Here is a 57,671-nt window from a genome sequence, read left to right on the forward strand (position 1 = left end):
ATGTGTTTGTCCAGAATCGCACCACCGAGTCCGCGGGAACCACTGTGTACCATTAGTTGCAGGTGCTGCTTATTTAAACCGATTTGTTTGGCGATTTCCGCTACATAAATGGTATCCAACATTTGTAATTCGGCAAAATGATTGCCTCCGCCTATGGTGCCGGATGCAAAGTTATGCTGTTGTAGCGGCTGTATATCTGGCCAGAGGCTGATACATTCTGATGCACTCAGTGGCTGGTCTAGATTGCCCAGTTGTTTGATTAGTTTGGCCTGATTCATGGCATGGGTTTTAAGTGATGTTTGCCATAATGACATGCCGCAGCCAATATCGCCGCCAATCAGTGCTGGATAAATAAGTTGTGTAGTAAAAAAAGCAGCGCCAACGGGATAGCCGCGGCCGGGATGAATATCCGGCATAGCGGCTGCATAGCTGATGTCAGGCAGTGCTGCTGTTGTGTGTAGTTGCCGGACGGCTTCGCCCTCTAACCACAGTTCGGGGGTGACAATGAGGGTGATGCCGGCAGACGGCTGCTGAATAGAATTGCCCATTCTGATCCATTCCAATTTATTTTATTTAAATAATAAGCAGGCGTTGTCATCCTTGTTTATTAGAAATGAACAGGAATAACGTGCTGTAAAGAAATTGGCAGGCCGAAGCCAAGGATCAGGAGGTGATTAGCCCTGGATTGACCTGCAAGGGATAGGTAGTACAAACATAATGATTCCTTTCCGTTGCAATATGAATAATTTGATGAGTGCGGTACTTTAAATCAGCTTCTACTGGCCGTCAAATATTCAGTTGTTTTTTTCTGGTCGGCTGGTGCGTTGTGGCTGTTTCACCACTTTCAGGCTGATTCGGCACACTTGTTGGCCTTATTTTAAGTTTAAAAAATAATAAACAAATTGTTCATCAATCTGATAGCCAGCCTGTTCATATAGGGCCCTTGCCTTGTGGTTGTCGTTGGCGGTACACAATGAAATACCACTGTAGCCATTATCACGTGCAAATTTTGTGACGTATTGCATCAGTTGTGTGGCAATGCCTTTTTGTCTGTGGTTTTCAGGGACATATAGGTCATTGAGTATGATTGTGGGCGATACGGATAATGAAGAAAAGGAAAAATATAGCTGTACAAACCCGCAAGCTTGTTGTTGATCATAGGCAATGAAGATGGCGGAATCCTGCTTTTCCAGTCTTTCTTGAATAAAATTTCTGCTTGCTGTCTGTTTGTCCGTCAGGCCATAGAACTGCCGATAGCTGGTAAAAAGCTTGATGGCATCATCAAGCTGTTCTGATGTTGCTCGGATGATTGTAATTTGATTTAACATTAGATAATTTTTCTACTAATGTGATTTAGGGGACACATATTTTACAATCATTACCAATGCGTTAGTATCAATCAGTAAAAATGTTTCCTGCATAAGCCGCAGTGCCTGCTCTGGACTAAAGCCACCTGAGCCGGCACCAATCAGAGGAAAGGCGACTGAAGTATAATTGCGGGTATTGACTATGTGCATGGCAGAAATAACTGAAGTACGAATTGAATAGGCACTGGCACGCCAGAACATGTTGATACCGGCTACGTGGATAATGGCTTGATAAGGCAATTTACCGGCACTGGTTACCACTGCGTAACCTAATTTAAGTGCACCTGTTCGGCCAAGTTCGCGAAAAGGGGCATAGCCGGCTTTTTTCCTGATGGCACCGGATACCCCCCTGCGGCAACAGTAACCATCACGGAATAATATTGCGATTCCATATGTTGACGATGGCTTCGACCGGTTATTCAAGTAAATTTCTCAGGATAACTTCAAGCTGCATGATGAATTTCCCCTTTAAATTCTGTAAATTTTGCAGCGCCATTTTATGCTGGCTGTACCGCTTTACGGTCAGTCATGTTTCTTTATCAGCAATTGGCATATTTTACCTGTCAGTTTGACAGGCTTGTGTTTAGAATAGCTCTTTATTGTAATAAATGTGAAATAAGGAAGACGTGTATGGCTCAGTTTTTTGCTATTCATCCTGACAATCCGCAGGAACGTTTGATTGCACAGGCAGCGGATATTGTACGCCATGGTGGTGTGGTTGTTTATCCAACTGATTCCTGTTATGCGTTGGGCTGTCAGCTAGGTAATAAGGAGGCAATGGAACGGATTCTGCGTATCCGTGGTATTGACCAGAAACACCATCTGACGTTGATGTGTCATGATCTGAGTCAGCTAGGTATTTACGCCAAAGTGGATAACAGTCAGTTCCGGCTGCTGAAATCTTCTACTCCGGGTAGTTATACTTTTATTTTGCAAGCCACTAAAGAGGTACCGGCGCGCACGCTGCATCCGAAACGTAAAACTATTGGGTTGCGGGTACCGGACAACCGGATTGCTTTGGCGCTATTGCAGAATCTGGGGGAGCCGATGCTGTCGTGCACACTGATGCTGCCCCATGAAAATGAACCCTTAACTGACCCTTATGAGATTCGTGACCAGCTGGAACATGAGGTTGATCTGGTGATTGATGGCGGTTGGTGTGGTACAGAGCCGACTACGGTAATTGATATGACCGATGGAATTGATCTGGTACGAGCTGGTAAGGGGAATGTTGCTGTATTTGGTTTGTAATGGACAAGCTGGTACTATGTTTTACCCACAGTGGTTGTTTATTTTAGCATCTGAAGGATTTTACCTTGCAAAACTTTGATTGGGCTTATTTTGTTCTGGCAATTCTGCCTATTTTACTGGCCATTACGCTCTCTGAAGCAGCATGTGGGTATATGGCACGTTTTTGTGGTGACCGTACAGCAGAAACAATGGGCAGGCTAAGCCTGAATCCGGCCAAATACATTGATATTGTTGGCACCATTATTATTCCAATATTCACGATGATTGTTTTACAGGGCTATTTGATGGTTGGCTGGGCTAAGCCGGTGCCGATTGATCCACGCAATTTTAGAAACAGACGTAAAGGTGAACGTTTGGTAGCCATTGCCAGCCCGCTTGCTAATCTTCTGATGTGTCTATGCTGGGCAGTTGTGATGATTATCAGTCAGTGGGTACCTGAATATTTTCAAAAACCGATGGCGCTAATGGGGTTAATGGGTATTCGGTTTAATGCGGTATTTTGCTTTTTCAGCCTGCTACCGATTCCGCCTCAACCGGGTGCTCAGTTTATTGATAGTTTTCTCTCACCCCGCGCTTCGATGCAGTATCGAAAGCTGGCTCCATATGGAACGTGGATAATTTTATTTTTGATTATCAGTGGTTTGCTGATGTTTATTTTGCAGCCATTTATTAACTTTGTTACTTCACTAATGCTGTTTATTGTTAGTCTGTTCTAAGCACAAATTGTTTATATACTGGTAATTATACTAGCTATTAGGCCATAGAATCTTTTCTATGGCCTAATGGTTTTATATGTGAATAGTTGATTATGGTGCTTCGCTCTTTATCTGTCCCAATGTCACTCTGTCCAGACCGGCCAAATCGGCAAGCGTCTGGATTTTTCTGAATTTATACTGCGATAATATATTTCGCACTGCCTCCCCTTGATCATATCCGTGCTCGAATAGCAACCATCCATCCGCCCGCAGAAAATCTTTGGCGCCGGCAATAATGGTTTCGAAAGCACTCAGACCATTGTGATTATCTGTAAGTGCTTGCTGCGGTTCAAAACGTAAATCACCCTGCTGCAAATGCGGGTCTTGGGCGTCGATATAGGGAGGATTGGAGACAATGACATCCACGCTGTGGGGCGCTGGCTGCGGCTGTGCCTGATACCATGAACCCTGCCCGAACCGCACTTGCGCTTGCAGCGCGCTGGCATTGGCTTGTGCGACTGCCAGTGCTTCCTCACTGATGTCTGCCGCCCATATTTGTGCATCAGGTCGTTCGCAGGCTATGGTTACGGCGATGGCACCACTGCCGGTACCTAAATCCCAAAGGGTGCCCTGTGCCGGCAAATGCGCCAGTACTGCGTCGACAAGATGTTCTGTTTCTGGACGAGGAATCAGCACTGCTTCTGAAACCTGAAAACGCCGGCCATAGAATTCGCGCCAACCGAGTAGATAGGCCAGAGGTTCGCCTGCTAGTCTTCGCTGGCACAGTTGATTCAAACTTGCCAACTCGCTGTTGCTAAGAAGCCGTGTGCCATGGGCTATTATGTGGCTATGGCTTATTGTCAGTACGTGCTGGAGCAGCATGCGTGCTTCCAACCGCGGCAGACCGGAGTTGTTTAACCAACTTTCTAGGGTAACTGGGGTATTGGGTTTGGTCATATTCTGTTACAGCCGATTTACAACAAGAATAAGGTTGCCAGCCCCAAGAAGATAAAAAACCCGCCGGAATCGGTAACTGCGGTAATCAGCACGCTGCTACCAAGCGCGGGATCACGGCCGGATTTCTGCATACACACTGGAATTAGTACTCCAACGGTGGCTGCCAGTAACAAATTCAGCGTCATTGCCGCTACCATCACCAGTCCTATACCGATGCTGTGATAGAGAAAATAGGACACGAGCCCCATTACTGAACCCCATATCAGGCCGTTTACTAGTGCGACGCCCTCTTCTTTACGCAGCAGCCGCCACGCCTGACTGTTGCTTATCTGGCCGGAAGTCATGGCACGCACAATCATGGTGATGGTCTGATTGCCGGAATTGCCGCCTATGCCGGCTACTATCGGCATGAGGGTAGCCAGTGCAACGATTTTTTCAATTGAATTTTCAAACATGCCAATCACACGGCTGGCGATAAAAGCGGTACATAGGTTAACAGCTAGCCATATCCAGCGGTTTCTGACGGAGTCGATAACGGGGGCAAACAGGTCTTCTTCTTCGCGCAAACCGGCCATGTTCAGCATGTCGTTTTCGGATTCTTCGCGAATAACGTCTACCATTTCATCTACGGTGATGCGGCCGATAAGTTTAAGGTTGTTGTCTACCACAGGTGCGGTAACCAAATCGTAACGTTCAAACGCGGCAGCGGCTTCTTCGGCATCATCTTCTGGACGAAAAGTTACCACATCATCGGCCATGACGCTGGATACGAGTAAATCAGGGTCAGCAACCAGCAGACTACGTATGGGCAGGACGCCTTGTAGGACATCATAGTTATCGACTACGAAGATTTTGTCGGTATGGTCGGGCAGGCGTTCAAAGCGCCGAAGATAGCGTAGTACCACTTCACAGGTCACATCTGCGCGGATGCTGACCAGCTCAAAATCCATGAGGGCGCCGACCTGATTGTCTTCGAACGACATGGCTGAGGTAATTTGTGCCCGCTCTTCTTCATCGCGACTACTTAAGGCTTCGTAAACAACTTCTTTAGGTAAATCGGGTGCCAGTTCGGCCAGCTCGTCGGCGTCCAGATTGCCAACCGCGGCCAACAGCTCCTGCTGCGCCATGTTTTCAATCAGAGTTTCGCGTACTGGATCCGATACTTCGAGTAATACTTCGCCGTCTTCTGTCGGGGTAGCCAACCGCCATACCAGCATACGCTCCTGTAATGGTAGAGATTCGAGCAAGGTAGCCATGTCCGCCGGATGAAGCTCATGCAGGGCGTCTATTAGCTCGTTCAGAGCCTGTTTTTGTTCCGGAGTCTGTAAATAGGACTGGGTGGGAGAATGAATATGCTCAGCAACCGGTAACAGGGTCGCTACAAGCGCACAGATGTGGTCGGTATCCAGATGCAGGCGCTCCAGCTCGCTGATGTTGCTTTGGCTTTCCATTGTTGAGTCGTCCTAATTGGTGTGCACCGTAGAGCAGATGACTACGTCTGCATACAGGTATGTTTATCCTGTCACAACAGTGCTGGCCTGATATGATAAATTAACAGCCTGCTGCGGCAGGCTGTGGCTGCGGGTATTGTACACGGATTTTAAGTGTATGCGCTTGCTGTTTCAGAACTTAGCCGGTTCAAAGCTTCTTTAGGCGGCAAAGGCTTTTTATTTTTGAACGGTTTTTATCGCCGCTGGATGATTTACTAATGCTGTAGATGCGCGTGTGCGCTGTTTGTGGTTTCTGTTTATCAATATTTAAAAAATAAAATGTGCGCTATGCAGGGTGAGAAATGGAAATACTTAAAGAACATTTCAATGAATTTCAATATTTATTAACCATTGCCGAAGAAAGAAGTTTTACCCGCGCGGCAAGTAAGCTGGGTATTTCGCAGTCTGCGCTTAGCCATGCGATTAAGGTGCTGGAGCAAAAATTACAGATTCGTCTTTTAACGCGGACAACTCGCAGTGTGGCGCCTACAGCTCTGGGTGCACAGATTATTGCTAGTCTGCAACCGCGCTTAGATGAGTTGGAGCAGACTTTGCAAAGTCTGGTTGAACAAAATGGTACACCTAGTGGCTATATTCGACTGTCTGTCAGTGAACATGCTGCTCACAGTGTGCTGTGGCCGAGACTGAAACCGTTTTTGAAGCAGTATCCACAGATTAATGTAGAACTGTTTATTGATAATCAGTTTGTGGATATTGTGCAGAATGGTTTTGATGCTGGAGTGCGTTTAGGGGAGAGTGTTGATAAAGATATGGTGGCGGTGAGGCTGAGTGATGATATACGCTTTGCTGTGGTGGCGACGGCTGAATATTTTGAGAAACATGGAATGCCCGCTACACCGGCTGATTTGCAGCACCATCAGTGTATCAATGTGCGTTTACCTAGCGCCAATAAGTTATACCAGTGGGAATTTATTCAGGATGGCCGGCCGATGCGGGTTAAGGTAAACGGCCAGCTTACTTTTAATCAGCTACCGGAACGCATTGATGCAACATTATCCGGATTTGGGGTGGCTTATGTGCCGGATGATATGGTATCGCAGATGGTGGCTAATGGTGAGCTGATTCAGGTACTGAAAGACTATTGCCCAGTTTTTCCTGGTTATTACTTGTATTATCCGAGCCGGCAGAGGCATCCACGGGCCTTTGCGCTGATGATTGATGCTTTACGGCTGACAAAATAAGGAGCGGCGATGCTCCTTATTTGGTTGGTGGGTCAGCGTCCTACTCGAGCTTGTTGCTCGGGAAGATACCGGTCACCAACTACGGCAATTTGATTAAGCGCCTGATTGATATCAGCTATGTCTGTTGCAGACAACTGAATATCAGCAGCACCCAGATTTTCTTTCAAACGCTCTTGTTTGGTGGTGCCCGGTATCGGAACAATCCATGGTTTTTGTGCCAGCAGCCAGGCCAGTGCAATCTGGGCAGCGGTGGCCTGATGAGCCTGTGCCAGTTTCTGTACCAGAGCGGCAAGTTTTTCATTAGCGGCCAGTGCTTCTGGAGCAAAACGGGGTACACGCCGGCGGAAATCATCGGCACTGAATACAGTGGAAGCATTGATGGTACCGGTCAGGAAACCTTTACCAAGTGGACTGAATGGCACCAGACCTATGCCAAGCTCTTCCAGTAGGGGGATGATTTCTTTTTCCGGCTCCCGCCACCACATGGAGTACTCGCTTTGCAGGGCGGTAAGCGGTTGTATGGCATGAGCACGGCGAATAGTGGCGGCACCGGCCTCAGACATGCCAAAATGTTTTACTTTACCTTCTGCAATCAAATCTTTGACTGTTCCGGCCACATCTTCAATCGGTACATCTGGATCAACGCGATGCTGATACAGCAGATCGATAACATCTGTCTGTAGGCGCCTCAAGGAACCTTCTACGGTCTTGCGTATGGTTTCAGGATGACTGTTTAGTATTTGCTGTTTGTTGTCGTCTCCATATGTGAAACCGAATTTGGTGGCAATCACCACTTGCTGACGATAAGGTTTTAATGCTTGCCCCACTAGCTCTTCGTTGAGATACGGTCCGTAAACTTCGGCGGTATCGAAGAAAGTGACACCTTGTGCCACGGCAGCCCGAATCAGCTCGATGGCTTGAGGAATGTCTGTAGCTGGTCCGTAGCCATGACTTAATCCCATACACCCTAGCCCCAGAGCAGATACGGCTAGCCTGTTTTTACCGAGATAACGTTGCTGCATGTTTCTTTCCTTTATGTCTGTTAAACCAAAGATGTCGTTTGACGCAGCTTACTCTGTGTGTATGTGCGGATTAAGTGTTGTGATGTTTATAGGCTTATGAATAACATTCATAAATATGTGCAGAATATGGCAACCAGTTTCGCGGCTGAAAAAAAACCACCGTCCGATATTGTCGGCCGGTGGCTGAGAGGGGAAAAGTTTACGCCCAGTATTTCTTTTTCGAGGTTTTGCCGATACCGGGATTGAAGCTGTTGGTTGGATCGAGTTGACGATAGAATTTTTTTAATTCCGGCTTGGCATGATACAGGTGTCCGACATTGTGTTCGGCCGGATATTGTGCACCACGTTGATCCAGCAGTACCAGCATTTCGTCTTCAACTTTATTGCAGTCGGTTCCTTTTTTGGCGATGTAATCCTGATGGAATACATGGCAGAAGAAGTGGCCGTAGTACATTTTATGGATAAAGTGCTGATTGATGCTGTCAGGTAAGGTTTCAAACCATTCTGTATCATTGCGGCGCAAAGCCACATCCAGTGCAACAATGTTTTCTACGGTATCGCTGTGCACATTGCGGTAGGTAGTAGCGGCGCCAGCCGCGGCAAAACGATGCAGCATGGCAGCTTCTGCTTCTTTTTCGTTACAGCGGAAATAGCTGCCGCTTTTCTGCTCAAAAAAGTTTTTTAAAAATGCTTCAGCTTCGGCAATGCCTTCATCTGCCATTTTCAATATTAGGTGATGCTCATAACGGTCTCGATAATCGCGGATGGACTGCGGTAAGTGCTGGGGCAGGAATTTACAGATGAATACGGCAAAATGGTCAGAGAAATTCTTGGGAAAAAACGGAATTTTGGCCATGGTGCGGTCGACGAAATTCTTGAAGGCAAACAGACGCGGCATCGCATCGGTACCGAATTTCTGGATGGCTACAAATATGTCTTTGCCGTATACAGCAGCGATATCAAAAGCTTCGCGGTGCATGTATTCGCCGGATACCGGCAGATTTTTAAAGGTACCGAGAATATGGCGACGGATGTCGTCTAGCTCATGAGTATCATTACTGCCGATGTAGAATACGGCAGAGTTTTTTTCCAGTGGGAATGTATCCAGACGTACGGCAAAAACCATAAGACGACCGGCACTGCCGGAAGCTTCATAGTGGCGCGCAGGATCGGCGTTAAAGCGCGCTGGTGTGTCGGCATCAATTTCGCGTACGTGGTTACGGTAGTCGTGGTCATGCCCCATACCTGCATCGCGTTTGATATCTTTTTCGGTGTAATGGCGGTTTTGCAGATTAGTCAGAATGGTTTCGGGATCGTCTCCCAGCTCTATGCCAAGGTGATTAACCAGATGTAGCTGGCTGTTTTCATCTAGCTGGGCGAAAACCGCCATCTGGGTATAAGCGGGGCCACGCTGAATAAGCGAACCGCCAGAGTTATTGCAGACGCCACCCATTACTGAAGCTCCGATACAGGATGAACCAATCACTGAATGCGGGCCGCGCTGGTATTTTTTCAGTTCTTTTTCCAGCCGGTAGAGGGTACTGCCAGGCAGACACACGACTTGTTCACCATTTTCAATCACCTGAATACCATCCAGCCGACGGGTGCTGACTATCACAATTGGCCGGTCGTAATCGTTGCCATCCGGTGTGGAACCACCGGTGAGCCCGGTATTGGCAGATTGGGTTATAACAATTACATCGGCTTCGACACAGGCTTTTAACACACGCCACTGTTCAACCAGTGTGCCCGGAAGCACGACGGCTAACGCATTGCCCACACCAAACCGAATACCCTGCCGGTATGGCAAGGTGTGCGCAGGATCAGTAAGGGTGTGCTCGTTACCAACTATCCCCTGTAATGTTTGAATCAGTTGTGACTGTGTATGGACATCCATACGACTTCTCCTTGTTATAGCGTTAATTATTCAAAATCAATTGCAGCCATTGTAGAACAGTTATATGTTAACGAAAAGAGTTGTGGTGCACTGGTTATATTTAGTTCTCAGGCAAAAAACCGCCGCTCTGGCGCTGCCACAACATGGCATAAACACCGTTTCGAGCCAGCAGCTCGCTATGGGTGCCTTGCTCGACTATCTGTCCTTTGTCCATGACAATCAGTCGATCCATGGCGGCAATGGTTGATAGGCGATGGGCAATAGCCACTACAGTTTTGCCCTGCATCAGACGGGTCAGGTTTTCCTGAATTGCGGCTTCTACTTCTGAATCTAGGGCGCTGGTGGCTTCATCTAACAGCAGAATCGGCGCATCTTTTAAAATCACCCGCGCAATAGCAATGCGCTGACGTTGGCCACCGGACAGTTTCACACCACGCTCTCCGACGTGTGCATCATAGCCATGTCGTCCTCGGGCATCGCTCAGAGCCGGAATAAAGCCGTCTGCAGCGGCCTGCTGTGCCGCCTGCTGCATGGCTGATTCAGAAGCATCAGGGCGGCCATAGACAATATTGTCCCGCACGGAACGGTGCAGCAACGATGTATCCTGTGTAACGAGCCCTAGTGCAGCACGCAAACTGTCTTGTGTGACATCGCGGATATCCTGCCCGTCTATTAAAATGCGCCCACTCTGCACGTCATAAAACCGCAGTAACAGGTTAGTAAGTGTGGTTTTACCTGCACCACTACGTCCGACCAGACCGACTTTTTCGCCTGCGCGGATGTGCAGATTAAAATCGTTTAATAGGGGTTTGTCAGCACTGTAGGCAAAGCTGACATGCTCAAAATCAATGGCGCCGTGGTTTACTTTTAATGGCAAAGCTTTAGGTTTGTCGACTATGGCATGAGGACGGGATAAGATGTTCATGCCGTCTTCAACGGTACCAATGTTTTCAAACAGGCGCGCACTTTCCCACATTACCCAGCGTGACAGCCCATTGATGCGTGAGGCCATAGCCGTAGCGGTGGCAATGGCGCCGACTCCCACTTGCCCGTTTATCCATAGCCAGATGCCCAGACCAGCTGAGCTGACCACCAATAAAATATTGATGGCGGTACTCAGGCTGTCTAGCAAAGTTGCCAGCCTCATCTGAGCATTCACTGTAACCAGAAACTCCTGCATGGAAGCTTTGGCATAAGCTGCTTCACGCGCGCTGTGAGAAAACAGTTTCACGGTGGCAATGTTAGTATAGGCATCGGTGATGCGTCCGGTCATCAGGCTGCGTGCATCTGCCTGCTGCTGTGCCGTTTTGGATAGGCGCGGAATCAGAAAGCGCAATACCAGTACAAACAGCACAATCCACATGATAAAGGGTAGCAACAGCCAACCGTCCATACCGGCCAGTATGATGCCGCTGGTGACGAAATACACCAGCACATACACCAGCATATTGGCTACTGACATCACAGTGTCGCGCACCGCCAAGGCCGTTTGCATCACTTTAGCTGACACGCGTCCGGCAAATTCGTCTTGATAAAAACCCATGCTTTGGCCAAGCATCAGACGATGAAAATTCCAGCGCAGGCGCATCGGAAAGGCACCCTGAAGCGTCTGAAACTGTACGTTGGAAGATAGGAAAGACCAGAATATGCTGAACACCATGACCGCTGCCATTAGCAGCAGTTCGTGGCCTTTTTCCGGCCACAATCTGGCCGGTGCATACGCCCCCAGCCAATCGATAACGGTGCCGAGAAAGCGAAACACCAGTGCTTCTAGTATCCCAGTACCTATGGTCATTATAACCATCACCAGTAGCCACAGCCGCGCGCCTTCTAGACAGCTCCAGATAAATGGCAGTACACCTTTTTTTGGCGGCTGCGGCAAGGTTTCAGGGTATGCATCAATGCGGTTTTCAAACCAGCTGAAGAATCGGTTCAGTAACATACTGCATAAACTTTCTGCATAATGGTGCCAAAGCGGCGGTACACGCTGCGGGGACGGCAGGAATAATGATGAATGAAATCATTATACATAATCTGAAATATAAATCAGCTTTGAGGGTTTGTGTTAAAATCGCGCCGGCACATCAGCATACCAGACAGTCGCTGTGTACTTTTAAGTGCATGGAGGAAAGTCCGGGCTCCGCAGAGCAGAATGCCGGCTAACAGCCGGGCGCCATGAGGCGACGGAAAGTGGAACAGAAAGCATAACCGCCGATGGCTATGTTTCATAGCACAGGTAAGGGTGAAATGGTGCGGTAAGAGCGCACCGTGCCGTTGGTAACAACGTGTAGCAGGCCAAACCCCATTCGGAGCAAGACCAAACAGAATGCGCTGACGCTGCTCGCCGAGCATTCGGGTAGGTTGCTTGAGCGGCACAGTAATGTGTCGCCCAGATGAATGACTGTCCACGACAGAACCCGGCTTATCGGTTGTCTGATGTGCCCTTGTATCTTTCTAAATTTTTTGCTCTGGCTACTTTTTCTCTAGCAGCCATGTACCGGCTAATCATTTATTACCAATGCTGTCACTGTTGAGTACGGATTGGCAAATCGTGTGGGTCGGGTGCTGATAGCTTTCAGATTCACTAACTCAATCTACTGCGTTTACCCTTTTATTATCTGCTTTGCTGCTTTATTAATTATTGTATCTTTGTCCAGTGTCAGACATATGTAATAAGAACAACAAAACGCAAAATTATGGTTTTACTTTCGCGCTGATGGAGCGAACCTAGTGATCACAAATGGGAAAAAATTAGGTATTAGACACGATTGCCCTGATTTACTAAACATAAATGGCCATCAGGCGGTATCTGTTTGTCTGTATTTGAAAAATTAGGTTTTTGTTTGCATACTAAGACTGCTTACAGCCGATGCTAACGATTATTAAGCGCGGTTAAACTTCAGGCGTGATACATGCTGTAGCAGGGGCTGGTGTATGAGCGGTCATTACATTGTCTGTTAATTTAACGTTTATTCTGCTTGCAACAAGCTTTACACTGACAGCTGTTTTATGTCAGGCTTGGCAATTGTTTAATTTTCGGTATCAGCATGCATACACGTCAGTTTCTGTCTTTGTACGGTTCGATTTTTTTTCTGTTTTCCGGTTACGGGCTGTTTCTGAATTCGGCTGGGGTGAAACTGTCCCAGATGGGAGTCAGTAATATCACCATTGGGGTGCTGAATGCTGGCTTTTTTATTGGTGGTACTATATCCGCCATTGTCTCCCACCGTATTATTTCGCGTGTTGGTCATATTCGCAGCTTCAGTGTTTTTGGTGCGCTGTTTGCCATTGCCGCCCTCGCCCATCTGATGGTGGAACAGCTGTGGATGTGGGGTGTGCTGCGTGCTGTATTGGGGTTTTGTCATTACAGTTTGCTGATGGTGGTGGAAAGCTGGTTTACGGCGCGTAGTGTGCCACAGACACGCGCTAAGATACTGGCCTTATATGAAGTGGTGTATTACATTTCTTCTGCTACCAGTGTCTTGCTGCTGAGTCTGAATATGTCCAGTAATAACATCTTTACGCTGGCAGCAATATTGGTGATAGCGGCGACGCTGCCGGTAGGGCTAACCAGAATGAAGCAGCCGGAGATTCCAAAGCGAGAGCGGATTAGTCTACCGCATGTGCTATCGATCGTACCGCTGGCGTGGATAGCCTGCTTTATGGCCGGCATATTCATCAATGGCTTTTTTACCATGGGCTCGGTTTTTATGCTGAAACTGGGCTACAGTTTGCCTAAGGTTTCTCTTTTTCTGGGCTCAGCAATGGTGGGCGGCTTCACGATTCAGCTATTTATTGCGTGGCTCTCAAATAAATTTGGCCGTCCGCGCACCATTTTCGGCTGCGCCTGTGTCGCCACAACAGCAGCAATCAGTGGCATGATGCTGTTACTCATTCTACCAGGCAATATCTGGGCACAATGTTTGATTGCGCTGGCCATCGGTTGCAGTGGCTTTCCCATGTATGCTCTGGGGCTTGCACGAGCCAATGATGTACTGCCAGCCAATATGAATACGGTGGAAGTTAACCGCTGCCTGCTGTTTGTGTATGGTCTGGGTTCATTGGTGGCACCATTGCTTCTGGGTACAATGATGCAGCTATTTAACCATTTCGGTTTTTATAGCGTTTATGCAATTATGGCTGCTTTACTGGCAATTTACGCGTTTATGCAGCCCTCTGTACCGGTTTCCCAGCGCAGTGTTTATGTACCGGTATCGGGTAATGTGGGGCCGATGACCGCTGAGCTCGATCCACGCAATAATGCAGCTACAGACACGCCATATGATGCACATAGTGCGGAGCAGCATGTGCACGATACTTTGCAAAATTCTGATAGTCAGCATAGGGATAATTAATACGTGTAGACAATTCCTGCGACTTTATAAAAACAAACCGTCCGAAATAGTTAAGCTATTTCGGACGGTTTGTTTATTGGTGTAAGAACTTTATTGTTTCAACCACGGCGATTTACGCCGGCCTAAGGCCATAAAAGGTTTTTCAATATACTGATAAGTGAGTGTGCAGATAATTAATACACTTACCAATACCACTGTAGCCAATAAAGTGTATTCGGTCTGACTCAAGTTAATTGTATTAAGCTGAATGGTTTTATTCAGACAAAACCAACCTATTCCGTGCAGCAGATAAATGCTGTAGCTTGCATCACCCAGCCGCACAAAGGCTTTTAATCGCAATAATCCGAATAGATCACCACCCAACGCGATGAGGATAAACAGTAATCCATACAAGGGGAGAAAGCTGATTTGGTAGAGGCCATTTGTGATACTAAAAATCAGCAGCAGAATAAACACACTCCCGTAATCACACATTTTTTTGGGTGCTTGTACGGTGTCGGACACCGCTCTGGCAAGTACGCCGACGGCAAAGCAGGCAATAAAATATGCTTTTTGTACATTGAATGCAGCAAGTCCATAAGCTGAGATAAATAAGGCAACCAATGCCAATGGTAACAGACCAGTTTTCTGGCGTAGGAGACACCACAATGGCAGGGAGAAATAGAAAGCCCATTCCCAGTATAAGCTCCATGCTACACCAGCGTTTATTAGGCGCGCATCCTGCATGCCAAACAGGGCGGGTTTGCTGCCGCTGATGCCGGCATCAAACCAGTAATATAGGTTTAGCAGCATATCGCGGCTGACGAATGTGTGCCGTTGCAGATACAGTGCCAGCAGTACGCAACAGGCGGAGGACAGATAAAACAGCGGGGCGATGCGCAGGAAGCGCTTGCGGTAAAACGTCAGCCATGAAGCCGGACTGCTTCGGGCAAACAGGTAGCCTGAAAGCATAAAAAATAAGCTGACGCCGAAAGGACCCATACGGAGATTGAGCTGATTATGGCTAAATACCGCTGGTGTCCATGGTTGACCATGTAGATAATGGTAACTATAAACAAAATGGTGCATAGCGACGCTAAATGCCAGTATAAAGCGTAGGCCATCCAACCGTTCAACGCGCCGGTCTTCGGCTGCATCCATAAAAGCAAACAGCCGTGAACCGAACAGTATCCAAGATAGTAATAATAATCCCAGTATCCAGACATACATCTGGTATGAATAAAGCATAATACTGCCCAGTAATATGGTTGGCTACCACGACATATTAACGGGTTTGATTAGGATAGTTGAATTTTTATTACCAGAATGATGCAAGTTTCAATAGACATCGCGCTGATATCGCTGCTCTTGTCTAAGTTCACTCAGGTATTCATCGGCGTCTTCGGTGCTAAGCTGCCCTTGTGCTGACACAATGTCTAAGAGCGCTTGCTCTACATCTCGCGCCATTTTAGTGGCATCGCCACACACATAGATATGTGCTCCGCGTTGCAGCCATGCCCAGATATCGGCGGCTTGTTCACGCAGTTTGTGCTGCACATAGATTTTTTCATTAGCCTGCCGGCTCCATGCGAAATCGTAACGTGTCAGCAATCCGTTTTTGCGGTATTGCAGCCATTCAGCCTGATAAAGGAAATCATCGGTAAATTTCTGATTCCCAAAAAACAGCCAGTTGTCGCCACTGGCACCGTCAGCGTCGCGCTGCTGCATAAATGCACGGAATGGTGCGATACCGGTGCCGGCGGCAATCATGATAATAGGCGTAGCGCTATCTTCAGGTAAGCGGAAGCGGTGGTTTTCTTCGATAAATACGCGTACAGGTTCGCCCTCTTGCAAGTGTTCTCCCAGAAAACCGGAGGCACCGCCGGTGTATTGCTGCCCTCGTTGGCTGAAGCGTACCACGCCGACCGTTAAATGGACTTCTTCGCCAACTTCGTCCTGACTGGAAGCAATGGAATACAGGCGCGGGGTCAGTGGACGAAACAGGTCGTGCAGTGCTTGTGCGCTGAGTACATGGGGGTAGGTAGCCAGCAGACTCACCGGCGGGGTGGTGGCAATCAGCTGTCTGAGTGCCTCGGCATCAGCAATGATTTCATTAAGCTCTGTATTCTGTATCTGCTGCGCATAGGCCTGAACCAGCGCTGGTGTGTTTTGGGTAATGTCGAGCTCCTGCTGTAATGCCTGTGCAACGGGTATTTCGCGACCATCGCTCAGCCGTACTGATGCTGCTTTATCGACCTGTGTATGTTGCAAAATTTTGTCTACCAGTGTGTCTGCGTTCTGATAGTACACGCCCAGCGCATCCCCAGGTTGATAGTGGATACCGGAGCCACTGAGATCTATTTCGACGTGTTCGACATCTTTATTGGCATTGGGGGTAGTAATACGTTGACGCAGGCTCAGGCTGGCAGTAAAAGGCGCAGCTCGAGTGAATACCGCGGTCTGAGCGGCTACAACGCTTTGCTGAACCTCTGTATTTTCGCCAGCCTGAGTGGTGTTCAGCTCACTGATGATGGCAACAATTGTGTCCTGCCACGCGGCTGCACTGCTCTGGTAGTCAACGTCACAATCTACCCGTTCGGCCAGACGCTCGCCACCAAGCTGTGCCAGTAGTTGGTCAAAATCCTTGCCACACTGGCAAAATTGCGGATAGCTGCTGTCACCTAGGCCTAGCACGGCAAAGTGAAGCTGATTCAGCACAGGTGCTTTTTTACCAGATAGGTATTTATACAACGGCAAAGCTTCTTCCGGCGGCTCGCCCTCGCCCTGTGTGGAGGTGACAAGTAGAAGAATGTCTTCACTGACCAGTTGTTTGTTTTTGTAATCGCCGCAAGCAGTTAGGGTCGCACTGATACCGGCTGCTTCTAGTTTCAGTTGCAGGTTTTCAGCCACGCGGCGAGCATTACCGGTTTGTGATGCAGACAATACCCGTACGTTGCGCGCTATTGGTGCTGTGCTGTTGATGGCGGCTGCGGTCGCCGTAGCAGAGGAGGTGGTAACTGTCTGCTGGCTTTGTGCCCATGTATAGCCAGAGAGCCACGCCAGCTGCGTTGGCGACAGCTTATTTAACGATTGCAACAATTCGGGAGATAGAGGGATGGTCATGGTTTGTGCTCAGTAAGGTGATGATTAATGTAATTATTTGGCGGTAGAATTCCATCCGGCCATACTAGCAAGCACTGGGAAGTTTGAGAAAGAAATGGCACTTATTTAGTTAGAATCGGCAAGCATATATAAAAAGGCAGCCCACAGGCTGCCTTGAGAAGAGGAATCTGGATTGTTTTATGACTGTCTGTTTTAACGCTCAATACCGATTTCGGGAAAGGCATTGCGCATCACTTCATCCAGATGGCTGGCGGAGGCACTCATCAGACTTTGCTCTTTTTCGTTTAGGGGAATTTCTATAACCTGACGCACACCGTGACGGTCAAGCACTGCTGGGGTGCCGATATACATGTCTTTGACACCATACTGGCCATTGAGATAGACGGAAACCGGTAGTATGGTGTTTTCATCATCCAACAGCGCCCGACATATACGCGCCAGTGCAGCACCTACTCCATAATAAGTAGCCCCTTTGAGACGGATAATGTCGTAGGCTGCATTGACCACGCGGTCGGCAATAATATCAAGGTCTGCTTCGGTAAAGCGTGGATCGCCTTTAATCCACTCTTCCATTGTCAGGCCACCAACACTCAGATGTGACCATGCCGGAAATTCGGTGTCGCCATGTTCTCCCAGTATGTAACCGCTTACGGTACGCGGATCAACATTGAGAAGATAGCCAACATATTTGCACAAGCGGGCTGAATCCAGTGAGGTACCAGAACCGATTACACGCTCGGCCGGAAAACCTGACAGTTTCCATGTGGCATAGGTAAGGATATCCACGGGATTGGAAGCCACTAGAAAGATGCCGTTAAAACCGGATTCGACGACATGTGTAACAATACTTTTGATAATATGCAAATTACGGTTAACCAGATCCAGACGGCTTTCACCTGGCTTTTGCGCTGCACCGGCGGTAATCACAACAATATCAGCATCGGCGGCGTCGCTGTAATTGCCGGCGTAAATGTTTTTGGGGTAAGTAAAGAGTAATGCATCTGCAATATCTTTTGCATCTCCATGCGCCTTATCCCGCGCTACGTCGACAATCACCAGTTCCTGACCGATACCTTGCAGCGTGGCTGCATAGGCAAATGTGGAACCTACGGCACCGGCACCAACCAGAACAATTTTCTGATGATTTTTGGCATTGGTGGGCTGTAACATAATTCAACCTCTTTCTAACGTAAATGCAAATCTATGCGAATTTATGCATAAATTGTAGCAAATTTGTACATGCTATATGCATTTTTTATTTATATTCATCATTAATTACATTTTTTGGTGAAATATGTCATTAAATATTTTTTTGTATGATTTTTTTATGTTTTCCGCTAATTTTATGGCATTTTGTATATTTATGTTTAATTTTGAATAATAGCAAACGTCTGCCAGCTAACATTTGAATAATTGTTTTTACTGATTTAGAGCCGCTTTTCTTATTTATGATTACGGTAGGTTTAAATCAGCTGAATTCAATTGTTCAGATTCTAATAAACACATACAAGAGGCGATGGATTGAAATAATGTTAAATGAGATGTGTGATTCGGTTTAACGAATTTAAGATTTGCTGATATAGTTTGTCTGCAAAAATGAGAGAATAGAAGATAGTAGGTGATGGGGTAAGCGGTTGGGATGCATTTGCCGGCTATATTCTGCTTAGGCTTTTCCAAACTGGTAGATATTAAACAAAATCAGCCTCTTTGAAACCCGGCAGGCAACCCGTTTGGCCAATGTAAGAGCAGAAAAAAGTGCATCCTGCACCATCTCTTGAATATGACAGTCTGCAAGTAGAGTGTGCATTTACAGCTCTACGGCATAATAAAATACTCTACCAATGATGATGATCTGTTTAACAGGGGCGCATTCATCCTGATACTCAGCAGTATTGTAAGCGTGCAGTCGTACTTCTTCATTTGGCATGGAATACAGTTTCCGGACGCGATAGCGGTGATTTTGCTTTATCAAATACAGGTTGCCATCGATGATGTTGGTACGGTTTAAGTCGACAGCAAAAATGGTTCCGTGCGGAAAAATCGGTTCCATGCTGTTGTCGCTCACCGGAAAACATACCACCATCTCTGCATTGATTTTTTTACGCTCTAAAAGCTCGGTACTCAGGCTGAATTTTTTGCAATGCTGTTTATGTGCCTGTTTGGAACGCACACAGCCGGCCAGCTCAATGGAGGGGTACAGGCAGACAGCTACCTCATCCTGATTATACGGGCCGGAATCTATAGCAGCAGGAATATCGTCTGGTTGCGCTGGAAAAGGATTACCACGACCTTCACGCAGCCAGGTAAGACTTACACCGAGTATGTTGGCCAGTATGTCCAGATTTTTGGGTTCGTAATTGCCGTTTTCCCATTTGAATACTGCGGTTTTGGAGACGCCCATTTTATCGGCTACCTGTTGCTGTGACAGGGCGATACGCTGCCGCGCCTGTTTGATGCGATCGCTTAACATCTGTTATCTCCCGATTAAAAGACATAATGATGTTAACTTAATTTGTGTTATGTTTTGTTTATAGCAATAGTTATTTTCAATATATAAAACATGTCAGTTTATTCCCTATTTCACTGTAAAAATTATACCATCCACTTTATATAATAATATTAAGATGATAATTCGCTAGCAGGCTTAGTTAACATTCTCTTTCTTCTCTCAGCCCAACATCAAAAAAATTAATTTTTACATCATTTTTATCTGTTTTTTACACAAACCTCTTATTCAAATTCAATTATGAAGCTGGATTGATTTTATCCATATAACATATTTTTACATAATATTAACTCGTTTGTCGTATATGTGTGTTTTTATCAACGCCTGCTACCTAAACTGCTGCACCTATACCTGCAAAGCGTAAACAAGATGCAACAGCATTCATGTTTTCTGCATACTGTGTTACGCGGAGACGGTATATTTTCACCGCGAACTTTTATGCATGTGACGCCTAAGATAAGGCAACAATCATGCCGGCGGCAACTGTATGATTGGTGGCTTCATCAATTAGGATAAAGGCACCAGCCGCCGGATTGGCCTCGTAGTTAGTGGCAATAAGTGGTTTTTGCACACTGATCTGTACCCGTCCAATGTCGTTTAGTTGTAGGCTGCTGCTGTCTTCTTGATGATTGAGACTTTGTACATCCAGCAGATATTCAACCTTTCTGATTTTGGCATACACGGTCTGCGTGCTGTGCTTGAGCCAGTACCGTCTGGCTGAGTTGAGTGGTTTACTGTCAAACCAGCACAACGATGCACTGATGTTGCTGACCGGATGCAAATCACTGCCGGCAGCGACAATACTGTCTCCACGGGATACATCTACATCATCAGCCAACACTAAAGTGAGCACATCACCTGCCTGAGCCTGGTCTACGGCGCCATCTGGGCTGTATATGGCTGCAATGGTGCTACTCTGGCCGGCTGGTTCGATACGTACGGGCTCGCCTATTTTCAGGCCCCCCTGTTCTAGCCGACCCTGATAGCCGCGAAAATCATCAGCACTGCTGCCATCCAGCCGGGCGACGCGCTGTACTGGATAGAGAGCGGGTGCCTTCAGCAACTGACTGTGACGGTTAGCAGCGGGCAGGCTTTCCAATAAAGGCAATAGCGGTTGCCCTTGATACCATGGCATGTGTGCACTGGCAGTGACAATATTGTCGCCGTTTAGCGCCGATATTGGTACATAGCTGACGTGGCGCAAGTCCAGAGCGGTGGCCAGCTCGTTGTAAGCACGTTTGATGGCGTTGAATTTTTCTTCGCTGTAATCCAGCAAATCAAGTTTGTTTACCGCTACAATGATGTGCGGTGTACCCAGCAGTTTCAGAATGGCGCTGTGACGACGGGTTTGCGGCAGTAAGGCCGGCGTCTGTTCGCTGAAATCCAACCGTGTGGCATCTATTAGAATGATGGCGGCATCGGCAGTAGAGGCTCCAGTCACCATATTGCGGGTATATTGTTCATGGCCGGGGGTGTCGGCAATGATGAATTTGCGTGCCGGCGTTGCAAAATAGCGGTAAGCAACATCAATGGTAATGCCCTGCTCACGCTCGGCCGCCAACCCGTCAGTAAGCTGGGCGAAATCAGGGACGCCTTCGGCAGTGCGCTTGTGCTTGCCTCGATACAGTGAGGCTACCTGATCAGCCAGCAAAGACTGGCTGTCAAACAGCAGACGTCCAATTAGTGTGGATTTACCATCGTCCACGCTGCCGGCTGTAATAAATCGCAATACGGAATCAGTACTCATTCGATGTCTCATTGGTTGGTGGTAACGACCTGCGTCAGCATCTGCTTCAGGCTCTGCCACGCTGGAGTCAATTCGCTGAAGCCGTCTTCAGCCATCAGGTGGCCACCATGGGATACATAATCGATGTGGCTGTGCAGTGATGCTGCAATGGATTGGCTGGCGGCTTCTGGCACATAGGGATCGTTGGTGGAAATAATACTGTGCACCGGCATGCTGATGTGCTGTAATGCACTGAAATCAGGCTGGCTGGCATCGATATATTCATCCAGTATATGCAGCGTAGGCAGGCGCGAGGCAAAACCAGCGGCCAGTATCAATCCGCCCAACTTTGCAGGCTGGTGACGGCTAAGAAAACGCAGCAGGGTAATAACGCCGAGGCTGTGGCCGACCAGTATGGTCTGAGCTTCAGGCTGGCCAATAATCTGATCCAGTGTCTGCTGCCATACCGCTGCTTGCGGATAATCGGGTGCAGGCATTGCCGGTATGGTGACAACGGCACCGGCAGAACGCGCCTTCCGAGCCAGCCACTCAAACCAGTTATCATGCGGGCTGCTTTGAAAGCCATGCACAATATAGACATGGGGCGCTGAAGCGGTGAGTGTGGGAGCCATCAGAAATAACCTGCTTTCTTACGCTCTTCCATGGCCGCTTCCGAAACTTGATCGTCCATGCGCGTGGCGTTACGCTCGGAAATCGTGGTTTGCGCCGTCTCAGCTATTATTTCAGCGGCGGTAGCGGCTTCGCTCGCCACCGGACAAGTACAGGAAATATCGCCTACTGTACGGAAACGTACACTGCGTACCACGCTCACTTCGCCCTCTTTTTTCGGTGTCAGTGGTGTTACCGGCACCAGCATATTTCCGCGTTCCACCACCTCACGCTGGTGAGCATAATAGATGTCAGGTAAAGCCAGCTGTTCACGCGCAATGTATTGCCAGATATCCAGTTCGGTCCAGTTCGAAATCGGGAATACGCGCATGTTTTCGCCTGGATGGAGACGAGTATTATATAAATCCCATAATTCCGGACGCTGGTTTTTCGGGTCCCACTGACCAAATTCATCGCGGAACGAGAATATGCGTTCTTTAGCACGCGCTTTTTCCTCATCGCGACGTGCACCGCCCATTAATGCATCAAAGCCGTTAGCTTCAATGGTTTCCAACAAGGTCACAGCCTGGGCGGCATTGCGCGAATCGGTAGCTCGGCGCAAGGTTACACTGCCTCGGCGAATGGATTCTTCCACACTGCCCACCACCAGTTTCGCACCCAGCCGCTGTACAGTGGCATCACGAAAGGCAATCACTTCGGGGTAGTTGTGGCCAGTATCGATGTGCACCAGTGTTAGCGGTAATTGCAGGCTGTGGCCAGGTATCTGAAACGCTTTTACTGCCAGTGCCAGCAGCACTACCGAATCCTTGCCACCGGAAAACAGCAGCGCCGGATGGCGTGCTTCAGCGACCACTTCGCGGATAATGTAGATGGATTCCGCTTCCAGCCAATCCAGATGTTTGTTTTGAATACTCATTGGTTTATTCCGTAGTGGCTGCAGCGCATGACAGCGCACCTGCAAGCCTGAGTTAAATTCTGCTTATTTATGCAAACCACATTCTTTACTATCGCGGCTCTCCCACCACCAGCGGCCAGCCCGAATATCCTCACCCACTTTTACCGGACGCGTACACGGCTCACAGCCGATGCTCGGATAGCCCTGCATATACAAAGCATTTACCGGCAGTTGCTTCGCTTCGGCATAAGCCCACACATCAGTTTCCAGCCAATCAGCCAGCGGATTGTATTTGGCCATCGCATGAGTCTGATCTTGCTCAACCAATGCCAGCTCGGTACGGGTGCTGGACTGCTCGCGCCGCTGTCCCGTAATCCATGCATCTGCATCACTGAGTGCACGGTTGAGCGGTTCGATTTTGCGGATATGGCAGCATTCGCGCCTCAGAGCAACGCTGTCATAGAAAGCCAGCTTGCCATGTGCAGCCACATACGCATCAACAGCCGCCTCATCTGGCCGATATTCAACAATTTGGATACCCCAGTGCTGGCCGGCGGCGTCTAACAACTGACAGGTTTCACTATTGAGCGCACCAGTATTAAGAGTAAATACCTCTACAGGCAGCTGCGCGCGCACAATCACATCGGTAATCACCATGTCTTCAACGGCCAGACTAGAAGCAAATTTAACGTGCTGATGCTGGCTGACAATCTGCTCTAAACGGTTTTGTAGTTCGGCAGTAAGTACCGGCAAGCGTTGGGTGGCGGCCGCATCATGCGGTGGGCTCCACAAGCGGGGGCGCAACATATTCTTTTACGTTCCTGAAAGCACAATTTATTAATGCCAGCAACTGTTTAAGCAGCTTACTGTCTGTCTGATTCAGATAGTAGCAAGCGTAGCCTGCGGCAAGGAAAGAATAAAAATTTCTTTCTTTATAACCAAACTTCCGTCGCGAACATGGCCCATACAGATATAACCGCCAACGATTTGGTTAGAAAAAATGCTTCTTTTTCAGCCACACAGCGGCACTTATAAGATAGTGTGCACACAACAAAGACAAACCAACATGAATCACTACCCCATATTTACTCAATTACACCAGCGCAAAGTGTTACTGGTAGGCGGCGGACAGGTGGCCGAACGCAAGGCCAGTGCCCTGTTACAGGCTGGAGCACAACTAAAGGTGGTGGCACAGCAAACCACCAGCCGCTTTCAGGATTGGTTTGCCGCACAGCAAGCCGAACACATCGCCACAGAATTTAGCCCTGCGCTGCTAAGTGGTGTGTTTCTGGTAGTGGCCGCTACTAACGACCCTGCCTTAAATCGGCAGGTATTTCTGGCAGCCGAAGCAGCGGCAACATTCTGCAATTGTGTCGACCAGCCGGCATGTTGTTCGTTTATCGTGCCGGCATTGATTGACCGCAGTCCAATACAGGTGGCTATAAGCAGCGGCGGCCACGCACCAGTGTTGGCGCGGCTGATTCGTCAGCAAATAGAAACGCTACTGCCGTTTTCAATCGGCAAAGCAGCGGCGCTGGCCGGACGCTGGCGGACACAGGTAAAACAAACCTTTCAGCATTTGAGCGAACGCCGCCGCTTCTGGGAGCAATTATTTCAGCACAGCCGCTTTTCCCAGTATGTGGCCAGTGGTGATGAAAAGGCAGCAGAATCGCTGTTGCAGCAGCAACTAAATGCCCACCAGCCACTACTACAGGGTGAAGTGGTGCTGGTTGGTGCCGGCCCAGGTGATGCCGGTCTGCTCACTTTGCACGCCTTACAGGCACTTCAGGCAGCAGATGTGGTTTTATATGATGCATTGGTATCGGCAGAGGTACTTGAGCTGGTACGCCGCGATGCCCTGAAAATCAGCGTTGGTAAGCGCTGTGGCAACCATCAGGTACAACAGCAACAGACCAATGAACTGCTGGTAAAGTGGGCACAGCAAGGTAAACGTGTTGCGCGCCTAAAAGGCGGTGATCCTTTTGTGTTCGGCCGTGGTGGTGAAGAATGTGCGGTATTACAGGCAGCGGGAATTCCTTTCAGAGTCATTCCTGGCATCAGTGCTGGCCTAGGCGCTACCGCCTATGCCGGTATTCCGCTTACCCATCGGGATTATGCCCAGAGTGTGCTGTTTATAACCGGCCATCAGCAGCTGGCTGCACAGTCACATGGCTGGCACACACTAGCAGGTGCTCAGCAAACACTGGTGATTTATATGGGTACCCTCACGGCAGCGGAAATCAGCCGCCAGCTGATTGCCCATGGACGAGCCGCCACCACACCGGTAGCAATCATCTCGCAAGGCACGCTACCACAGCAAACCGTATCAACCGGCCAGCTCCACCAGCTAGCCTCCCTGGCACAACAAGCTGCCACACCGGCATTGATTGTGATTGGGGAAGTAGTCAGTCTGCGCCAGCAGCTGGCATGGTTTCAGCCCAGCAGTGCACACGAAAGCGTAGTAGCGGCTTAGTATCAGCGCCTACAGCAAACACAAAAAAACAGCACTTGTGAACAAGTGCTGTTATCCTGTTTGTTCACTGGAATCGCTCAATCTGTTACTGCCGCAGACTGCGCAAAATTATTCAATCCAACTTCTTTAATCAGATCAAGCTGCGTACCCAGCCAGTCCAAATATTCCTCATTCACCGCTTTTTGCTGTTCAAGCAAATCACGTGACACAAAATCCAGCTGGTTTTCACACACAGCTATGGCATCAGCCAGAGCAATGTGTTTGGCCTGCTCTGCCCGTTGGTCACACTGCAGAATCTCAGTAATATTCTCACCCACCAGAATTTTGCCGTACTCCTGTAGATTCGGCAGACCTTCCAGAAGCAAGATACGTTCAATCAGCGCGTCTGCGCTCTTCATATCGCGAATCGAATGCTTATATAAAGTCTCACCCAGCTCGTTGAAACCCCAGTTGCGCAGAATACGAGCATGCAGAAAATATTGATTGATGGAAACCAACAACAAACCCAGATTTTTATTCAATGCCTGAATGGCCAAACGATCTCCCTGCATATCGTTCTCCTTACAGCTGGCTTTGCAGATAATTGGGCAAGCCCATCACCTCAATTTGGCGCAATTGTTGTTCTAACCAGTGTGCATGGTCTTCTTCCGTATCTTTCAGCTGAGCCACCAGAAACTGACGCGTCACATAATCCTGCTCCTGCTCACATAGCTTAATCGCATCTTTTAAATTCTGGCGCACGCTTAGCTCTGTAGCCAGATCATTTTCCAGCATGCTGACTACATCCGTGCCCACATTAATCGCATCCGGTACCATTTCCGGTTTGCCGTTCAGCATCAGAATACGGTGAATAAACTGGTGCGCATGGTCGGTTTCTTCCTGCATCTCATGGTCTATACGCTGAAACAGCTTCATATAGCCCATATCTTCATACATCCGCGAATGGGCAAAATACTGGTCACGTGCGGCCAGCTCTCCTGCCAGTAAACGGTTTAAACATTCCAATACAACCTTTTTACCTTCCATGTTTGCATCCTTTTTACTCAAAACTGCTGCATCTTACTTACCAAGCAGTTGTGATGAATCACTAAACCACTACCGGCCTGACGCGACAAGCATCAAGCGCAGATAACCATTTAATGAAAAATTATGTCTGTTATTTTTCTACCCGTGAGCAGCGTATTTGTCTTGCTTCTTAAGCAAAAAACCACTGTCGGATAGTAACTTATACGTAGAGGATAAATATCCTGAACCAATATTTTCTGCAGTCTGGGGTTGCAGGCTAAAATTAACCTGCAACCCTTTTCCCCCTTGAACAGTTGCACTAAATCAGGTGTTAAAATTACATTACCCTAACCAATACAACTGTTTGGGCTTATCATAACATTAAATATCATGACTATTTTTAATCTAAATAAGAGTAATTTTCATAATAATTAATTGAAAAAATCAAAATTAACAGAAAAATTCCATAAAAACATAGTATTAAAACAATAATGGTTATCACACTTTATTAGAATCATTCAACTAAACCATCACAGACGGCAAATTTATAATAAAATTTATATAAATTAACATAATTTCACCATTAGTCTGCATCCTTAGCGGCCAAAATATACAGAATCAACAAGCAATTAGCGTAAAACATAACCATTTTCATTCCGTCCAGCTCTATACCTCAGCCAGCCTTTTATTTCGGCAGGAAATCTAGGCACCCTCTCCTGAACACAGCTTGCAGCGCGTCCTGCTGACACATGCTTCTTTCTTATCCAGTACATAAGTGAATTGCGGCAAAAAGGAAATATCACTACTGCTTCTTCACTCCCAATTTATCCTCCGCGATGCAAAATATCATTTTTTTATCTATTGTATGAAAAAAACAAAAATGAGAAATATAAATATTACAAATAAATATTTTTATGCACCAATAGCGAAACAAATATGGTTTTTGCTCACAGAAAAAATAAAAATCCGCACTGAAACTCATTTTACTGCCGGTATTACACCGGTACAGAAACCGAATTTCAGTACGGATTTATTAGAAAAACAACAAAATGTCTTACAGCAAAATACCGCCGGTCACACCATACACCTGAGCGGTTACATAGCTGGATTCATCCGACATCAGGAAAACATAAGTTGAAGCCAGTTCGGCAGGTTGGCCGGCACGGCCAAGAATAGATTCGCTCTGACCAAATTTTGGAATGGCTTCAGGCGGCTGACCGCCGGTAATTTCCAGAGCAGTCCAGATAGGGCCGGGAGCCACAGAATTCACGCGAATTCCTTTAGCTGCTACCTGTTTAGCAAGACCCTGCGTAAACGCTACAATAGCGGCCTTTGTAGAGGCATAATCTATCAGATTCGGGCTGGGTTCATAAGCCTGTACAGAGCTGGTGGTCACAATAGTGGCACCGGCAGGCAAATGCGGCATTGCAGCCTGAATCACCCAAAAAAGAGAGAAAACATTAATTTCGAATGTTTTTTTTAACTGTTCCGTACTGATATCACAAAACCGCTCAACAGCCGTCTGCTTACCAGCCACCAAAGTCAGACCATCCAGACCGCCTAACTGCTGATGCGTTTTTTCTACTAACTGTTTGCAGAAATGCTCGTCACTTAAGTCACCCGGCAGGCACACAACCTTACGGCCGGCTTCCTGTACCAGTGCTGCAACCTGTTTAGCATCCTCTTCTTCTTCCGGCAGATAATTAATCGCCAGATCCGCACCTTCACGCGCATACGCAATGGCAGCAGCACGACCAATACCGGAATCGGCACCCGTTACCAAAATCTTGCGTCCACACAAACGGCCATGACCTTCATAGCTTTTTTCACCACAATCAGGTACAGGGTCCATTCTGCTTTGCAGGCCGGGCGCTGGCTGACGTTGTTTGGCATAATCCTGATGGTAGTACTTGGTTTTAGGATCTTGTAAACCTTCTTGATGCTTCATGATACATCTCCTTGTTTAACAATGCTTTATCCAGATGGAACAGCAAAACCATCATACGACAGATTATGAAACAGAAAAGAAAACTACTTGTAATTTATGTCAATATTCTAGTTAAAATTTATTAATCTCAATGGCTTGAGAACGAAAAGACAAATCATGCAAAACTACTGGGCAAAACAAATGCAGGACAGTACCTATACTGTCCTGCATGTATACTGCCTAGGCTGATATCAGAAGCGATGCGTATACGAAACACCAGCGATATGTGCATGCGAACGGTAATCCGCCTCTCCACGCACATTACTCGACACGTGTGCCCCATCATCCTGCTGATTCATTCGCGTATGCTGGATATGCAGATAGGCATACGACACCGCCACCGTATCCTTTTTATTTACATCATATTTAGCACCGGCGCCAAACAGCCAGCGATTACCATCTGGAATAGTAGACAGGCGTGTAGACGAACTGCGTACCGGCGACTGATCATAATTCACACCAAAACGCCATTGCAGGCGTGGGGTTTGCTGATAGGAAGCCCCTACACCAACTGCATAGGTATCACGCCAGTTGGTCGCAATATGCGTGGTATGCGAAGTGGCACCATGTACCGGATCAATCGCCTTATCATTTTCAAAATTGATATCCAGCTCATGCAGGCGTGAAGAGCGCGTCCAGCTCACATTACCAAATAGATTCCATTGTGGATTCACTTTCCACATCCCGTGCACCGATACCACTTCAGGCGTGGTAATTTGTACCTGCGCCCCTTCCAGCTCTTTAAAACCAAACTGCGCAAACAGTGGCGCATACTGTTTTGCATACTTTCCTACCGGCTGCCAGCGCGCTGTACCATGCAAATGCTGATTAATCTTAGAACGATAGCTCACACCCACCCGCACATCATCATTCACATCCCATAGCCAGCCCGCATTGAAACCATAGCCCCAGTCATTACCTTTTACCGTAGCACGTGCATCAAATGCTCCTGGCGCCCGCTGATGCAGCATCGCTGGAGGAATTTTAGTCTGCGCACTGCCTACCGGCGTAAAATCAGCGTATTTCTGCACTTCTGCATGGAGATACTGCGCGATCAGCCCCACACCCAGCGAATGCCGGTCATTGATTTTAAAAGCCACAGCCGGATTGATATCCAGCGCCTTCACATTGGTTTTATTCACGTTATAGCGCAGCACCGAAGCGGAACTATCATTGGTTCTGGCCGCATACGGTATATAAACACCCAGCCCCACACCCCATCGTTCATTCAGCCGATGAGAAAAATACAGCTGCGGCACCAACTGAGCCGTATTGGCAATATTACCGTGTGCCGGACCACTGACAGCAGAGCCATCCGAAAACGTTCCTCGCGCATTCTTATATTTAATATCCGGTTTAATCACAAACAGATTAGTATCAATCTGCGTACCCTCCACATGCACCAAGCCAGCCGGATTACTAACAATCGTCGTAGCATCGGCAGCTTCAGCCGCTGCCGCATTACCGGCTGCTACCGACGTCACCGACTGCAAACCCAAATGATATCCGGAAGCCAAAACTGGAGAACTCAAAACTGCGGCACTGATCACAACAGCGCTCATTTCAAACACAACTGGCAAACGTCTTGTCATTATGTCTTTTCTCAAAAAGCAGAAAATAAAAAAGACCTTTTCAAAAGGTCAAAATCAAAAATAAAAATTCGAGTGTTTATTCTAACCCAAAAAAACTTTCATTGCCGTTTACCGTCCTTACAATTATTCAGATAAATTAAATTGCTTATATCTGAATATAATTATTTTTTACCCTAAATGCATAATAAATCCCACTTTTATTCAGAAACACAACTGAAAATCAATATCTTTCATCATTCTAAAATATCTCTCTATCCCAATCACAAATGAATAAAAAATAACAGGCACCACCCATTCCATTGATAGAAAATATCAGAACGCCATATAATTGCTTTATTCAGCCTTCTATTGAAATATAGATGCTCCGCTTCATCCGCCGGCCTCTGGCTCTGTCTGGCAGCCGCTGTAGGCAAACCAACACTTACCGCGTACAGAATAAATATTTACTGGTCATGCATTCATGTATAAAACCTGCTTTGGTTGCACTGCTTCCACGGCTACGTACACCGCTTCTGCTTTTGCCCGACTTTGCAATCATTAAATATTTTTTATACATAACATCCAGCAAATAAGCGGCATCAATCAGCCATACTTTCTACCTCTTTGCATTCGTTTTTTATCCAGCTTGTAACAACATCTGCTGGTTTTCTCAGTAGAAACAACTACCAGACAGCCATTTACAGCACCATACAGCAATGGTTACACTGTCGCATTATTATCTGTTCTCATGGTAAGACAACAATGTTTCAACGCTTGAAACGCACCTGGCCGTTAATGCTGCTCTGGCTGGATTTGATTTACAGTTTCATCCTGAATATTGGTGCCAGCGTCTCACTAGAACAAACACCTGTATCGGGCAACAGCTTACCCCTATCACCGGATATTGCCTTCAGCTGGCTACAGGTCATCGCCAACGGCGGCATGGTACTGACTCTTAGCTTCGCCTTCATCGTTCTGCTGCAACTTAACCGCGCCATGCAGCAGCATCAGTTCTGGCCGCTCACACCGGTCCGCATTGCCGCTTTACTGATTGTGCTCGCGTTTAGCCTGCCCGCATGGTGGCAATGGCTATGGGCAGGATGGGCACTGGCACACGGGCAAATGGTTGTAGAATGGCACAATTTGCGCTACCTCATCGTTTCCATTCTCTTGCTTTATCCTGCCTATCTTTGCCTGCGCTTAATGTGGATACGCAACCGGCAACATACCTGCAAGCCAGATTCTGGTCATATCATTAGTCCTGATCAAATGCCGCCATCAGCCTAAATTCCGGTTTCCGCCCGCCCCATTAACCAGTTCATAGGCCAATATAGGGTAAAATATGCGCCAGAAATTCAGCAGCGGATTTAAATTGCATGGACACACAATCCCTTACCACCCTGATTAACAGCATCACCCTGCCAGACAGCAACCGGACACTCGGCAGTGAACAAGCTGTCCGCAACATTATCATCGACAACGACGGCATCCACCTTGAGCTCGTCTTTCCCTATCCAGTTGCCCACCTCATTCACGAGCTGCAACAGCGCATCGATCACGCCATCACCGCCAAATTCGGCGACAAGCCCCTGTTCGTAAAGGTACAGCTGGACATCGGCACACATAAAGTTCAGCCCGGCGTCCAAACCATCGCCGGCGTTAAAAACATCATTGCCGTCGCTTCCGGCAAAGGCGGCGTCGGCAAATCCACCACCAGTGCCAATCTGGCTGTAGCTTTAAGCCGCATGGGCGCACGCGTTGGCGTGCTTGATGCCGACATTTACGGTCCCAGCCAGCCAACCATGTTTGGCGTTGCCGGACAAGAACCGCGTCAGCATCAGGGTAAAATGATACCGATCATGGCTACGGGTGAGATTCAGGTAATGTCCGTCGGTTTTCTCGTCGATACCGATCAGGCCGTCATCTGGCGTGGCCCTATGGTCAGTCAGGCTTTACAGCAGCTCCTGTTTCAAAGCCAATGGGATGATGTAGACTACCTAATTATTGACCTGCCGCCCGGTACCGGCGACATCCAGCTAACACTGGCACAGAAAATACCCGTAACCGGCGCCGTCGTCGTCACAACACCTCAGGATGTAGCCTTAATTGACGCACGCAAAGCCGTCAACATGTTTCAGAAAGTTAACATTCCCATTTTCGGCGTACTCGAAAACATGTCCGTCCATATCTGCTCCCACTGCGGACATGCCGAACCCGTATTTGGACACAACGGCGGCAAGGAACTGGCACACAACCTCGGTGTTCCCCTGCTTGGCCAATTACCACTTACCTTATCCGTCCGCGAAGCCATGGATAACGGTCAGGCCTACGCATTAGCAGAGCAAAATCCGCAAATTGCTGCCCTGTACCAGCAGGCAGCATGGCAGCTGGTACAGGCATTGGCCGATCAGGGCAAAGACTATAGCCAGCGTTTTCCAAAAATCGTGGTCGAATAAACCGCAGAAAAAGATACTTTCACCAAACCATGCGATAATATTCACATTGATTTTGAACACACAGCCACTAATAAATCCTGCTTGCATCCGGCCATGCAGCAGACCAGCCCCTTAAACCAAACCATTGTTATCAGCAAAACAATGGCCATGCCATTTTATGAACACACCGTTTTGGCCTTTACTGGCCCTGCTTGCCGATGGTCTGGCGCATGAAGTACAGACACTGGCAAAAACCCTGAACTGCAAAATACCCCAGCTCAACGCAGCTTGGCAGGAAATGCCTGCCCATATCCAAAGTCTTCTGCGTCAGCGCAATGGCGTCTGGCAGCTTACCAAAACACTGGCATTGATACCCGAAAACACCTTCAATCACTGCGCGCGCCAGTACGGCTTTGAACCGCATCTGCTGGCTCAGACCACCTCCACCAACACCATTCTGCTGGAACAGGTACGCCACGCACCCATAGACAGCCCACCACAAATCTATCTGGCCTACGAACAAACAGCCGGACGCGGCCGTCAGGGCAAAGCATGGCAAAATCGCATTGGCGAATGCCTGATGTTTAGCCTGAGCTGGACATTCCAGCGCCCACAAGCCGAACTTGGCGGACTGGCACTTATCGTAGCAGTGGCCATCTCCCAGACCCTGCGCGAACTCGGCATCCCCGCTCAAATTAAATGGCCCAATGACCTGATGCTGGACAACAGCAAACTTGGCGGCATCCTGATTGAAACCGTCAGTCATCAGCAACAAACCACCGCTGTTATCGGCATTGGCCTCAATTTCAGCATCCCCGATCAGGTTGGCACCGCCACCGCCATCCTGTCCCTGCTACCTCAGGCACAAGTCAGCCGAATTTTTCAGGGCATTCTTGCCAAACTGGCTCAATTTCTGCCCCGCTTCAATCAGCATGGGCTCAGCCCATTTCTGGCTGATTACAATCAATTACACCGCGATCAGGGACGGCTGGTACATCTGCTGACAGGCGGCCGCACCCTAGCCGAAGGCACTGTCAGCGGCATCGCTTCTTCCGGTGCTCTGTTGCTACAAACTGCCAACGGAGAACAAAGTTTTGTCAATGGCGAAATCAGCCTGCGCCCAGGTGCAGCAGCTACCGAAACCAAAAACGCCACCCAAAAACGCTGCCTGCTACTGGATGCAGGCAACAGCAAGCTTAAATGGGCATGGGTAGAAAACGGCTGCATACTCAGCTATGGCAAAGCCGCCTATTATGATCTGCAACCCCTCATACAAGACTGGGCCAGACAGGGCTGCGGCACAGAACGCATCATCGGCTGCGCAGTCTGTGGAGAAGCTCGCCAGCAGCAAATTGCCGCCATTCTGCCACAACCGGTACTGTGGCTGCCTTCCATGCCTGAAGCCCTCGGTATCTGCAATCATTACCGCAATCCTGCCGAACACGGCGCCGACCGTTGGTTTAATCTCATCGGCAGCCGGCGATACACCAGACAGGCATGTGTTGTGGTCAGCTGTGGCACAGCTGTCACAGTTGACGCTCTTACCGACACCAATCATTACCTCGGCGGCAGCATCCTGCCGGGATTTCATCTGATGAAAGAAGCATTATCCAGACGTACCGCCAACCTCAACCGCCCGCTCGGCAAAGCCTATGCTTTCGCCACCACCACCCCAAATGCTATGGCCAGCGGCATCATGGATGCCGTCTGCGGCGCCATCGTCCTCATGCATGAGCGCCTGCAACAGAAAATCGGCACTGGCAAACCGGTTGACATCATCATCACCGGCGGTGGAGCCAATAAAGTAGCACAGGCCTTACCCGATACATTTGTCTTAGACAACCGCATTGAAATTGTGGATAATTTAGTGCTTTACGGTTTACTCAACTGGGTTGAATACGCATGAAATGGCTGTTTGCAATCTTGGTAGCATTAAATATCATCGTTTTCGGCAGCATGATAGCCGGCAAACTGGTACACGGTATTTCAGCTTCTCCCGCTGCGTCCAGCGCCACCAGCGCTGCCACTGATACCATCGCACCGGCCAGCCCCGACATCAGCGTGCGCCGTGCTACCGATACAACAGCCGCTGCCGGCAGCGCTGTACCTGCTGCGAAAGCTGCCAGCAAGACCGAAACCACCACTGCCGGCAAACAGAAAATCGACACGGCCGACAACTCCGACAAAACTACCGCTGCACCAGCCAGCACCTGTACCGCCACCGTTACCCTCCCCGAAGACGACTTTCATCGCATCAAAGGCTTGCTCAACCACTGGCCGTTTACCACCAGCCGCTTCATAGAACAAGTAAACGCACAGGCTCGAACCCGTACCACACCCGCACCCACCCGTTACATGGTAGCGCTTTCATCCAGTGGCGATAGCACCACTCGTGCCCGTCTTCAGGAGCAGGGCTTCGACTATGGCATCAATCAGGGCAGAGTCAGCTTAGGTGTATTCAACCGGAGGGAAGATGCGGAAGGATTGATGGCACGCGCTAAAATGCAAGGATTCAGTGATGCCTTCATTACCACATTGGGTGGCAGTAGCGACAGTGATTCAGGCAACACCCCCACAAGCATAGCCAAAATGCGCGTTGTATTCAGCGGCGTAGACAACTCAGCCATGAACGACATCAACGCCATTACCGGCCGCTACGGCCGCATGCAGCGCAGCGGTAACTGTCACTAAGCCGGCACTATACATTAGAGGCTTCATGAGCACCCGTGCCGTAATCCTGAAAAACATCTCTGCCAACCTCCTGCTGCAACTGATCACCGCACTGGGCGGCTTTATCCTGCCGCCCCTGATTGTCGTAACCTACGGCTCAGCCACCAACGGCATGCTCGCATCCGTTAAACAGTTCATCGCCTACCTCACCTTGCTGGAGGCAGGCATCGGGGCCGCCGCCATCGTCGCCCTGTATCAGGCCCTTACTGCCCATGACAACCAGCTACGCAACCACATCCTTGCCGCAGCCCATCATTTTTACCGGATTTCAGGTAGCCTGTTTGCCGTCGCCCTAGTAGTACTGGCCACCCTGTTTGCATGGCTCACCCGCCATGAAATCAGCGCCAACCTGACCTTTTGCATCGTACTGGTCATGGGTGCCGTCAACATCCTTGATTTCTTCTTTTTCGGCAGCTACCGCGCCCTCCTTACCGCAGACCAGAAAACCTACATCATCTCCGGCATACAAGCAGTCAGCATTCTCGCCAACATCGCCGTCTGCTACTGGCTCATCCGCGCCGGTTACAGCATCCTGAGCGTACAGACAGCATCTGCCCTGATACAAGCTGCAAAATTCCTCCTCTACCGCCGTTATGTCCGCCATCACTACTCCGGCCTAAACCAGCACTACGACAAACACCATCCCTACCACCTGCAACAAACCTGGGACGCCCTCACCCATCAGCTCACCGGCCTGCTTATCTTCAGCTCGCCACTGGTACTCATTTCACTTTTCCTGTCCCTAAAAGACGCCAGTATTTACGCCGTTTATGCCCTCATTTTCGGCGCCATCAAAATGGCATTGCAATCCTTGTCACAAGGCATGCAGGCCATATTCGGCCATAGCCTCAGCACCAATCCCGCACAGACCCGCCACAACTTCTGCCGCTATAATCGCCTCTTCATGTGCTTTCTCGGCTGGGTCTACACCTGCACTGGCCTACTGCTGGCACCGTTTATCCAGCTTTACACCCACAACATGACCGATGCCAATTACCACCAGCCCGTACTTGCCATCCTATTTCTATTTGTCGGCATCATCGAAAACAGCCGAATTCCAGCCATGACCATCATCATGGCCGCCGGCCGCTACAAAGCCACCAAACTACAAGCCCTGCTTGAAGCAGGTATCAACATCACCTGTTCCCTGTGTTTTATCCAGATATGGGGCAGCGCCGGCATCCTACTGGCCGCACTCATCTCATTTCTGTACCGCAGCACCGAAATGCTCCATTACAGCTGCCGCCATATCCTCTCCCTGTCCTTCAGCCGTCCACTCATATTATGGCTGGTTATATTCATCACCATCGCCGTAGCCATCAGCATCGGCTGGCAGCCCATTAGTAGCATCAGCGTGCACAACTATCTCGACTGGATTAAACTGAGCCTCATCACCGGCCTGATTGCAGCCTTACCCTTCAGCTTCCTCCTATTGCTCATTTACCGCCGGCCCGTCCAATGATACCCAAACTCATACACTACTGCTGGTTCGGTCCACAGCCATTACCCACCACCACCCAGCGCTATCTGCACAGCTGGCGCCAGTATCTGCCCGACTACAAGCTCCAGCTGTGGAACGAACAAAACTTTGACTATCAGGCCAATCCCTACGCACGCGCTGCCTATGCCGCCGGCAAATACGCTTTCGTCGCCGACGTGTGCCGCATTCAAGCACTGTATCAGCAAGGTGGTATCTATCTGGATACCGACGTCCAAATGGTGGCCTCATTCGACCCATTCCTGCATCACCACTGCTTCACCGGCTTCGAACAAGGCATGAATCCCTACACCCGCCAGCTCACCTGCAACCCGCAGGCCGGCGTAATGGGATGTGAGGCCGGCAGCGCCTTGATGCACGACATCTGGCAACAATACCAGCAGCTCGAATTCAACCCACAGCAGCTCATCACCATCAACCAAATATTCAAACAGCTATACCAGCAGCACGGCATCATCCTCAACAACCAGATGCAGGAAATTCCAGACTACGTCTGCGTCTATCCCAGCGACTACTTCATGGCCAAAAACGCCTATACCCATGAACTAAACCGCACCAGCAACACAGTCTGTATCCATCACTACGATGGCAGCTGGCTCAGCGACAGCAAACATACCGACCAGATCAAACGCCTTCTACTCAGCCTACTGCGCACCACCCTCGGCGCCAGCAACAGTCAAAAACTCATCGCCCTGCTCAAACGGAAACTTCGATGAACACCAGCTCAGACCATACCCCAATTGACTTCGTCCTGCCTTGGGTAGATGGCGGCGATCCCGCATGGCTGGCCGAAAAAAACCGCTGGCTGCCACAGCATCAGGGGCACAGCGACGCCGTCAGCAACAACCGCTATCAAGATTTCGGCACCGTGCGCTACGTTTTACGTTCAATTGAGCAAAACTGCCCGTGGTATCACAAAATCTATCTGATTACCGCCAACCAGCGCCCAAACTGGCTACAAACCAACCACCCAAAAATCGAAATCGTCAGCCATCAGCAGCTTTTTATCAGACCCCGGCACCTGCCCGTATTCAACTCATCTGCCATCGAGATGAATCTGGTCAATCTCAAAGGCCTGAGCGAGCACTTCGTCTACCTCAATGACGATACTGTCATCCTTCGTCCCACCCCGCGCGAGCGCCTATTTCAGCACGGCCTGCCCGTCGACTTCCTTTGCCATGGCTGGCTCAAGCGCGGAGCCCTTTTCAGCCGTCTGCGTGGCCAAAACAGCTGGGTAGATGCCCTCAACAACAACATCCGCCTCATCAACCGTCAATTTCAGCCAGCCAGCCTCAGCAAACAACAGCTTTTCGCCAGCAGCTACAGCCTGCGTGAAAAAATTAGCAACATCCTGCTCAAATATTTTTACCGTCATTACTTCTGGTTTGCTCACTGGCATCTACCCCAGCCCTATACCCGCCATACCCTGCAAGAAGTCTACCAGCACTTCGCCCCCGAAATTCTGGCCAGCACGGCCAACCGCTTCCGTGCTCCAAACGACCTCACTATCTACCTCAACCGTTACTGGCAACTGGCCAGCGGTGCTTTCATCCCGCACAAATATAACGATGGGTACGTACGCAACATCAGCAATCTTGCCGATCTTAACCATGCCATCGACCACTTGCATCAGCATCCCGAAATCCGCTTTGTCTGCCTCAACGACACCTGCACCAGCCAAAACAGCAACGAAGTAGCTCAGCTTATCCACGCTCAGCACACCTTCTACCAGCACTACCTCCCCAACCCAGCCTCATTCGAACTGAACAATAGCCAGACCCAGCTTTAACAGACACAAATGTAAAAAAATCAATACCAATCCTTGATTTTTCAGCACAACCCCACAGCACCCAGCAGGCAGCAGTCACCAGACAACATTGTTGCGATATAATAAACAAATCTTGACAAACCACCGGCATACCTGCCACTGCTGCCAAGCCAATGAATACGCAACCCTTTTCCGTCTTGCTCTCACTGTATGCACAGGAACAGCCACACTGGCTCAGTGCCTGTTTTGACAGCCTGTGCACGCAGAGCATACAGGCAGAAGAAATCATCGTCGTACTCGACGGCCCCATCGGCAGCAACCTGCAACAGGTACTCAGCCAATACCAAACCCGCCTGCCCCTGCACATCATCCCGCTGCCTCAGCATGTTGGCCTTGGCCACGCCCTCAATGCCGGCCTCGAATACTGTCAGCATGAATGGATTATGCGCATGGATACGGACGACATCTGTGCACCCGAGCGCTTTGCCCGCCAGTGGGCATACATCCAACAGCACCCCGATATCGCCTTCTTCAGCGGCCAGATAGCAGAATTCAACACCACCCCTGAACACACCAGCACCGTGCGACAGGTACCCCTTAGCAACAATGCCATCAGACACTATGCTCAATGGCGAAACCCCATTAACCACATGGCTGTTGCCTACCGCAAGAGCGCCGTACTTGCCGTAGGCGGCTACCAGCACCACCAGTGGATGGAAGACTACAACCTGTGGCTGCGCTTGCTTGCCGCCGGCTATCAGGCTGCCAACCTACCCGAAATCCTCGTTTACGCCCGTGCTGGCCACAACATGCATGCACGCCGGCGCGGACTGAGCTACCTCAGCAGCGAATGGCAACTGCTGTGCCTTAAACGCCGCCTCCGCAGCCAGCCCCTGCTGCCAGCACTCAGCTGTTTTGCCCTGCGCGGCAGTAGCCGTCTATTGCCTACCAGCATGCTCACCCACCTCTACCAACATTTGCGCCTGAATAAATAAACCCACTATCATGCGAAGTTTACTTTCCTATAAAAGCCGCCTCTTTTTCGGTTCCCTGCTGGTCATGCTACTCCCTCTGGCCATCATGGAGCCCATCAAAGGCTTCTCACAAGGCCGAGCCGCCTTCATCACCAGCATCATCCTTGCCGGTATCGCCCACCTACTCAACACAAAATCTCTGTCCGTATTCAGCAACTTTCCCGGCCGCAAATCCGCCGTTATCGCCCTGCCACATACTTTCTTCTGGTTTTTCGGCATGTGGATGGCAGCCAAATTCTTCAACCTGCCCTACACCGTATGGTTCCTATTCATGGCCGGCTGCCTATCCCTCTTCCTGTGCATCGCCTACATCTACTACCGCAACAAATTTATCACCACCTATGCCTATTTACCCTACGGCCGCGCCATTAACGCAGATCAGCTACCCAACGTTAATTGGATCAAACTCACCAGCCCAGATCTCCCCGTAGCCACAAATATCAACGGCATCGTAGCCGACTTGCACGAACCCGAGCTTGACCACCATTGGCAAAAATTTCTCGCCAGCCAGACCCTCGCCGGCATGCCCGTATACAATATTCGTCAAGTAGAAGAATTCCTTACCGGCCGCGTTAAAATTCATCATCTGTACGAAAACGACCTAGGTTCACTCCTACCCTCACCAACCTATGTACTGATAAAACGCTTAGCCGATATTCTACTTATTCTTCTGTCTTGTCCCATTACCTTACCAGTAATGCTTGTCACAGCCATCGCCATCAAACTTGAAAGCCCCGGTAGCGTTCTTTTTCGGCAAAACCGTGTCGGCCGCGGTGGCCATGAATTCTGCATATACAAATTCCGCAGCATGTGCAGCGATTCCGAAAAAAATGGTGCCCAGATGGCGCAACTAGGCGATAGCCGCGTTACCCGCATCGGCCATATCATCCGCAAAACCCGCATCGACGAATTGCCCCAGTTCTGGAACATTCTCAAAGGCGACATGAGCCTCATCGGCCCCCGCCCCGAACAAAAAATATTTGTCGACCGGTTTATTCAAGAAATTCCCTTTTACGACTACCGCCACATCGTCAAACCTGGCATCTCCGGCTGGGCTCAGGTCACACAGGGCTATGCCGCCGACACCGAACAAACCCAAATAAAAATCGAGCATGATTTTTACTACATCAAACACTTTTCCTTTTCACTCGACATTCTTATCTTCTTTAAAACCCTCAAAACCATGCTCACCGGCTTCGGAGCTCGTTGATCAAACAAAATATAAAATGCCATCCATCAACTTTATATTCTAGATAATCAAAATTAAGAAAATTAATTTTTATCACTAGAAGGAAACAAAAAATGTTTAAACCTAATAGCGTCATTGTTTATGTCAAAAAATGTTGATATTAGTACAGAATTTTACACAAAAATACTAGGGCGTCCTTCTATTAATACTTATCCTGGCTTCGCTGTATTTTTATTGAAAGATAATTTTATTTTAGGGCTACAAGAGGCTGATAAAATAACGCCAAAGGCACCCAATCATTACGGTGGTTTTGAGTTGTCATTTAATGATGTAACAAAAAATGATGTAGATGAAATTTATTCGACATGGAAGAAATTAAACGTCAGAATTGAACTTGAACCACAAATGCTCGATTTCGGATACACATTTGTAGGAAATGATCCAGATGGTCATCGACTTCGTGTTTGTGCTACCGACACTTCAAAGTTTGAATAAAAATTATCTTAAGAAATTAAAACAATGGGGGATTCATTATGTAGCCATCATTTATTAAGCAGATAACTTGGTATTCAGACTGCCCGCCATTCTATTAAGCGAACCGGTATCGCCGCACGTTCCGGCAACAACTTACTCATCATTTAAGAATTGACTATAAATCGGCTTTCAACAAAGATGTCTCTTTTAAAATGATGTTATTTGCTAATTCCATGCTGAAATACCTGCTGCACCTGCTCCGAAGACAGACCCAGCGCATGTTAGAAACATCTTAGCTTTACCATCACCCATTTCCCAGCTATACCACATTACCATCCACGAATAAATAACATATAAGTACCTGACAATCCCAACTCACCACTACCCTTCACTACGAACAAACGGAAGAAATCAAAAACAAGGGCTACGCCAACGAATTTCTGTCTTAGAAAACGACGTAGAAAACCTTTAAGAACTGACATATTTTGCCTTTCCGTTTTCATATAACTTCCTTATGGAATAACACGAAGTTGACAAACCTGCATACGAAATGCCTGTTATCAAACCACCCACCAGCGACTGACACTGAAAAGAACTATGATATTTTCCTTTGTTATGAAACCATTAGCTTTTTTTGATTTTTATTCGTTTAAATTAATCTTCCATAATTCTTCTAAATCTACATCATCACTGAGTGGACGGTATTTCTTTTCAAGAGGGTCAACTTTCAAAATCATAGGCAAATCAAACGCTGTTCCTGTGACCACGCAACATCCCTTAGCCAAACAAGGTATTCGCATCTTGGAATTTTTGTCTAAAGTACTAATGGTATTATCCAGTAGCATCAGGTCTTTTTCATTGACTAGACGGTGAATAAAAAAATTATGAATTTGTGAAACAATAGTAGGAGAAATATCAGCAGGTCGCTGACTAGCAAGTGTTAAAAAAACACCATATTTGCGTCCTTCTTTAATGATTTCCTCAAATAATTCCAACCGGTAATCTTTCCATAACTCATGCTCACGAGTTGATTGTTCCGACAGAATGTTATGGGCTTCATCAATGATAAAATGCAGTGTTTTATTTGGTGGACTGATGTTAGCTTCTGAGTCTTTATGCTTGCTGTATAAATTCTTGGCAATTAATAATGGCAAAATTTTTTTTATTTCATTATTACACTTTCTTAAAGAAATGACGTGCAAAAGAGGTTGTGATTGTGAATCCGGCACAATTTTCAGCACTTTTTGGAACGTTGATAATGATGCCTCAGCTCGGATTATTAGTGGCTGAATATGCTCGTACTGTGCTTTTACATAAACAATATCTGAACAAAAGCGTAGATAACATCTTAATAAAAGTTCATCGAACTCATCTATTTTTTCTAAATTGTCTATGGAATCAATAATTGGAGATAAGAGTTTTTCATAAGAATTCCCTTCAGAATTTAAATAATAGCACCAATCTTCTTCTTGAATCCTAAAAACCCCTGTAGGACTGAAATACTCTATGTTGTTTAGTTTCTTTTGTAGATCGCTATCTCCAATCTTCTGTGCAATCTCACGACATATATCTAGTGCATTGGGTTTTGCTTGTGGAGTAGTAAAAACGCTTCTAAAAACTATTGCCAAATAATCTTTTAATGATTTATCTTTGTATTTTTTTCTACCATTAATTACTCGCCGTAAAAATGGCTTCTGTGTATTTGTAGTAGCTTTAAACAAAAGGCTGAGTATTTCCTCATCCCAAAAATGTTCGTTATTAATAGGGAATTTATCTTCCTCTTTTCTGGTGTTTAAAATAGTAATCAGCTTTTCTTTAGTGGGAATAATTTGGTTTTTAGTATATTCCCCATTGAAATCAATGATAACAAACTGACTTTTCTCTTTAATAGCACTTTTTTTCTCATTAAAAAGTGTAGTGTATAGTTTTGTTAAGGTATTTGATTTACCACTTCCTGTGTTACCGAAAATACCAATGTGGCTATTGAATATACGCATCCATGGTAAGTTAATAGGAATATCCTCTTTAAGCGTATTACCAATTGAAAAATTGCTACAATCCTCTATTCCATAGATTTTACCAACCATGTTTTCACTCAATAAATAAGCTTTATCTAAAATCATAGGCATGTATTTAACGCCTTCGTAAAACTTATTATTCATAATATAGCCTAATGGGCGCATTTCTACTTTTCGAATATACTGAATTTTTTCTAAATCAGAATCAAAGGTTTTTTCATCTAGATATTCACCTTCAATAATACCCACGATATCGATAAATCCACGTTGGATAGATATATGCTCGCCGAGTGAAACTCCACGATACTTCACACCATTATAAAATATCGTTTCCTGATTGGAATCTTTAAAAATTCGCAGTGTTATACGCACGCCACTAACAGCAATTACTTCTCCTACAGTGATACTCATCGCTTTTACTCGTTATTTTGTGTTTTCATCACATTTGAATCATCCAGATTTTCCGAATTATTCATCCCCTTTGAACTAATCGAGAGAACAGATTCATTAAACTTAGAAAAATCTAGTTTATTTATATCATTATTCGGCCCTATAACATTTACATTTCGCCACAATTTAAATGCTTCTTCCATATTATTTCTACTTTTAGAACTATAGCAGCAGATAAAGGTTTGGAGCTGTGGGTTGGAAAGCGAACGCTGTATAAGTTTAAGAATGTGTTCATCTGCAAATGAAAAACCGAAAGTAATAAGTATTGAATTTGGTTTTTCCAGTTCGTAGCTTAAAAATCTGAGCATCTGATAATAATGTTCATCAAAAACAGTCTCATAAAACTTCCATTTGGTTGGATTCACAATAGGAAGCTGATTATATTTTTCCCAGAATTTGTTTATTTCTTCGTTATTCAAATCTATAGCAAAAATATTTTCACTTTTATTATTTTCATTTGCTAGATAATCCGAAAAAGCTTCAAGTTTGTTTTGAATTGAGTTATCCAAAAAATTTTCAAATCGTTTAGTGTAATTAACTTCAATTTTATCTTCAATTTTACTCCAATATACTGAACCATGTAGATGAATAATATTCAGTTGAGGAATGCCATAATTACTACGCTCAAAAATTCCTATTTGGGATTGAAAAGTATTAAAATTTCTAGGATGTAGAATTTTCTTATGAAATCCTGCAGTACCATCATTTATTACAAATTCATGAACGTCCTTAAATAACATCGTATCAGCCACATGAGATAAACAACCATCATAATTTGTAGTAAATATGTTTATTTTGCGATATGGCTCTTTACTGCGGTCTAGTAAGCTCAAGAGAGTATGCAAAAAATTTTTATAGTTTTGAAGGTTTTTGTCTTCTGAATCTGAGTGCTTACCACTAAAATCAAAAGACTGGACCGGATAAATGCATGTTTGGTAATAATGCATAAACAATGTAGTAAATATTTCACGGCAATCATTAAATTTATTTGCTAGAGTTTCTATTGTTTCCTGACTCCCATCACCATCTTTGATTTTGAGATAAAGAGTTGGAAACAAGTCTGCCGATGCCCCTGAACCTAGTAGTATATTGATGTTTTTATTATAAATATCAATTGGATTTATTTTTTCACACATTCTACTTCCCTTTAAAAATTTTTTGTCACATTGCTTTAATCATTTTTACGCTTACATTAATCAATTGATAGTTATACATTAACATTGATATTGTTGTATATCCGATTAATCAATAATAAATAATCTATATAGATTCTAGTCAATCTAACAAAATAAGCCGTACAACAAAAAATAATTTTTTATTGTTAAAACAACTATCAAACAATTATATTCTAATTCAAACCAATTTTGATAAGATATACAGATTATTTTAATAAATGTTAGTTGACATCAAGAAATAATATTTTTTTTTGGCATAACTAATTTTTCTCTTTGTGTCATCTACACTCATATGATTGGTCAGCTTTTTTTATTTTTCTTTGGCTGAAAATTCTATCCATTGTTGTGTGAAGTATATCTGATAGTTTTTCACCATAGAATTATTTAGAATCGGTTTATTCAGTTGGTTAGATGTTTTGCTAACCGTTGTATGTTATTTAACTTAAACCCAGTCCGTTTTTTATCTTGTTTAAGCATAGATTTAAACTATCAAATATGCCATAGTTTTTTTCACTTGATATTTTTTTGAACATTGGAAATGTCCGCCAACCCTTCACTGTCAAATTTGACGATGATTTTTTTATTTTACTACCGCTGAGATCCAAATCTTTATAGATGGTCAAAATAGGTGTGAATTCTTCGAATTCAGCTATTTTGGGAACTATACTGCCTTTGACTATTCAATCATGCGGAAGTTTTTCAATTTTAACACTAGGCAAATCCTGATTTTTTCTAGTAGTAAAATACCAGCATTGCTTACCAATATAAGCTGCTTGCCTATGCAGCTAAAAGGGAATTTATACCAATATTTCCTAAGCCAGCATATTCAGCCCATCCAACTTTACACATTGCAGCTATAATTACAGACTTGTGCTGACATAACTTAATAATTTAAATATAGGGCTTATCAGGTGATGTGTACTGCCTGATTTTTGTTAATTTTATTATTTTGTTTCCATTATTACGGATGATATATGGCCATTTTGGTAACAGGTGGGGCTGGTTTTATTGGCTCTCACACTACAGTTCAGTTGTTAAATGCCGGCCACGATGTGGTTATTATTGATAATTTGTGCAACGCTTCAAGTGTAGTTTTAGAGCGTATCAAGCAGATTACTGGCAAAGAAGTCACGTTTTATCAGGGGGATATTCGTGATCGTGGTTTGCTGCAACAGATTTTTGCTCAGCACAGAATTGAAAATGTTCTGCATTTTGCCGGTCTGAAAGCGGTGGGCGAAAGTGTGCGCGAGCCTCTGAAATATTATGATAATAATGTCAGCGGCAGTTTGATTCTGGCTGAAGAAATGGCTAAAGCCAGTGTATTTAATCTGGTATTCAGCTCTTCGGCTACGATTTACGGTACGCCGGCTACTGTACCTATTGATGAATGTGCAGCTACCGGCGGCACAACTAACCCTTATGGTACGTCGAAGTATATGGTGGAACGGATGCTGATGGATATTCAGGCAGCCGATGCACGCTGGAGTGTGACGCTGCTGCGTTATTTTAATCCGGTGGGTGCGCATGAATCGGGACTGATGGGTGAAGACCCGAACGGAATTCCGAATAATCTATTGCCTTATATCTGTCAGGTAGCGGTAGGTAAGCTGGCTCAGTTGTCGGTATTTGGTGACGATTATGAGACGGCGGATGGCACAGGGGTGCGCGATTACATTCATGTGATGGATCTGGCTGATGGCCATTTATCTGCTATGCGCGCTACTGCAAATCGCTCCGGTGTACATATTTACAATCTGGGTACGGGACAGGGCTATTCGGTGCTGGAGATTGTACGTGCTTTTGAAGCAGCCAGTGGACAAAAAATCCCTTATCAGATTGTGCCACGTCGCGCGGGCGATATTGCTGTGTGTTTTGCCAACCCTGAACGTGCGGCGCAGGAGCTGGGCTGGCAGGCACAGCGTGATCTCGCCTGTATGATGGCGGATGCATGGCGCTGGCAACAGCAAAATCCGCAAGGCTATGGGGTTGATGCTGTAGCTTGACTACCTAAACTATGTTTAAAATATGTTTAAAACACCAGACCCACTGATTATGCAGTGGGTCTGGTGTTTTCGGTTTTTGAGTTTTGATGCAAAATTTAACGCTAATCGCTAAGCCGCTCCTGAGATAAAGTTGAAAGATGCTTGAGGTCTTCACCGGTTAACTATTGCTAACTAACTGGTGATGCTTATTATAATATAATGAGAATTATTATCAATAACAATTTTTGTTTTTACATATTGTTTTTGTATCACGAGCATAAAATGCTGCTTGTGTTTGAGGGTGGTAGCTGGCATTTACCCAGACACTTCTTGTTTTCGGTATAATTGCCCACAGTTATTTTGTGTTTAAACCCTTTCTCTGTTTGTGCTTTTTGTCACAATTCTATCTGTTATCACACATGCCTATTTCTACTCCAACCTCTCAACTTGTACATCAACAGTTACTGGCCGATAACGAGCTGGCTGTAGCTGACTTTACTCATGCGCTGTCGTTGATGAGCGCACATCATATTGATTATGCCGATATCTACTGTCAACGCAGTACTTATGAAAGCTGGCATTTGGAAGAAGGCATGGTGAAGTCGGGCAGTTTTCAGATTGAGCAGGGTGTGGGGGTACGTGCAGTCAGCGGAGAAAAAACGGCGTTTGCTTATGCAGATAATCTAAACGTGCAGGCGTTAACCGATGCGGCGCAGGCGGTACGGGCAATTGGTCAGGCTGGCCAGCAACGCTCAGTTGGCTTGCAAACGCGAAATCTGGCCAAGCCGCTGTACGGAATGGCTAATCCGATGCTGAGCTTGGATGCGGCTGCGAAAGTAGCTTTATTGCAGCGGGTAGAAACACTGGCTAAAGCTGCGGATCCGCGCATTGTGCAGGTGATGGCTGGTCTGGTATGTGAACATGAGCTGATTTATCTGGCGCGGCTGGATGGCCGGATACACACTGACGTCCGTCCGCTGGTGCGTTTGTCGGTTACGGTGATTGCGAAGCAGGGTGAACGGCGTGAACAAGGCAGTAGCGGTGGAGGTGGCCGCTTTGATCTGGGCTATTTCGATGAGGCCAAAGTTAAAGAGTATGTGGATATTGCTGTGGCACAGGCGCTGACCAATCTGGAAGCACGGCCGGCTCCGGCCGGTTCGATGACGGTGATATTGGGCAACGGCTGGCCGGGTGTGCTGCTGCATGAGGCAGTTGGACATGGTCTGGAAGGTGATTTTAACCGCAAAGGCACCAGTGCCTTTGCTGGCCGTCTGGGTGAGCGGGTAGCGGCCAAAGGCGTAACGGTGGTGGATCAGGGTAATATAGCTGAGCGCCGTGGTTCGCTGAATATGGATGATGAGGGCAATGCCACCCAGCGCACAGTACTGATTGAAGATGGTATTTTATGTGGCTATTTACAGGATGAAACCAATGCTCGTCTGATGGGTGTACCCGTTACCGGTAATGGCCGCCGTGAAAACTATGCTTCGGCACCGATGCCACGCATGACCAATACTTATATGGAAAATGGTGTGCTTAATCCAGAAGAAATTCTTGCTTCTGTGGATAAAGGTTTGTATGCGGTGAATTTTGGGGGCGGGCAAGTTGATATTACCAGTGGCAAATTTGTTTTCAGTGCTTCAGAAGCTTGGTGGGTTGAAAATGGTAAGCTGCAGTATCCGGTAAAAGGTGCCACCATTATCGGCAGTGGACCTGAAGTTTTGAAACATGTGAGTATGATTGGTAATGACAGCCGTTTGGACAGTGGTGTAGGTGTGTGCGGTAAAGACGGACAAAGTGTGCCGGTAGGGGTGGGACAACCAACGCTACGCATTGATGCCGGCCTAACTGTGGGCGGCAGCCAGACCTGAACGGAGTAAAACTGGCAAATCATAGCGGGCACCATTTGGTGCCCATTTTTGTTTTTAGCAGGCTGTAGTGTAGTTTTATAATGGATTACGTGTGAATTCTTTTAGCAACAGAGTGCTCAGATTTTCATGACGGTTGTTGAATCGGAATTCACACTCTTTCAGGTGCAAATAATATTTATCTACATTTATTCCGTTGAACATCGCTAGCCGCCGTGTCACAAAAGACCAGAAGGCAGCAATCTGATGGATTTTTTCTTCATGCGCCAACAGGCTTTCGTCGCTATGATGCAGGCGGGCTCGTTTATTTTCTTCGACGTCAATCAGCATATCATACGGATACCAACTGCGTGCAGGCTGCACGGTACGAATATCTCGCTTACCTCGAATTACCTCCTGTAGCATTAGGCGATACCGTTCGGGGATAATTTCTACATGGACTTTGTCATTACGCCACAATAGTCCACACACAAAATTTTTATCCGCGATGCCGTCGTGGTTGTCACTGAACGGTTGAATGTAATCATCAGTGATAGTCATGTCAAAATCTACAGGCGAATCCATAGCAGTGAGCAACACGATGCGGCTGCGCAGTTTATACATTAGTTTATTGACACTAATTCGGCTCACGTCACTTAACTGAGCAATCTTTGATGCAGGTAAATCTTCTACAAACAAACGTATAATATGGCGAAATTTTGCCTCATTTATGTGAGCATGATAGTAATATTTGTTAAATACTTTCATAACACTACTTTACCATATTCTTTATTTAACCTAAGTTACCCTGTGAGAGACAACATGCGTGTTAACCGTATCATTAAATCGAACCTAAGTCTAATTAAACCATTGATAATGTGTGCAATTTTAAGCCTAAACTGTAATTCTGTTATGGCGCAGGAGGCTTCCTCTGAGATGGCACCGCAGGCACGTATCCGCCTGTACGGGCAAAACCAAAAACCCACCAATATGAGATACCGCTATGAGGGTCACTTAGTGAAAGAAACAGCTGGCGGTAATCTGAGCGGAGCTTTTACTTCTCTTTTGCGCATAGCCCGAAACAGCAGTATAGGTATCCCAGCTACGTCTACGATAGAAACGATGAAACAGCATAATCATTATCTGTCTAAGCTGTTTTATCGCGAATTCACGATTCCGGCCAATATACCGATAACCATATCTAATGCATATATGGGTCTGACCACCGTCAATAATACCCATCAAAACGGATCCGTTATTTATAACGAGCCATCCTGCCAGAGTGATAAATTAACATTTGTAGCCAAACCTGGTCATGATTATGAGGCGATTGCATCTTCTGCTTCGGCACAATGTGGTGTAACGCTGTTGGAGGTACATGCAGATGGTTCAACTACGCCATTGGTAAATGTACAGGCTGGTGGTAATTGATTTTTATCAAGTGCTGACTGAATAGGTTTTTATCCTGCTGGTATTCCTGCCGGCAGGAACATTGTGCGTTAACATAAACATATCAGCTAAAACAAAACGGCTGGTATTTTTATGTCTGAGATGTGTTGAGCCGTTTACTTTAGTATGGTTAAAGGAGAAGATACGATATCTGTTTTTAGTGGATGCGGTAACCAATATCGCTGGATTATGCCAACATCCTGATATGATTAAGTTAATTTTTCTTTTTTATTGGCTGAACAGAAATATTTGCAGCTATGTTTTTCTGGTCTCACAAAAAGATTATGCTCAGACCGCAAGAATTTTTTCCGGCTGTTGAGTTTGCTTCAAGACAAAATGACAATCACTGCGACGGATTTACTAACATCAAATATAGAAATAAAAAAATGGTATGTCTGCCTGATTTTTGGTCAGGCAAGCATACCACTTACTTATCGGTAACGCTTAGTTAGATTCTACTGCAGCCTGTACATCGCTGTAAGGAGCGGCTTTGGTACCAGAATCTGTGGTTGCACAAGCAGACAGTAACAGAGCAGCTAAAACTGCACTCAATCCCAATAATTTTTTCATCATTGTGTCCTTTATGGTTGGTTTGAAAAGCTGTTTTATTAATCTAGCTTAACTTTATTAATATAACAATTACTCTAGGTAAATTTTTCACTTTCAAACTGCATAATATATCCATTTTACGACACTATTGGCTTAACCTGCTAAATTGTTCGTATTCCAACAAAATTTACTTGACCTATAAATTTAATGACTGGTATGAGACGTTTCCACGCCGCCTTTGAGTTGGCCGTAAACTTCTGTATGGCTGCTATTACCTCCGTCAGAGGCACAACCTGCCAGTAAAAATGTACAGCACAACAGGCTTAAAGACAGAATTTTTTTCATGTTAGCTTCCTTATTCAATATGCTTTAATATTCTGGGTTGATTGGTGATTCTGCATCAATCTGACATAATGCGCAGCAGAATATTTTAGAAATTCGCGTTCTTTTTCAGTTAAAGGGCGGATCTGCTGTACGGGAGAACCCATGTACAGATAGCCACTGGCCAGACGTTTGCGTGGTGGCACTAGACTGCCAGCGCCAATCATCACCTCATCTTCGATTACGGCATCATCTAGTACGATAGAACTAATTCCTACTAGCACGCGGTTGCCTATGGTGCAGCCATGCAAATTTACATGATGACCGATGGTGACATCTTCACCAATCCGTAACGGTGAGCCTTCAGGCTTGTCTGCGCTTTTATGGCTTACATGCAGCATACAGTGATCCTGAATATTGCTCCGAGCACCTATCTGCATACTGTTTACGTCGGCACGTATCACCGCAAACGGCCACACGGATACCTGTTCGTGCAAAATCACATCGCCGATAACCACTGCTGTATCGTCGATAAAGCAATCTGGCGCAATTTGTGGTTGCGTATCTAAATAAGAACGAATATTGTTTTTCATGTTTTTGACCTTATCCTGTTGCATTATGCAACAGTGTTTATAGCAGAAGATAAACAGCAGCTCCTGCCTTTTCCACCCGATTTACCTGAAAAACCGCAAATTTACAGGTATTTTTCTCAAGAGAATACTATGTCTGAAAATGTTTTGTTGAATCTGGACAGCGAACCGCGATTTGATGCCATTCGTGCCGCTGATATCGAACCGGCTATGACTGAAGCCATGCTTCAGGCCAATGAAGCCATTAAAAAGCTGAAAGCACAACCCGAAGTTAACTGGAATAATACGGTAGAAGCGCTGACCAATATTACCGAACGTGCCGGCCGTATCTGGGGAGTAATTGCCCATTTGAACAGTGTGGCTGATACACCTGAGCTACGTGACGCCTATAATAGCCTGATGCCGAAAGTAAGTGAGTTTTTTACCGCCATCAGTCAGGATATTGATTTATACGAACGCTTTAAGAGTATCAAGGCCAGTGATGAATATGCTCATTTGAGTGCCGCTCAGCAAACCAAGCTGAATCACGATTTACGGGATTTTGTACTGAGTGGTGCGGAACTGCCGGCAGCGGAACAAGCTGAATTTGCCGCTTTACAGGCAGAGGGCGCTCAGCTTTCCGCTAGTTTCAGCCAGAATGTACTGGATGCTACAGATGCTTTTGCTTTGTATTTTGCCAATGGTGAGGAACTAGCAGGTAAAGAGAATACTTCCAGCGGTTGCAGCAGTAAGGCTGATTTTACTCGCGACAGTGAAATTAGCGGTCTGACGGAAGAAGCGCTGGCCATGTTTGCTGCCGCGGCAGAAGCCGAAGGTAAAACTGGCTATAAAATCGGCCTGCAGATGCCGCACTATCTGGCTGTGATGCAATATGCACATAATCGCGAGCTGCGACGGCAGCTTTATCATGCTTATTCTACCCGTGCCAGCGAACTAGGTGAGGCCAAATGGGACAATACAGCTAATATTAACCGTATCCTTGAAATAGCCACTCGTGAAGCACACTTATTGGGCTTTCAAAATTATGCTGAGCTGTCTTTAGCCACCAAAATGGCTGATACGCCACAACAGGTGCTGGCCTTTTTACAGGATCTGGCTAGCCGCGCCAGACCATTTGCTGAGAAAGATCTGGCCGAAGTGAAAGCATATGCGCATGAGCATCTGGGATTGGATGAGTTACAACCATGGGATGTAACCTACGCCAGCGAAAAACTGCGGCAGGCCAAATATGCTTTCAGCCAAACAGAAGTAAAAAAATATTTTCCGGCAGACCGCGTGCTGGCTGGTCTGTTTGCACAGATTGATAAGCTGTATGGGGTGCATTTTATTGAAAAACAGGTTCCGGTATGGCATCCCGATGTTCGTTATTTTGAGCTAGAACAGGGTGGCGCTATTATCGGCGGGGTATACATGGATCTGTATGCACGTGCCGGCAAACGTGGCGGCGCATGGATGAATGATTATCGCGGCCGCCGCCGATTCACTGATGGTCATTATGCCGGCCAGCTTCAAACACCGATCGCTTATTTGGTGTGCAATTTTACTCCGCCTGTAGCTGGTAATACTGCGCGTCTGAGCCACGAAGAAATTCTGACATTGTTTCACGAAACTGGCCATGGCTTGCACCATTTGCTGACTCAGGTGGATGAGTTGGGCGTATCCGGTATCAACGGTGTGGAGTGGGATGCGGTGGAAATGCCGAGCCAGTTTATGGAAAATTTTGTGTGGGAATACGATGTGCTGGCTGGCATGAGCAGCCATCAGGACTCTGGTGCCGTCCTGCCTGTAGAACTGTACGACAAAATGCTGGCTGCTAAAAATTTCCAAACTGGACTGTTTATTTTGCGCCAGATGGAGTTTGCGCTGTTTGATATGGAAATTTACAGCCAGCCTGGCTGTGACTGGCAGCAAACATTGCGGGATGTACGTCGCAAGGTTGCGGTGATGCCGCAACCAGACTTTAACCGCTTTGCCCATTCTTTCAGCCATATTTTTGCCGGAGGCTATTCTGCTGGTTACTATAGCTATAGCTGGGCTGAAGTTCTATCGGCTGATATCTATGCGGCCTTTGAAGAAGAAGCTGATGCGTCTGCTACCGGTAAACGCTTCTGGCATGAGATTCTTGCCGTAGGCGGCTCACGTCCTGCCATGGAATCGTTCAAAGCTTTCCGTGGCCGCGAACCCAGTATTGATGCATTGCTACGCCATTGCGGCTTGGATGAAGCTGTCTGAATATAAATGGAAAGTAGAAAACGCGGTGCCTGTACCGCGTTTTTTATTGGTTTGCGATTGAGTAATGAATTAAATTATTCAGTTTAGTTAGTTTTTTTATTTTAAATCAGTTGGCTAATTTGTTATATACACGTTTAATATATTTTTTTTGAAATCTGATTTCATAGTCTGACCGGATTTATTAAATTTCTTTCACTCATTAATAACAAAATATATTAACATGTTAAGATAAATATATTATTTTTTTATTGCCTATGCAGATGGGGAAAATGGTTGATACCAGCAAAAACTACTGGTTTTTAGGTGCCTGCCGAGATGGTAATGATGATCTAAGTGAATACTTTATCAATAGCGGAACGTGGCTATATTACGGTCAAAATAATAAGGAAATAAATTTGATCCAGTCTATCCAGACCGGAGATCGGATCGCTATTAAGACTGCTTATGTACAGAAAAATAAATTACCTTTTGATAACAAAGGTTATCCCATTCCAGTATTGAAAATCAAAGCGATCGGTACAGTTTTGCAAAATCCAGGGGATGGAAAAAGCCTGAAAGTTGATTGGGATAAAAATTTTTCTGAAAAAAATGGTATTTTTACACCAAGCCAAAAACCATTTGGAAAGTAATCCCGAGCAACTGGCAAGCTGAAAAGTTAATTAATTTTACTTTTCATAATCAACTTCAGGATATCAACAGATTTTGCAATGCACCATACTGGCAGAAACGTTTTTGTAACGTCGATATAAATAAGCTAGAACTAACCAAATCTAGATGGAAACAAACTGTTTTAGAATTCATTAAGGAATTGTGTCATCAAAATAACAGTGAGATTTTTAGCCGGCAACAAATTCTCGAATATTATCAGCAAAAGTTGAAAGAACTGTTTCCTGATAACAATACTATCGAACAATCTGTAAGCCGAACCTTACAAGAATTACGTGACCAGAATATTTTACAGTTTGTAACAAGAGGGCAATACAAATTATCTGATTATGATCTAGACATTACTGAACACTTCAGTGCAGATATACAGGAAAACAGTCAGGATTACATAGTGAGACCATTTTATTCTCTCAAGGATTTAATCAACGAAGGCTGCTTTGTTGATCCTCAACAATTAGAAATTATTCTGGAAAGGTTAAAAGAAAAGAAAAACCTGATTTTACAAGGACCGCCCGGTACAGGTAAAACTTGGCTAGCCAAACGTCTGGCCAATGTGATGGTTGGTTTCCAAGATTTCGATAATATTAAAGTAATACAGTTTCATCCAAATATGTCTTACGAAGATTTTATTCGCGGTTATCGACCCTCATGTGATGGCAAGCTTGAATTGATTGATGGTCCTTTTATCGAAATGGCCAATCGGGCCAGATACGATCCTAATACAAATTATGTACTTGTAATTGAAGAAATCAATCGAGGCAATCCGGCACAGATTTTCGGTGAAATGCTGACCTTACTGGAGGCAAATAAACGAAATTACCATGAAGCTATGGAATTAACCTATAAGCGTAATGATGAAACCGTTTTTTTTATTCCGGATAATCTATACGTAATCGGTACCATGAATATTTCCGACCGATCACTGGCCATGTTTGATTTAGCATTGCGGCGACGCTTTGCATTCTTCACTCTGCAACCAAACTTTGGTAAGCAGTGGCTATCCTATATGGCAGAAAAAACGGCCATTGCACATGAGAAATTAGAAGACTGGCAGCAGCGCATGTTGCTACTGAACCAGAAGATCAGCGATGATCCGATGTTGGGAAAGGCTTTTACCATTGGCCACAGTTATCTGACCACTAATAAACCTGTTCCAGATGCAGATACTTGGTATAAAAACATTATCGACACTGAAATTCGGCCTTTACTAACAGAATACTGGCTTAATGATCCAAATAAAATTGATGAGGCTATTGAAGCCTTATTGTCTGATGTGTGCTGATAGTAATGCAAACGCCTGAACGATCCACTACCAATAATACCGTCGCTACGATACCCATCAGAAATATCTGGCTGCTGCTATTGTATGCTTCTGATCTGTATAAAACACTTGGTGCGCAGCAAAGAGTAAAGCTGGAACAAAATCCTCAAGAACTGGTTATTCTGGTTGCAAAACTATATTGTCAGGCTGTTAGCAAAAGGCTGATGCGCGCATTATCCTGCGGATATCAGCAACATACACAATCACTAACTCGTGTCAGGGGAAAAATAGATCTGCTGACTACCGCACGCCAGCAGTTATTAGAAAAAGGCCGCATTCGATGCCAGTTTGATTCTTTAACCATTGATACCCCGAAAAATCGCTTTATTCATGCTGCCGCGCATGTATTGCTGGCACAGTTAGAGGATAAAACATTAATCCTGCAATGCCAGAACATTATCAGTCGGTTTACGGCGCTTAAGATAGGGCAGTCGACTCAGTATGATCATTTAACTGAATCTTTTGATCAATCTGGCAAACAAGATAAAACGCTGCTTACTCTGTGCCGGCTGATTTTTAATATGGCTATACCCACCGAGCAGGCAGGTAGTTATTTACTGGAGCAAGCAGATAAAAAAGATCAGTGGTTGCGGCATTTATTTGAAAAAGCAATAGTTGGATTTTGCCGCACTAATTTGAATAGTAAGGATTGGATAATAAGCGCCGGCAAACGATTATATTGGCAGCAGCTACAACCCAGTACTGGTATAAAGGATTTTTTACCCAGTATGCAGTCTGATTTGGTCATTGAACGCCGCCAGTGCCGGCATCGCCTAATTATTGATACCAAATGTACGTCTATCCATACCCAGTCTTTTTATAAAGACAAGGTGTTTAAAAGTCCTCATATTTACCAGCTCTATACTTATCTGCGCAGTCAGGAAAATCCTGTTGATCCGCCATCACTCAATGCAACCGGAATGTTATTGTATCCTGCAATTAATGAATCAATTAATGAATCTGTCACCATTCAAAATCATCAGTTCCGATTCTGTACTATTGATCTCAATTTGGATTCCGGTTTAATCAGAAAAAATTTATTGGATTTATTAAGTCAGTGGTGCTGTAGTAGTGGCGGCTTTCAGCAAAATGATTGAAGGAGAAGACTATTATCTAAAATAAACTAAGTTTTTTTCTGCGCCATACAGTTTTTATTCGATAATTATTTAATTTATCCTATTGAGATTTTAGACTTGTTGATTTCTCTCAATATGATTTTTTTAATACAACCTAAATAAATAAGTAAAATCAGTTTTTAAAGCAATTTTTCCAGCTTTCATCTACCATATATAAAAGCTAGTTTATAAATGGTTTTTTGGTTTCTGTGCATTGACCTAAGGAATATAATTAATCGGTGGCAATACCAGCTCTGGCACATTTATTTAGCCTTTTATTAAGTTCAGATCAGTGGATATAACCAAATACCGGCAGAAACAGATTTTAATGCTCATTACTTTTGTCTGATCCACTTTGAATATATTTTATTGGGTAAATTGATTATATTAATTTAAAAAGGCTGTTTATTTCTTCATATAAGGAAACGTATGATAGTCTGTGCTGGCAAATAAAAAGCTGACTATCAATTTCGACAGCCAGCTTTTTTCTTGCCAGAAAACTTATTTCTCATCCTCAATCAATGCATCTACAAATGCTTTGGCGTCAAACGGGCGTAAATCGTCTATGCCTTCGCCTACACCTATGAAGCGTACCGGTATCGGGCGTTTGGCGGCCAGTGCGGCGAGGATACCGCCTTTTGCGGTGCCATCCAGTTTAGAAACGATCAGGCCGGTTAGGCCAAGGGCGTCGTCGAAA

The 57,671-nt window shown here is 46.2% G+C and carries 50 protein-coding genes and 1 other RNA gene (2 of these 51 only partly in view); 23 read left to right on the forward strand and 28 right to left on the reverse strand.

Going from position 1 to position 57,671, the window contains the following annotated elements:
- The 3 genes from J3U75_RS05335 to J3U75_RS05345 all read right to left on the reverse strand — a co-directional run.
- A protein-coding gene (locus J3U75_RS05335; protein WP_267390896.1) for an RNA ligase RtcB family protein crosses the window boundary here: on the reverse strand, positions 1-548 show its start. It extends 589 nt beyond the left edge of the window; the window shows 548 of its 1,137 coding nt (coding positions 1-548); it begins with the start codon at positions 546-548; its stop codon lies off the left edge, out of view.
- A gap of 324 nt (positions 549-872) precedes the next feature.
- Positions 873-1,328 (reverse strand): GNAT family N-acetyltransferase, encoded by a 456-nt coding sequence (locus J3U75_RS05340; protein ID WP_267390897.1) that lies wholly within the window; start codon positions 1,326-1,328, stop codon positions 873-875.
- 15 nt (positions 1,329-1,343) lie between these two features.
- Entirely contained in the window at positions 1,344-1,790 is a 447-nt protein-coding gene (locus J3U75_RS05345; RefSeq protein WP_267390898.1) for a macro domain-containing protein, read from the reverse strand.
- A gap of 207 nt (positions 1,791-1,997) precedes the next feature.
- On the opposite strand from J3U75_RS05345, the gene J3U75_RS05350 reads away from it, so the two are divergent.
- A complete protein-coding gene (locus tag J3U75_RS05350) occupies positions 1,998-2,618 on the forward strand; it encodes an L-threonylcarbamoyladenylate synthase (protein WP_267390900.1) in 621 nt (206 codons plus the stop codon).
- Positions 2,619-2,683: 65 nt separating this feature from the next.
- Entirely contained in the window at positions 2,684-3,334 is a 651-nt protein-coding gene (locus tag J3U75_RS05355) for a site-2 protease family protein (protein ID WP_267390902.1), read from the forward strand.
- A 90-nt stretch (positions 3,335-3,424) separates the two neighbouring features.
- On the opposite strand, the gene prmC is transcribed toward J3U75_RS05355, so the two are convergent.
- Positions 3,425-4,270, reverse strand: a complete 846-nt coding sequence (gene prmC / locus J3U75_RS05360; protein WP_267390903.1) for a peptide chain release factor N(5)-glutamine methyltransferase — start codon at positions 4,268-4,270, stop codon at positions 3,425-3,427.
- 17 nt (positions 4,271-4,287) lie between these two features.
- Positions 4,288-5,721 (reverse strand): magnesium transporter, encoded by a 1,434-nt coding sequence (gene mgtE / locus J3U75_RS05365; protein WP_267390904.1) that lies wholly within the window; start codon positions 5,719-5,721, stop codon positions 4,288-4,290.
- A 341-nt stretch (positions 5,722-6,062) separates the two neighbouring features.
- On the opposite strand from mgtE, the gene J3U75_RS05370 reads away from it, so the two are divergent.
- Complete coding sequence (locus J3U75_RS05370; protein WP_267390905.1) at positions 6,063-6,962, forward strand: LysR family transcriptional regulator; 900 nt, start codon at positions 6,063-6,065, stop codon at positions 6,960-6,962.
- A 32-nt stretch (positions 6,963-6,994) separates the two neighbouring features.
- Here J3U75_RS05370 and J3U75_RS05375 read toward each other — a convergent pair whose 3' ends face one another.
- The 3 genes from J3U75_RS05375 to J3U75_RS05385 form a co-directional block, all read right to left on the reverse strand.
- Positions 6,995-7,984 carry an aldo/keto reductase gene (locus J3U75_RS05375; protein WP_267390906.1) on the reverse strand — a complete coding sequence of 330 codons (990 nt, stop codon included), beginning with the start codon at positions 7,982-7,984 and terminating at the stop codon, positions 6,995-6,997.
- A 199-nt stretch (positions 7,985-8,183) separates the two neighbouring features.
- Positions 8,184-9,881 carry a D-lactate dehydrogenase gene (gene dld / locus J3U75_RS05380; protein ID WP_267390907.1) on the reverse strand — a complete coding sequence of 566 codons (1,698 nt, stop codon included), beginning with the start codon at positions 9,879-9,881 and terminating at the stop codon, positions 8,184-8,186.
- A 100-nt stretch (positions 9,882-9,981) separates the two neighbouring features.
- Complete coding sequence (locus tag J3U75_RS05385; RefSeq protein ID WP_267390908.1) at positions 9,982-11,823, reverse strand: ABC transporter ATP-binding protein; 1,842 nt, start codon at positions 11,821-11,823, stop codon at positions 9,982-9,984.
- Between the two features lie 142 nt (positions 11,824-11,965).
- Between J3U75_RS05385 and rnpB the strand changes: the two genes are divergently transcribed.
- Both rnpB and J3U75_RS05395 read left to right on the forward strand, forming a co-directional pair.
- An RNA gene (gene rnpB, locus J3U75_RS05390) (RNase P RNA component class A) lies at positions 11,966-12,322 on the forward strand.
- Between the two features lie 606 nt (positions 12,323-12,928).
- Positions 12,929-14,236, forward strand: coding sequence for an MFS transporter (locus tag J3U75_RS05395; RefSeq protein ID WP_267390909.1), 1,308 nt, complete (start codon positions 12,929-12,931; stop codon positions 14,234-14,236).
- 90 nt (positions 14,237-14,326) lie between these two features.
- Here J3U75_RS05395 and J3U75_RS05400 read toward each other — a convergent pair whose 3' ends face one another.
- From J3U75_RS05400 to J3U75_RS05435, 8 genes are all read right to left on the reverse strand, one after another.
- The gene (locus J3U75_RS05400) at positions 14,327-15,463 is read right to left on the reverse strand and encodes an acyltransferase family protein (RefSeq protein ID WP_267390910.1); all 1,137 of its coding nucleotides are present in this window, start codon (positions 15,461-15,463) and stop codon (positions 14,327-14,329) included.
- Between the two features lie 90 nt (positions 15,464-15,553).
- Positions 15,554-17,338 (reverse strand): assimilatory sulfite reductase (NADPH) flavoprotein subunit, encoded by a 1,785-nt coding sequence (locus J3U75_RS05405; protein ID WP_267390911.1) that lies wholly within the window; start codon positions 17,336-17,338, stop codon positions 15,554-15,556.
- A 192-nt stretch (positions 17,339-17,530) separates the two neighbouring features.
- Positions 17,531-18,508: an L-lactate dehydrogenase gene (locus J3U75_RS05410; RefSeq protein WP_267390912.1), complete on the reverse strand. Its 978-nt coding sequence runs from the start codon at positions 18,506-18,508 to the stop codon at positions 17,531-17,533.
- Positions 18,509-19,145: 637 nt separating this feature from the next.
- Positions 19,146-19,808: a S24 family peptidase gene (locus J3U75_RS05415; protein ID WP_267390913.1), complete on the reverse strand. Its 663-nt coding sequence runs from the start codon at positions 19,806-19,808 to the stop codon at positions 19,146-19,148.
- 487 nt (positions 19,809-20,295) lie between these two features.
- Positions 20,296-21,591, reverse strand: coding sequence for a sulfate adenylyltransferase subunit 1 (locus J3U75_RS05420; RefSeq protein ID WP_267390914.1), 1,296 nt, complete (start codon positions 21,589-21,591; stop codon positions 20,296-20,298).
- 8 nt (positions 21,592-21,599) lie between these two features.
- Positions 21,600-22,202, reverse strand: coding sequence for an RBBP9/YdeN family alpha/beta hydrolase (locus tag J3U75_RS05425; protein WP_267390915.1), 603 nt, complete (start codon positions 22,200-22,202; stop codon positions 21,600-21,602).
- The gene (gene cysD, locus J3U75_RS05430) at positions 22,202-23,116 is read right to left on the reverse strand and encodes a sulfate adenylyltransferase subunit CysD (RefSeq protein ID WP_100151521.1); all 915 of its coding nucleotides are present in this window, start codon (positions 23,114-23,116) and stop codon (positions 22,202-22,204) included. The genes J3U75_RS05425 and cysD overlap by 1 nt, the downstream gene beginning before the upstream one ends.
- Positions 23,117-23,179: 63 nt before the next feature.
- Positions 23,180-23,902 carry a phosphoadenylyl-sulfate reductase gene (locus J3U75_RS05435; RefSeq protein WP_267390917.1) on the reverse strand — a complete coding sequence of 241 codons (723 nt, stop codon included), beginning with the start codon at positions 23,900-23,902 and terminating at the stop codon, positions 23,180-23,182.
- Between the two features lie 259 nt (positions 23,903-24,161).
- Here J3U75_RS05435 and cysG point away from each other — a divergent pair, with 259 nt between their 5' ends.
- Positions 24,162-25,568 (forward strand): siroheme synthase CysG, encoded by a 1,407-nt coding sequence (cysG, locus tag J3U75_RS05440; protein ID WP_267390918.1) that lies wholly within the window; start codon positions 24,162-24,164, stop codon positions 25,566-25,568.
- Between the two features lie 77 nt (positions 25,569-25,645).
- On the opposite strand, the gene bfr (J3U75_RS05445) is transcribed toward cysG, so the two are convergent.
- From bfr (J3U75_RS05445) to J3U75_RS05460, 4 genes are all read right to left on the reverse strand, one after another.
- Positions 25,646-26,119, reverse strand: coding sequence for a bacterioferritin (gene bfr / locus J3U75_RS05445; RefSeq protein WP_267390919.1), 474 nt, complete (start codon positions 26,117-26,119; stop codon positions 25,646-25,648).
- Between the two features lie 10 nt (positions 26,120-26,129).
- Entirely contained in the window at positions 26,130-26,594 is a 465-nt protein-coding gene (gene bfr / locus J3U75_RS05450; protein WP_267390920.1) for a bacterioferritin, read from the reverse strand.
- Between the two features lie 1,033 nt (positions 26,595-27,627).
- The gene (locus J3U75_RS05455) at positions 27,628-28,521 is read right to left on the reverse strand and encodes an SDR family oxidoreductase (RefSeq protein WP_267390921.1); all 894 of its coding nucleotides are present in this window, start codon (positions 28,519-28,521) and stop codon (positions 27,628-27,630) included.
- A 230-nt stretch (positions 28,522-28,751) separates the two neighbouring features.
- Positions 28,752-30,122, reverse strand: coding sequence for an OmpP1/FadL family transporter (locus tag J3U75_RS05460; RefSeq protein WP_267390922.1), 1,371 nt, complete (start codon positions 30,120-30,122; stop codon positions 28,752-28,754).
- Positions 30,123-30,893: 771 nt separating this feature from the next.
- On the opposite strand from J3U75_RS05460, the gene J3U75_RS05465 reads away from it, so the two are divergent.
- From J3U75_RS05465 to J3U75_RS05510, 10 genes are all read left to right on the forward strand, one after another.
- Positions 30,894-31,418, forward strand: coding sequence for a hypothetical protein (locus tag J3U75_RS05465; RefSeq protein WP_267390923.1), 525 nt, complete (start codon positions 30,894-30,896; stop codon positions 31,416-31,418).
- An 89-nt stretch (positions 31,419-31,507) separates the two neighbouring features.
- Positions 31,508-32,587: an iron-sulfur cluster carrier protein ApbC gene (gene apbC / locus J3U75_RS05470; protein WP_267390924.1), complete on the forward strand. Its 1,080-nt coding sequence runs from the start codon at positions 31,508-31,510 to the stop codon at positions 32,585-32,587.
- Positions 32,588-32,744: 157 nt separating this feature from the next.
- Positions 32,745-34,472, forward strand: a complete 1,728-nt coding sequence (locus J3U75_RS05475) for a biotin--[acetyl-CoA-carboxylase] ligase (protein WP_267390925.1) — start codon at positions 32,745-32,747, stop codon at positions 34,470-34,472.
- Positions 34,469-35,257 carry an SPOR domain-containing protein gene (locus J3U75_RS05480; RefSeq protein WP_267390926.1) on the forward strand — a complete coding sequence of 263 codons (789 nt, stop codon included), beginning with the start codon at positions 34,469-34,471 and terminating at the stop codon, positions 35,255-35,257. The genes J3U75_RS05475 and J3U75_RS05480 overlap by 4 nt, the downstream gene beginning before the upstream one ends.
- A 25-nt stretch (positions 35,258-35,282) precedes the next feature.
- Positions 35,283-36,758 (forward strand): lipopolysaccharide biosynthesis protein, encoded by a 1,476-nt coding sequence (locus J3U75_RS05485; protein ID WP_267390927.1) that lies wholly within the window; start codon positions 35,283-35,285, stop codon positions 36,756-36,758.
- On the forward strand, positions 36,755-37,510 hold the full coding sequence (locus J3U75_RS05490) for a glycosyltransferase family 32 protein (RefSeq protein WP_267390928.1): 756 nt from the start codon (positions 36,755-36,757) through the stop codon (positions 37,508-37,510). Before J3U75_RS05485 ends, J3U75_RS05490 begins: the two co-directional genes overlap by 4 nt.
- Positions 37,507-38,583: a stealth family protein gene (locus J3U75_RS05495; RefSeq protein ID WP_267390929.1), complete on the forward strand. Its 1,077-nt coding sequence runs from the start codon at positions 37,507-37,509 to the stop codon at positions 38,581-38,583. Before J3U75_RS05490 ends, J3U75_RS05495 begins: the two co-directional genes overlap by 4 nt.
- A 152-nt stretch (positions 38,584-38,735) precedes the next feature.
- Complete coding sequence (locus J3U75_RS05500) at positions 38,736-39,557, forward strand: glycosyltransferase (RefSeq protein WP_267390930.1); 822 nt, start codon at positions 38,736-38,738, stop codon at positions 39,555-39,557.
- 10 nt (positions 39,558-39,567) lie between these two features.
- Positions 39,568-40,806 (forward strand): exopolysaccharide biosynthesis polyprenyl glycosylphosphotransferase, encoded by a 1,239-nt coding sequence (locus tag J3U75_RS05505; RefSeq protein WP_100141067.1) that lies wholly within the window; start codon positions 39,568-39,570, stop codon positions 40,804-40,806.
- A gap of 120 nt (positions 40,807-40,926) precedes the next feature.
- Entirely contained in the window at positions 40,927-41,280 is a 354-nt protein-coding gene (locus J3U75_RS05510) for a VOC family protein (protein ID WP_267390931.1), read from the forward strand.
- 308 nt (positions 41,281-41,588) lie between these two features.
- Here J3U75_RS05510 and J3U75_RS05515 read toward each other — a convergent pair whose 3' ends face one another.
- From J3U75_RS05515 to J3U75_RS05525, 3 genes are all read right to left on the reverse strand, one after another.
- Entirely contained in the window at positions 41,589-41,762 is a 174-nt protein-coding gene (locus J3U75_RS05515; RefSeq protein WP_267390932.1) for a hypothetical protein, read from the reverse strand.
- Positions 41,763-41,900: 138 nt separating this feature from the next.
- The gene (locus J3U75_RS05520) at positions 41,901-43,688 is read right to left on the reverse strand and encodes an ATP-binding protein (protein WP_267390933.1); all 1,788 of its coding nucleotides are present in this window, start codon (positions 43,686-43,688) and stop codon (positions 41,901-41,903) included.
- A 5-nt stretch (positions 43,689-43,693) separates the two neighbouring features.
- On the reverse strand, positions 43,694-44,863 hold the full coding sequence (locus J3U75_RS05525; RefSeq protein WP_267390934.1) for an SIR2 family protein: 1,170 nt from the start codon (positions 44,861-44,863) through the stop codon (positions 43,694-43,696).
- 1,013 nt (positions 44,864-45,876) lie between these two features.
- On the opposite strand from J3U75_RS05525, the gene galE reads away from it, so the two are divergent.
- The gene (gene galE / locus J3U75_RS05530; RefSeq protein WP_267390935.1) at positions 45,877-46,905 is read left to right on the forward strand and encodes a UDP-glucose 4-epimerase GalE; all 1,029 of its coding nucleotides are present in this window, start codon (positions 45,877-45,879) and stop codon (positions 46,903-46,905) included.
- Positions 46,906-47,303: 398 nt separating this feature from the next.
- Positions 47,304-48,755, forward strand: coding sequence for a metalloprotease TldD (gene tldD / locus J3U75_RS05535; protein ID WP_267390936.1), 1,452 nt, complete (start codon positions 47,304-47,306; stop codon positions 48,753-48,755).
- 75 nt (positions 48,756-48,830) lie between these two features.
- Here the strand turns inward: tldD and J3U75_RS05540 are convergent, their stop codons facing one another.
- Positions 48,831-49,499 (reverse strand): IS1595 family transposase, encoded by a 669-nt coding sequence (locus J3U75_RS05540; protein ID WP_100156625.1) that lies wholly within the window; start codon positions 49,497-49,499, stop codon positions 48,831-48,833.
- Between the two features lie 168 nt (positions 49,500-49,667).
- Here J3U75_RS05540 and J3U75_RS05545 point away from each other — a divergent pair, with 168 nt between their 5' ends.
- Entirely contained in the window at positions 49,668-50,162 is a 495-nt protein-coding gene (locus tag J3U75_RS05545) for a hypothetical protein (RefSeq protein WP_267390937.1), read from the forward strand.
- A gap of 462 nt (positions 50,163-50,624) precedes the next feature.
- Here J3U75_RS05545 and J3U75_RS05550 read toward each other — a convergent pair whose 3' ends face one another.
- The 3 genes from J3U75_RS05550 to J3U75_RS05560 form a co-directional block, all read right to left on the reverse strand.
- Positions 50,625-50,750 (reverse strand): hypothetical protein, encoded by a 126-nt coding sequence (locus tag J3U75_RS05550; protein WP_257377984.1) that lies wholly within the window; start codon positions 50,748-50,750, stop codon positions 50,625-50,627.
- 183 nt (positions 50,751-50,933) lie between these two features.
- Entirely contained in the window at positions 50,934-51,074 is a 141-nt protein-coding gene (locus J3U75_RS05555) for a hypothetical protein (RefSeq protein ID WP_267390938.1), read from the reverse strand.
- A 14-nt stretch (positions 51,075-51,088) separates the two neighbouring features.
- Entirely contained in the window at positions 51,089-51,643 is a 555-nt protein-coding gene (locus J3U75_RS05560) for a gamma carbonic anhydrase family protein (RefSeq protein ID WP_267390939.1), read from the reverse strand.
- Between the two features lie 129 nt (positions 51,644-51,772).
- Between J3U75_RS05560 and J3U75_RS05565 the strand changes: the two genes are divergently transcribed.
- The 4 genes from J3U75_RS05565 (at position 51,773) to J3U75_RS05580 (ending at position 56,956) form a co-directional block, all read left to right on the forward strand.
- Positions 51,773-53,872: a M3 family metallopeptidase gene (locus J3U75_RS05565; RefSeq protein WP_267390940.1), complete on the forward strand. Its 2,100-nt coding sequence runs from the start codon at positions 51,773-51,775 to the stop codon at positions 53,870-53,872.
- 269 nt (positions 53,873-54,141) lie between these two features.
- Positions 54,142-54,501, forward strand: coding sequence for a hypothetical protein (locus tag J3U75_RS05570; RefSeq protein ID WP_267390942.1), 360 nt, complete (start codon positions 54,142-54,144; stop codon positions 54,499-54,501).
- Positions 54,502-54,617: 116 nt separating this feature from the next.
- A complete protein-coding gene (locus tag J3U75_RS05575; RefSeq protein WP_267391035.1) occupies positions 54,618-55,820 on the forward strand; it encodes an McrB family protein in 1,203 nt (400 codons plus the stop codon).
- A gap of 5 nt (positions 55,821-55,825) precedes the next feature.
- Entirely contained in the window at positions 55,826-56,956 is a 1,131-nt protein-coding gene (locus J3U75_RS05580) for a 5-methylcytosine restriction system specificity protein McrC (RefSeq protein WP_267390944.1), read from the forward strand.
- Between the two features lie 519 nt (positions 56,957-57,475).
- Here the strand turns inward: J3U75_RS05580 and ftsY are convergent.
- Positions 57,476-57,671: the final stretch of a signal recognition particle-docking protein FtsY gene (gene ftsY, locus J3U75_RS05585; RefSeq protein WP_267390946.1), read on the reverse strand. Its footprint extends 1,079 nt past the window's final position; 196 of the gene's 1,275 nt are visible here — the last part of the coding sequence; the start codon falls outside the window, past its right edge — the gene reads right to left on this strand; its stop codon occupies positions 57,476-57,478.

This window comes from Snodgrassella sp. B3088, assembly GCF_026535815.1.
Taxonomy (GTDB): Bacteria; Pseudomonadota; Gammaproteobacteria; order Burkholderiales; family Neisseriaceae; genus Snodgrassella; species Snodgrassella alvi_E.

What these genes read in the sequence shown, in the direction of transcription:
- J3U75_RS05340 (WP_267390897.1), bottom strand. Translation starts at nt 1,328, where the DNA reads ATGTTAAATCAAATTACAATCATCCGAGCAACATCAGAACAGCTTGAT.
- J3U75_RS05350 (WP_267390900.1), top strand. Translation starts at nt 1,998, where the DNA reads ATGGCTCAGTTTTTTGCTATTCATCCTGACAATCCGCAGGAACGTTTG.
- prmC (WP_267390903.1), bottom strand. Translation starts at nt 4,270, where the DNA reads ATGACCAAACCCAATACCCCAGTTACCCTAGAAAGTTGGTTAAACAAC.
- mgtE (WP_267390904.1), bottom strand. Translation starts at nt 5,721, where the DNA reads ATGGAAAGCCAAAGCAACATCAGCGAGCTGGAGCGCCTGCATCTGGAT.
- J3U75_RS05370 (WP_267390905.1), top strand. Translation starts at nt 6,063, where the DNA reads ATGGAAATACTTAAAGAACATTTCAATGAATTTCAATATTTATTAACC.
- J3U75_RS05375 (WP_267390906.1), bottom strand. Translation starts at nt 7,984, where the DNA reads ATGCAGCAACGTTATCTCGGTAAAAACAGGCTAGCCGTATCTGCTCTG.
- dld (WP_267390907.1), bottom strand. Translation starts at nt 9,881, where the DNA reads ATGGATGTCCATACACAGTCACAACTGATTCAAACATTACAGGGGATA.
- J3U75_RS05385 (WP_267390908.1), bottom strand. Translation starts at nt 11,823, where the DNA reads ATGTTACTGAACCGATTCTTCAGCTGGTTTGAAAACCGCATTGATGCA.
- J3U75_RS05395 (WP_267390909.1), top strand. Translation starts at nt 12,929, where the DNA reads ATGCATACACGTCAGTTTCTGTCTTTGTACGGTTCGATTTTTTTTCTG.
- J3U75_RS05400 (WP_267390910.1), bottom strand. Translation starts at nt 15,463, where the DNA reads ATGCTTTATTCATACCAGATGTATGTCTGGATACTGGGATTATTATTA.
- J3U75_RS05405 (WP_267390911.1), bottom strand. Translation starts at nt 17,338, where the DNA reads ATGACCATCCCTCTATCTCCCGAATTGTTGCAATCGTTAAATAAGCTG.
- J3U75_RS05410 (WP_267390912.1), bottom strand. Translation starts at nt 18,508, where the DNA reads ATGTTACAGCCCACCAATGCCAAAAATCATCAGAAAATTGTTCTGGTT.
- J3U75_RS05415 (WP_267390913.1), bottom strand. Translation starts at nt 19,808, where the DNA reads ATGTTAAGCGATCGCATCAAACAGGCGCGGCAGCGTATCGCCCTGTCA.
- J3U75_RS05420 (WP_267390914.1), bottom strand. Translation starts at nt 21,591, where the DNA reads ATGAGTACTGATTCCGTATTGCGATTTATTACAGCCGGCAGCGTGGAC.
- J3U75_RS05425 (WP_267390915.1), bottom strand. Translation starts at nt 22,202, where the DNA reads ATGGCTCCCACACTCACCGCTTCAGCGCCCCATGTCTATATTGTGCAT.
- cysD (WP_100151521.1), bottom strand. Translation starts at nt 23,116, where the DNA reads ATGAGTATTCAAAACAAACATCTGGATTGGCTGGAAGCGGAATCCATC.
- J3U75_RS05435 (WP_267390917.1), bottom strand. Translation starts at nt 23,902, where the DNA reads ATGTTGCGCCCCCGCTTGTGGAGCCCACCGCATGATGCGGCCGCCACC.
- cysG (WP_267390918.1), top strand. Translation starts at nt 24,162, where the DNA reads ATGAATCACTACCCCATATTTACTCAATTACACCAGCGCAAAGTGTTA.
- bfr (WP_267390919.1), bottom strand. Translation starts at nt 26,119, where the DNA reads ATGCAGGGAGATCGTTTGGCCATTCAGGCATTGAATAAAAATCTGGGT.
- bfr (WP_267390920.1), bottom strand. Translation starts at nt 26,594, where the DNA reads ATGGAAGGTAAAAAGGTTGTATTGGAATGTTTAAACCGTTTACTGGCA.
- J3U75_RS05455 (WP_267390921.1), bottom strand. Translation starts at nt 28,521, where the DNA reads ATGAAGCATCAAGAAGGTTTACAAGATCCTAAAACCAAGTACTACCAT.
- J3U75_RS05460 (WP_267390922.1), bottom strand. Translation starts at nt 30,122, where the DNA reads ATGAGCGCTGTTGTGATCAGTGCCGCAGTTTTGAGTTCTCCAGTTTTG.
- J3U75_RS05465 (WP_267390923.1), top strand. Translation starts at nt 30,894, where the DNA reads ATGTTTCAACGCTTGAAACGCACCTGGCCGTTAATGCTGCTCTGGCTG.
- apbC (WP_267390924.1), top strand. Translation starts at nt 31,508, where the DNA reads ATGGACACACAATCCCTTACCACCCTGATTAACAGCATCACCCTGCCA.
- J3U75_RS05475 (WP_267390925.1), top strand. Translation starts at nt 32,745, where the DNA reads ATGAACACACCGTTTTGGCCTTTACTGGCCCTGCTTGCCGATGGTCTG.
- J3U75_RS05480 (WP_267390926.1), top strand. Translation starts at nt 34,469, where the DNA reads ATGAAATGGCTGTTTGCAATCTTGGTAGCATTAAATATCATCGTTTTC.
- J3U75_RS05485 (WP_267390927.1), top strand. Translation starts at nt 35,283, where the DNA reads ATGAGCACCCGTGCCGTAATCCTGAAAAACATCTCTGCCAACCTCCTG.
- J3U75_RS05490 (WP_267390928.1), top strand. Translation starts at nt 36,755, where the DNA reads ATGATACCCAAACTCATACACTACTGCTGGTTCGGTCCACAGCCATTA.
- J3U75_RS05495 (WP_267390929.1), top strand. Translation starts at nt 37,507, where the DNA reads ATGAACACCAGCTCAGACCATACCCCAATTGACTTCGTCCTGCCTTGG.
- J3U75_RS05500 (WP_267390930.1), top strand. Translation starts at nt 38,736, where the DNA reads ATGAATACGCAACCCTTTTCCGTCTTGCTCTCACTGTATGCACAGGAA.
- J3U75_RS05505 (WP_100141067.1), top strand. Translation starts at nt 39,568, where the DNA reads ATGCGAAGTTTACTTTCCTATAAAAGCCGCCTCTTTTTCGGTTCCCTG.
- J3U75_RS05510 (WP_267390931.1), top strand. Translation starts at nt 40,927, where the DNA reads ATGTCAAAAAATGTTGATATTAGTACAGAATTTTACACAAAAATACTA.
- J3U75_RS05515 (WP_267390932.1), bottom strand. Translation starts at nt 41,762, where the DNA reads ATGAAAACGGAAAGGCAAAATATGTCAGTTCTTAAAGGTTTTCTACGT.
- J3U75_RS05520 (WP_267390933.1), bottom strand. Translation starts at nt 43,688, where the DNA reads ATGAGTATCACTGTAGGAGAAGTAATTGCTGTTAGTGGCGTGCGTATA.
- J3U75_RS05525 (WP_267390934.1), bottom strand. Translation starts at nt 44,863, where the DNA reads ATGTGTGAAAAAATAAATCCAATTGATATTTATAATAAAAACATCAAT.
- galE (WP_267390935.1), top strand. Translation starts at nt 45,877, where the DNA reads ATGGCCATTTTGGTAACAGGTGGGGCTGGTTTTATTGGCTCTCACACT.
- tldD (WP_267390936.1), top strand. Translation starts at nt 47,304, where the DNA reads ATGCCTATTTCTACTCCAACCTCTCAACTTGTACATCAACAGTTACTG.
- J3U75_RS05540 (WP_100156625.1), bottom strand. Translation starts at nt 49,499, where the DNA reads ATGAAAGTATTTAACAAATATTACTATCATGCTCACATAAATGAGGCA.
- J3U75_RS05545 (WP_267390937.1), top strand. Translation starts at nt 49,668, where the DNA reads ATGGCACCGCAGGCACGTATCCGCCTGTACGGGCAAAACCAAAAACCC.
- J3U75_RS05550 (WP_257377984.1), bottom strand. Translation starts at nt 50,750, where the DNA reads ATGAAAAAATTATTGGGATTGAGTGCAGTTTTAGCTGCTCTGTTACTG.
- J3U75_RS05555 (WP_267390938.1), bottom strand. Translation starts at nt 51,074, where the DNA reads ATGAAAAAAATTCTGTCTTTAAGCCTGTTGTGCTGTACATTTTTACTG.
- J3U75_RS05560 (WP_267390939.1), bottom strand. Translation starts at nt 51,643, where the DNA reads ATGAAAAACAATATTCGTTCTTATTTAGATACGCAACCACAAATTGCG.
- J3U75_RS05565 (WP_267390940.1), top strand. Translation starts at nt 51,773, where the DNA reads ATGTCTGAAAATGTTTTGTTGAATCTGGACAGCGAACCGCGATTTGAT.
- J3U75_RS05570 (WP_267390942.1), top strand. Translation starts at nt 54,142, where the DNA reads ATGGTTGATACCAGCAAAAACTACTGGTTTTTAGGTGCCTGCCGAGAT.
- J3U75_RS05580 (WP_267390944.1), top strand. Translation starts at nt 55,826, where the DNA reads ATGCAAACGCCTGAACGATCCACTACCAATAATACCGTCGCTACGATA.